Consider the following 53,233-nt stretch of genomic DNA (forward strand, 5'->3'; position numbering starts at 1 on the left):
AAACGCCCGGTTACATTCCGAACCCGGAAGCTAAGCCTCACAGCGCCGATGGTACTGCAGGGGGGACCCTGTGGGAGAGTAGGACACCGCCGAACAATTTTTGGGGAAACCCCCGCATCGAAAGATGCGGGGGTTTTCTGCGTTCTGGGTGCGTTCGGGGTCAGAATGCGACGTCAGCTGTCTCCATGGTTCCGCCCTGGCGGCCGGGTGCGTTGTGCCATCGCCAGTAGAGGTTGGTGTGGGCGATCACCTGCTCCGGGGCGGGAGCGCCGTACGCGGTCAGGTCCTCCGTGGTGTGGGCGTCGGAGACCAGCGTCGCGTCGTAGCCGCGGACGATCGCGCCGTGCAGCGTCGAGCGGACGCACACATCGGTCTGGGCGCCGGTGACGACCAGCCGGCCCACCTTCCGCTCGGCCAGCACGCCCTCCAGGACGGTGTCCTCGAAGGAGTCCGCATAGCTTTTGTGGACGACCGGTTCAGCGTCGCGGCGCTTCAGCTCTGGGACGTACTCCCATTTCTCGCTGCCGTACGTCAGCTCCTCGTCGGAGTGCTGGATCCAGACGACCGGCACGTCCGCGGCGCGGGCCTTGTCGATCAGGATGTTGATGTTCGCGAGGACGCCGTCGAGGTTGTGCGAGCCCGCCACGACGCCGTTCTGGACGTCGATGATGAGCAGCGCGGTGTTCGGTCGATCGGGAAGCGTGGTCATGCGCCCACAGTAGGACCCGGCACTGACAACCCGCCCCGAATATCGGATGAGTGCTCCGGCGGGCACGGCTACCGTGGCTCCATGAGTACCCCGACCAGCGACGACTACGTCATCCGTGCGATACGACCCGACGAGTGGACCTCGGTGAAGCAGCTGCGCCTCGACGCGCTGCGCGACCCGGTGGCGCCGATCGCCTTCCTGGAGACGTACGAGGAGGCGGTGGCCGAGCCGGACGCGTTCTGGCAGGAACGGGCGACCCGATCCGGCGAGGGCTCGCACACGGCGCGGCAGTTCATCGCCGAGGCGCCGGACGGCACCTGGGCCGGTACCGTCACCGTACTCGTCGAGGAGGCCGGGACGGAGGACTGGGCCGGGTATCCGATCGAGCGTCGGCAAGGGCATGTGGTCGGTGTGTTCGTTCGGCCCGAGCATCGTGGGACCGGACTGATCAAGGCGCTGTTCGACGCCGGTGTGGAGTGGGCGTGGCAGCAAGGCGTCGAGCGGGTGCGGCTGTTGGTGCACGCCGACAACGCGCGGGCGCAGGGGGCGTACCGCAAGGTCGGGTTCGGCCCGAGCGGGTTCGTGGTGGCGTTCTCGAAGGACGCGGCGGAGAACGAGCTGGAGTTCGTTCTGGAGCGGCGGTCCTAGACCGGGAGTTCCCGGTGTGGCCAGCGGGCGCGGGCCTGTTCGCGGGAGCGGAGCAGGGCGAGGGCCGGCAGGCCCTGGCCGGGCCCCGTGGCGAGCAGGTCCGGCAGCTCCGGGATGGGGGCCACGGCCGCGATGTCGTCCAGGACCAGGGTGAGTGGTGGGTCGAGCCGACCGGAGGATGACCGTTCGGCCATGGCCCGGCCGCGCTCGACCACGCTGGAGACGAGGGCCGTCAGGAGCGGCATCGCGCCGGGGTTGCTCCTTGGGTCCTCGATGGATTCACCGACCACATAAAGTGTGCCCCCTTCGTGGACGAAGGAATCCAAGGCGAGCGCATCAGTTCGGTTGGGAGTGCAGGCCTCGCGGATGTTGACCGTGGAGAGGGCGGACAGGGCTCGGCTGGTCAACTCGTGGGCCATGTCCCGGCGTTCGGGGTGCGCGGTGAGGGCGGCCTCGAGTTCGCCGGCGGCTCCGGGGGCGGCCTTGGGGTGGGTGCGCAGGGTGCGTACGGCGTCCTGGACCTGGGTGCCCTGGGACCAGCGGTGGACGTGGCGGACGGTGCGGGTTTCCAGCGCGGCGGCGTGAAGGTAGCTCCGCAGGAGGGTTGTCGCCGTGTCGGCCACCGCTTGGTCGATCTTGGCGGTGGGCTGGACCGGGCTCAGGAGGGCGGTGGCCCTGTGCAGGGCCGTCTGTTTGTCCTCGCAGCCGGCGATGGGGGACCAGTGGAGGCGGGCGGGGGTGTCGCAGAGGTGGGTGGGGTCGTAGAGCAGGGTCGGACCGAGTTTGGCTCTGGCGTCCTTCGTGTCCTGCCAGAGGGCCGGGTTCGAGGTGAGGACCAGGGTGGGGCCCTGGGCGTCCTGGATGGTCTGGGCTGCGGTTGAGTGGCGGACCGCGGGCGGTCCGTAGAGCACCGCGCCTTCGGCGCGCTGTGTCTCCCACGCACCCGCCCCCTCACCGTTGGCCGCGAGCGTGCCCAGCGCGTCCCGGGCGGCAGGCTGCTGAATGGGCTGCGTCGGCTGGGGCGGACCCAGCGTCTCGACCGGCCCCGGAGGGCGCGGGGTCTCGGTCGGCTGCGGGGCCGCCTCCGCGCGCGGCACGGGTACCTCGTACCGCTGTTCCGGAGCCGGAGCCGGAGCCGGAGCCGGAGCCGGAGCCGGAGCCGGAGCTGCCGCTGTCTCCGCCTGCGCCTTCTCCGCCCGTCGTCCGGCCTTTCCCGCTCGCCAGCGGGCCACCGCTCCCATCACGAACATGGTGAGGACGAAGAGGATCATCAGCTGGCCGATGAACAGGCCCCAGAACAGCCCCCAGCCGGAAAGCTGGGCCGCGGGGGTGTCCGGCCAGGCGCCGGTGATGTCGTGCGGTCGGCCGATGAGGTGGCGCATGGCCAGGGGGGTGCGGGTGAACGTGACGCCGTCGGGCCAGGCGCCCTGGGTGAAGAGCGCGGAAAGGCCCGTGGCCGTCCACACGAGCAGTGTCATGCCGAGGAGGAACGCGAGGAGGCCGATCAGGAGGCCGTCGGGGATGCCGCCCTGGCCCTCCCGCCGGTCGTCACGGCGATCGCGAGCGTCCGGTCTCACCCTGTCCCCCTACGCCACCGTCGATTCGGAGTCGCCCAGGTGCTGCTCCACGAAGGCCGCCGCCCGCTGCTCGGCCTCCAGTTCGGCGGCGCGCAGGGCGTCGTCGGCCCTGAGGTCGGCGGAGGACTCGGTCATCGCGCGGTCGGTGAAGACCAGGGGCCGTTCCGTCTCCGTGATCAGGTGTTTGACCACCTGGACGTTGCCGTTGACGTCCCAGACGGCGATGCCGGGCGTCAAGGTCGGGATGATCTCCACGGCCCACCTGGGCAGGCCCAGGACCCGGCCCGTGGCCCGCGCCTCGTCCGCCTTCTGGGCGTAGATCGTCCTGGTCGACGCCATCTTCAGGATGGCCGCCGCCTCCTTCGCCGCGGCTCCGTCGACCACGTCGGACAGGTGGTGGACGACCGCGACGAAGGACAGACCCAGTCGGCGGCCGAACTTCAGCAGCCGCTGGAACAGCTGGGCGACGAAGGGGCTGTTGATGATGTGCCAGGCTTCCTCGACCAGGAAGATGCGCTTCTTGCGGTCGGGGCGGATCCAGGTGTGCTCCAGCCACACGCCGACGATCGCCATGAGGATGGGCATGGCGATGGAGTTGCGGTCGATGTGGGAGAGGTCGAAGACGATCAGCGGCGCGTCCAGGTCGATGCCGACCGTGGTCGGGCCGTCGAACATGCCGCGCAGGTCACCGTCGACCAGGCGGTCCAGCACCAGGGCGACGTCGAGCCCCCAGGCCCGTACGTCGTCTATGGCGACGTTCATCGCCTCGGCCGACTCCGGCTCGGGGTGCCGTAGCTGCTCGACGATGTCGGACAGGACCGGCTGGCGGTCGACGATGGTCTCGTTGACGTAGGAGTGGGCGACCTTGAGGGCGAAGCCGGCGCGTTCGTCGAGGCCGTGGCCCATCGCGACCTCGATGATGGTCCGGAGCAGTGCGAGCTGACCGGTGGTCGTGATGGCGGGATCCAGCGGATTGAGGCGGATGCCGTGGTTCAGGGCCGCCGTCGGGTCGAGCCGGATGGGAGTTATCCCCAGCTCCTGCGCGATCAGGTTCCACTCGCCGACACCGTCCTCGCCCTGGGCGTCCAGGACGACGACCTGGCGGTCCTTGAACCGCAGCTGGCGCAGGACGTACGTCTTCTCCAACGCCGACTTGCCGTTGCCGGACTCGCCGAGGACGAGCCAGTGGGGGGCCGGGAGCTGCTGGCCGTAGAGCTGGAAGGGGTCGTAGATGTAGCCCTTTCCGGAGTACACCTCGCGGCCGATGATGACGCCGGAGTCACCGAGGCCGGGCGCGGCGGTGGGCAGGTAGACCGCCTGGGCCTGGCCCGTGGAGGTGCGCACCGGCAGCCGGGTCGTCTCGACCTTCCCGAAGAGGAAGGAGGTGAAGGCCTCGGTGAGGACGGACAGCGGATCCCGCATCGGCGAATCAGCCCCTACCTTCGGATGCCGGTGGCGAACGGAAGTGTGTTCACGAAGGCGCGGTGGTGCTCTCGGTCGCACCACTCCAGCTTGAGGTACGACTTGCCGGCGGAGGCCCTTATCGTGCGCTTGTCGCGGGCGAGGGCCTCCGGGGAGCGGGAGGAGACGGTGATGTAGCCGACGAGGTTGACGCCTGCCGCGCCGCTGGCGAGGTCTTCGCCCCTCTGGTCGAGGCGGTTGTGGGCGGCGATGTCCCGGGGGTCCACCGTGCGGTTCATCTTGGCGGCGCGGGAGGCCTCGGCCTCGTCGTTGGTCTTCTCGGTCAGCATGCGTTCGATGGCTACCTCGGTGGGCTCGAGATCCATCGTCACGGCGACCGTTCGGATGACGTCCGGGGTGTGGACGAGGAGCGGGGCGAGGAAGTTGACGCCGACGGGGGTCATGGGCCACTCCTTCACCCACGCCGTCGCGTGGCACCAGGGGGCGCGGGTGCTGGACTCCCGGGTCTTGGCCTGGAGGTAGGTGGGCTCCATGGCGTCCAGCTCGGCCGGCCAGGCGTTGCGCTTGGTCATCGCCTGGATGTGGTCGATGGGGTGGTCCGGGTCGTACATGGAGTGGATCAGCGAGGCCAGCCGCCCCTGACCGAGCGGCTGCCGTACGCGGATGTCGGCCTCCTGGAGCCGCGAGCAGATGTCGGTCAGCTCGCGGGCCATGACGATGGCGAGCCCGGCGTCCCGGTCGACCTTGCCGCCCTGTGCGCGGACGGCCCGAGCCATGGCGTGGGCCTCGGCGGCCAGTTCGCGGTTGTAGTGCATGCAGGCGACGAGATAGGCGCGGTGCTGCTCGCTGCTGGTGGACACCATGGACTGCAACTGCTCGTACGACCGCCGCAGCCAGTCGGGGGAGCGTTCGTCGCCGCGCAGGACGACGTCCTTGGCGTGCGCGTCGGGGTCGGCGGGCAGCGTGCGGGCGAGCATCTGCAGCCGGGTGACGAAGCCGTCCCCGTTGGCCACGTGCTTGAGCAGCGTGCCGAAGCGGTCGACCAGGGCCTCCTGGTCCTCGGAGTCGCGCAGGCCGACGCCGGGGCCTTCGATCTCGATGGCGGCCGTGACCGTCTTGCGGTCGGCGTGCAGCAGTACGGCGATCTCGTCCGGGCCGAAGGGAGCGGCGAGCCAGGTGATGCGTCCGATGCCCGGGGGCGGCCCGATCTCCACCTCCCGGCCGTCGAGCCGTGTCCCGGCCTCCATGACGTTCGACCGGTAGACGGCTCCGCGCTTGACGGTGCGCTTGTAGCTGCGGTTGATCTCGAACCACCGGTAGAAGGTGCGGCGCTTGTACGGCACGTAGACCGCGGCGAGCGCGAGCAGCGGGAAGCCCATCAGCAGCACGATGCGCAGGGACAGGACGGGGACGAGGAGGCCGCACATCATGCCGAGGAACGCGCCGGCGATGATCAGCACGATCTCGCCGGACTCGCGGTTGCGGCCGATGATCGCGTTCGGCCGGGCGCGGCCGATGAGATACGTACGGCGGGGCGTGACCGGATGGGACAGGTGGGACTCGGTCGTCAACGCCCTTCACCTCCCGAGCGGTTGTTGCGGGTGTTGCTGGCGTGCGGGGTGTTGACCGGGCTGGCCGCGCGGGGCGCGGGCGTGGCGGAGGGGACGGCTCCGCCACCCCCGGTCGGGGTACGGCTGCTGTGGGCGGCGACCCCGCCGGTGGCGGGGTTGGCCGGGCGGGGCGTACTGCTGCTCTGGCCTCCGCCTCCGTTGTTGTCGGCGCGGGTGCTGTGGGTCTTGATGCCCTGGGCGACCAGGGTGGCGGGGGAGCTGATGACGGCGGCGGCCTTGCCCTCGGCGCCCTGCATGATGCGGTTGTTGCGGGAGCCGGCGATCTCGTCGCCGAAGCCGGGGACGAAGCGGTAGATCATCGCGCTGGCGAAGATGGCGAGCAGGATGATGGCGAGGCCGGAGACGACGGCGGAGAAGGCGTCGGGGCCGCTGTCACCGGACAGGGCCCCGGCGAGTCCGAGCACGATGACGATCACGGGCTTGACCAGGATCACGGCGATCATGATCCCGGCCCAGCGGCGGACGTGGCCCCACAGGTTCTTGTCGACCAGTCCGGCGTAGACGACGGTGCCGAGGAGGGCGCCGACGTAGAGCAGGGCGGCGCGGATGACCAGCTCCAGCCAGAGGATGCCGGCGGCGAGGATGCTGACCAGGGAGACGACGATCAGCATGATCGGTCCGCCGCCGATGTCGGTGCCCTTGCCGAGGGCGCCGGAGAAGGTGCCGAAGAAGGTGTCGGTCTGGTCGCCGGTGGCTTTCGCGAGGACGTCCGTGACGCCGTCCGTCGCCGATACGACCGTGTAGAGGATCAGGGGGGTGAAGGCGGAGGCCAGCACGGTGAGCCACAGGAAGCCGATGGCTTCGGAGATGGCGGTGGTGAGGGGCACGCCGCGTACGGCTCGCTTGGCCACGGCCAGCAGCCACAGCAGGAGGGTCAGGATCGTCGACGCGGCGAACACGACGGCGTACTGCTTCAGGAAGGCCTGATTGGTGAAGTCGACGGTGGCGGTCTCCTTCACGGCGTCACTGAGCTTTTCCACCGTCCATGCAGCGGCCTCTGCACAGCCTTTGGCGAGCGAGGACAGCGGGTCGAGGGTGGAGGTGTCCGGCGTGGTGACACCACCGGATCCGCTGGAGGTGTTCCCGCGTTCGCAGTACTTTTTGGCCTCGCCGGAGATGACGTCGCAGTTGTACTTTTTCGACGGCGAGGGAGACGGGCTGCCCGTGGGTGTGGGCGTGGGCGTGGGCGTGGGCGTGGGCGTGGGTGCGGCGAAGGCGCGTGTGGCCAGCAGCACGGTTGTGGTCTGTACGGCTGCCACGACTCCGGCCAGCTTGAGCGTACGTTGCGGGCTACCGGGCATACGTGAACCCTCCGTACTCTTCGGTGGCCTTGCTGATCTCGGCGGAGGTGGCGGCCTTGTCGTCACCGGGTACCGGTGCAGGGCCGTCCTTCTGCGTGTCGGAGGCGATCTTCCAGTCGCCGTCGGACCACTGCAGGTCGAACGTCCAAGTCTTCCAGGACGAGGTGACAGGGTCGGTCGAGGTGTCGCCGGCCATTCCGATGAGCCCTACGTACCAGACCGCGACCTTGGCACTGTTGTCCGTGTACTGCTGCACGGTCGTGCCGGCCGGGACCACCCGGGACACGAACGTGCTGCCGTTCGGTGGGTTGCCCGCTGTATCGAGGCCCATCTTGGCGAGGAACTCGGCAGAGTAGGCCTGGTCCATCGGGCCCTGGAGACGGGCCGCCGCCTCGGAGGTGTAGAGCAGTTCCAAGAGGGTGTGGCGGCTGTCCTTCTTGAACATGCTCGTCGAACCCAACGCCACGGCGTAGTTCGAGGCAGCCGACTGTGCTCCCTGCGCGGTGCGGGCGAATCCCGTCGGCACGCCGGAGGACTTCGTCTCCACCGGACGGGTGCCCGACGGTGCCGTTGATGACGTCTGCGGCTTGGAGCCCTTTGCCGTCGAGCCGTCGGCAGATGAATCGTCTCCCCGGTTCGCGAAGGCGATTGCCGCGATGAGGAGGACTACGACGCCGACGACAGTCACCAGGCTGCGGGAGGAGGAGCGGCGGGTGCCCCGGCGTGGGGCGCCGCCGTAGGGGTCGCCCTCGGGCAGGCGGGTGCGGGTCTGGCCCGTGTCGCCGTAGTCGGTGTAGCCCTGCTCGTCTCCGGGACTCATGCCGCGTACGCCCCCTCCACCTCGTAGAGATACGACGGTAGCCGTGCTGGTTCCCGCGCGGGCGCGGTGTGGTGACTCGACATCAGGGAAACGCAACCTCAGCCGGTGGGCACGACGGGTGGGTGGGGTGGAGGGGACAGCCGGGTGTGCCCGGGAGGGCAGGGGGCGGAAAGGGTGTCAGACCGCCATGCCGTACACGATGGTGAACAGTGTGCCTAGGGAGCCGATGATGAACACGCCGGTGAGGCCGGCGATGATGAGCCCCTTGCCCTGTTCCGCGCTGAAGGTGTCCCGGAGGGCCGTCGCGCCGATCCGCTGCTTGGCCGCGCCCCATACCGCGATGCCGAGGCAGAGGAGGATCGCCACGGCCATGACCACCTCGATCATCACCTTGGCCTCGTTGCCCAGGCTGCCGAAGGGGCCCCAGTCCGGAGCGATCCCGCCGATGATGGTGTTGATGTCTCCCTTGTCGGCCGCAAAGAGCATGTAAGTCACCGCCCCTGGTGGGTAGTTCCGCGAGCGCCCCTGCGGTGTGCAGAGGTCAGGCCTCATTGTCGCCGACAACGTCGCCAACGTATGTCGACTTGACGTCATTGACTGGCGGGTTTCGTACGAATAGCGCGTACGGTCACTCTGTGTATCACGGCAGGTCACGCCGGGCAACGAGGTCAGACCGGAACCTGTCGTGTGGTTCTGTCGTTGACCCCCTCTATGACTCGCGCGGTTTCTGACGGCTGGTCGGGTGAGGCGTCGAGTCGATGTTCTCACGGGCGGTGGAACGCGGGACGGGGCAGGGGCGCGGAGGCGGGTGTCGCCGGGCCTGTGACGTGAGGCTTCGTCAGGCTCGGGTGGCGCAGGGCGTGATGTTCGAGAGGGTGCCCCCGGCCGGTCGGGTCGTCGTGGCGGGCCGGGCGGTGCGCAGGCGGTTGGTGGAGCGGGTGCCGTTGTTGCCGCTCGTCATGTCGTCGGGGGCGGAGGTGCCGGCCGTGGTGCGGGGAAACTTGGCCGGGTATCAACTGCTGCCGCGCGGGGTGCCGGCGAGCTCGGTCGGGTGGTGCCGCGCGTCCTGACGTCCGCGTCAGCGGGGCGTGAGGCCGGTCAGCAGGTGGTGTACGTGCTCGTCGAGGCCGGTCAGGACCTGCTCCGGCGGGATCGAGCCGTTGGCGGCGAAGGCGGCGAGCCCGTGCAGGCTCGAGGCGGCGACGAGGGTGATGCGCTCCGGGTCGCCCGCGACGATCTCGCCCCGTGCCTGGGCGTCCGCGACCAGCCGCATGATGGAGCCGACGGATCGGTCGACGACCTCGGCGAGCTGCGCCGAGGCGTCGGGGTCGTGCTTGCGGGTGAACATCAGTTCCAGGAGCGTGGCGTTCTCGACGGCGAACCCGACGTAGGCCTTCGCCAGCCCGGCCAGGCGCGGCTCCAGGGGCTGCCCGGGGTCGTCCGCGGACTCCAGGGCCGCGGCCAGCCGCTCGTACCCGGCGAGGGCCAGGGCGTCGAGCAGGGCCTGCTTGTCCTTGAAGTGCCGGCCGGGGGCGGCATGGCTCACGCCGATCTCACGGGCCAGCTCGCGCAGGGAGAGCGCGCCGGCGCCTCGCTCGCGCAGGGTCCGCTCGGCGGCCGTCAGGAGGGCGGCGCGCAGGTCTCCGTGGTGGTAGCGGCGGGTCTCGGGCATGTGGACCATCGTATCGGCATGTAGTCGGCGTCAGCTTTGTAGGCGCTGTCACCATTGTTGTCATTGACAGCATTGTTGTCGATGCCTACTTTGAAGGCATGGCTGACAAGACCGCCGCGCCCAGCGCGCGCTCATGGAACGCGACCCGTCTCCCCGACCTCTCCGGCCGTACGGCCGTTGTCACCGGGGCCAACAGCGGCATCGGATTCGCCGCCGCCGACGCGCTGGCCGGCGCGGGCGCGCACGTGGTGTTCGCCGTACGGGACCTCGAGCGCGGGCGGGCCGCCGCCGCGCGCGTGACCGGCAGCACGGAGGTGCGCCGGCTCGACCTCGCCGACCTGACCTCCGTCCGCGCGTTCGCCGCCTCCTGGGACCGTCCGCTGGACCTGCTGATCAACAACGCGGGCGTGATGATGGTCCCGGAACAGCGGACCGAGGACGGCTTCGAGATGCAGTTCGGCACGAACCACCTCGGTCACTTCGTCCTGACCAACCTGCTGCTGCCGTATGTCACGGACCGGGTGGTGACGGTCTCCTCCGGTGCCCACCGGATGGGCGACCGGGTGATCCACTTCGAGAACCCGAACCTCACCGGCATCTACACCCCGCAGCGCGCCTACTCCCAGTCCAAGCTGGCGAACCTCCTGTTCACCCTCGAACTCCAGCGCCGCCTGACCGGGTCCGGCTCCCCCGTCCGCGCCCTCGCGGCCCACCCCGGCTGGGCGGCCACGAACCTCCAGAGCCGCATCGCGAACCCCGTCGCCCGCGCCGCCCTGCGACTCGGCAACCGTTTCCTGGCCCAGGACGACAAGGCGGGCGCCCTGCCCACCCTCTACGCGGCCGGCCAGGACCTCCCCGGCGCGTCGTACGTCGGCCCCGACGGTCTCGGCGAGATGCGCGGCGCCCCCACCCTGGTCGGCCGCAACGCGGCGGCGAGCGACCCGGAGGCGGCCCGGCGCCTGTGGACGCTGTCGGAGGAGCTGACGGGCGTGAGGTGGGGGCTCGCGGCGTCGGCACGGTGACGGCCGTCCCCTGGGCCGACCGGCGCACGCGAACCACGGGTTTTCGGGGCTGCGGTGGCGGGGCACCGGGGGTTCACAGGAAAATCTCAGTGAAGTCGGAGCGGGTTTCTCACCTCCGTGGGACAGAGTGGGGCCTGATGAAGCGCATCTCACGCATCTCACGCATCTCGGTCACCTCGCGTCCCGCGTTGCTCGGCGCTGTGGTGCTGCTCGCCCTGACCTCGGCGTCCGTGGCCGCGGCCGACGACGGGCCGGGGCCCTTCGGGGTCACCGTGGATGCCGCCGCCACCCGGCACAGCGCGCGGGTCGGCGCGCTCTTCGGCGCGGACCGGGCGGATCGGCCGGCCGGGGGCCACTTCTGCACCGCCTCGGTGGTGCACAGCCCGCAGGGGGATCTCATCGTCACCGCCGCGCACTGCGTGGCCGGCACCGGCGCCCTGGTGTTCGCGCCGGGTTACCGGGACGGGGAGGCGCCCTACGGGGTGTGGAAGGTGACGAAGCGCTTCCTGCCCGAGGGGTGGGCCAAGGACCGGGACGAGGACAGCGACCTCGCCTTCGCCGCCGTCGCCGATCCGCACGGCAGGCACATCGAGGACGTGGTCGGGGCCAACCGGTTCGCGACCGGGGTGGCCACCGGCGCCACCGGCGTGACCGTCACCGGCTACCCGGACTCCCGCGAGGTGCCCATCAGCTGCACGAACAAGCCGACCCGGCACAGCCGCACACAGCAGCGCATCGACTGCCCCGACTTCACCGGCGGCACCAGCGGCAGCCCCTGGATCAACGGCGACAGCCAGGTCGTCGGCATCCTCGGCGGCCACGAACAGGGCGGCTCCACCGCCGACGTCTCCTACAGCGTGGTGCTGGGGAGCGAGGCGGCGGAGCTGTACCAGGACGCGACGACCGGTCGCTGAGGCAGCGTCACCCTCACCCCCAGACCTGCGAAATGACGCCACTTCGCGCACAAATGGCCTTGAACGGCGCCCGCATGGGGGAAAGTTGAACCGTGCGGAAGGTATGGGTGATCGGTGGGGCGGCCGTCGGGCTCGGCATGGGCTTCGTCATGCTGCTCGTCGTCGGGGTGTACGTCGTCGCCGGCAATCTCGTCAACGGAGTGACCTCGGGCAGCCGCGGGCTCGCCAAGGGAGCCGTGCCGGCCGCCTACAAGCAACTCGTGCAGCAGTGGGGCAACCTGTGCCCGGCGCTCAACCCGGCGCTGCTCGCCGCCCAGCTGTACCAGGAGAGCGGCTGGAACCCGACCGTCGTCAGCCCGGCCGACGCCCGCGGCATCGCGCAGTTCATCCCGAGCACCTGGGCGACGCACGGCATCGACGGCAACGGCGACGGCAAGCGCGACATCTGGGACCCGAATGACGCGATCCCGTCGGCCGCCTCCTACGACTGCGAACTCGCGAAGTACGTGAAGGACGTGCCCGGGAACACCTCCGACAACATGCTCGCCGCCTACAACGCGGGCGCCTACCGCGTCATCAGGGCGGGCGGGGTGCCGGCCATCAGCGAGACGCAGAACTACGTCAAGCGGATCCGCAGCCTGGAGGAGAGCTTCGCCGCTCCGGTCACCCGGATCGACCCCACCCGGCAGGCCGCCGGCGCCATCGCCTTCGCGCAGAGCAAGCTCGGCACGCCCTATCTGTGGGGCGGCAACGGCACCGCCGACCAGGGCGGACGCTTCGACTGCTCGGGTCTGACCAAGGCCGCGTACGAGAAGGTCGGCATCACCCTGCCGCGGGTCGCCAACGACCAGTACAACGCGGGTCCGCACCCCTCCAGGGACCAACTGCTGCCCGGTGACCTGGTGTTCTTCTCCGACGACCTCACCGACTCCCGGGCCATCCGCCACGTGGGTATCTACGTCGGCGGCGGGTACATGATCGACGCACCGCGGTCGAATGCCGTGATCCGGTTCGACCCGGTCGACACCCCCGACTACTTCGGGGCCACCCGGGTCACCGAAGATGGCGCAAAAGCACTCCCCACGAAGGTATGAACCGAGCGTGAACCCACCCCCTGAGCTGCGGTGATGAGTCTCTCTTCGATAACGTCTGCGTGATCATTCGGTGGAGAGTGGAACGTATCAATGGGGGCTGTGCGTTCCTGTTGACGTAGCCGAGCGGACGTCAGTGCGGTAGTGCAGCGGAAGCGGATCTACGAACCACGGGGGCAGGAGCGACGCACATGAAGTGCGTCCCGGGAAGACGACGAAGGGGCCGCAGCACCATGGCTGTACTCGCCGAATCCGGATCGAACCCCGACGTCGACCTGCTCTACGACATCAATGGCCTGGCCAAGCACGCCCCGCACTGGTTCGACCGGATCATGGAGTTCGTGGGCGAGTACGGCCTGCTGCTCGCGATGGTGCTGCTGATCCTGTGGTGCTGGCGGTCCGTGCGGCGCCGGGGCGACGAGGACGCGGCGCCCTCGGTGGCCGCGCTGGTGTGGGCCCCGCTCGCGGCCGGGCTCGCCGTCCTGGTGAACGTCCCGATCCGGGGCTTCGTCGAACGCCCCCGCCCCTTCGTCGACCACCGGGGCCTGGACGTCCTGGTCTCCGGCAAGTCCGACTTCTCCTTCGTCAGCGACCACGCGACGATCACGATGGCGCTCGGCGTGGGACTCTTCGTCGCCAACCGCCGCTTCGGCATCGCGGGCATCGGCCTGGCCCTGCTGGAGGGCTTCTGCCGGGTCTACATGGGCGTGCACTACCCGACGGACGTCGTCGGCGGCTTCGCACTGGGCACGGCCGTCGTCCTGCTGCTCTCCCCGCCGGCCATGGCGCTGCTCACCCCGCTGATGCGGGCCGTGGAGCGTTCGCCGCGCGCCGGGTGGCTCGTGCGGAGCCGGTCGGCCGGGGCGGCCCGCCGGGACGCCCTGCTGCCGAACGCCCGCACGTCCGTGGAGTCAGAGGAGCGCGACCTCGCTGCGTAGCCGCCGGCGCAGCGACCGCCCGGCGGCGCGGGGAGCCGGGCGACCGGCCCGACGGACCCCCGGTCAGGCCAGGCCGCTCCCCGGCTACAGTCCCTGCGCGTAGGAGAAGAAGCGCTGCGGGTCGTAGCTCTTCTTCACCTTCGCCAGCCGCGTCGCCGCGTCCCCGTAGTACGCCTTGCGCCAGTCCTTCAGCGTCGGGTCGCTGTAGTTCTGGTACGCGGCACCCGAGGCGTACGGCTTCATCGCGTCGTGGGCCGAGGTCAGCCAGGACTGGGCGGTGCTGCCGGAGGCGCCCGCACCCCAGGAGGCGATGTACTGGGCCAGCATCCGGGAGCGGCGGTGGACGAACGCCGTCGCGGTCGGCGAGACCCGGTTGACCGCGCCGCCGAGCGCCGTGAACGCGATGCTGCCCGCGCCGCCCCGCACCGAGCGGATCTGCTTCAGCACGGTCTGGATGCCCGCCGGGGACAGCGAGCGGTCGAAGAAGTCGGAGCGGGCCGCGTAGGTCTCACGGCCGAGCCTGCCCTGCGGTGAGCGGCCCGGGGTGGAGCCGGGCAGATGGCACTGCGCGTCGGTGGAGAAGGAGGAGCAGCCGGCGTAGATCTCCATCGCCTCCTCGTAGCCCCGGCGGCGCAGGGAGACCGAGGACGCGTTCGCGCCGGCCTGGTGGGCCAGGCGGTCCACGGCGTTCTGCAGTTCGCCGTAGGTGCCGAGGGAGAAGCAGGCCACGGAGATGGTCGGGGTCCGGCCCGGCGAGCACGCCAGGTGCAGGGAGGACCAGATCTCGTCGGGCTGGCTCGGGCCCCACGCCTGCCACGCCTTGAGCACTGCGGCCGCCTTCGCCCAGGGCCAGGTCAGGTAGGCGGTGACCGCCTGCGGTGCCGGGTGGGTCTTGAAGTGCAGCTCGGTGACGACGCCGAAGTTGCCGTTGCCCGCGCCGCGCAGCGCCCAGAACAGGTCGGAGTGGTGACTCGCGTCGGCGGTGACCTGGGTGCCGTCGGCCGTGATCAGGGTGGCCTGGGTGAGGCTGTCGCAGGTGAGGCCGTAGGCGCGGGAGGCGACCCCGTGCCCGCCGCCGAGCACCAGGCCGGAGACGCCGACGGTGGGACAGGAGCCGGCCGGTATGGTCACGCCCTTGGCGGCCAGTGCCCGGTAGACGTCGATCAGCTTGGAGCCGGCGCCCACGACCGCCTGGCCGCCGCTCACCCGGACCCGGTTCAGCCTGGACACGTCGAGGACCAGACGGTTGTCGCCGGAGGAGTAACCCGCGTAGGAGTGGCCGCCGTTGCGTATGGACACCCGTATGCCGTGCGCGTGGGCGTAGGCCAGGGTCGTCCGGATGTCGGCGGTGTGCGCGACATAGGCCACCGCGGCCGGCTTCAGGCCGTCGAAGCGGGTGTTGTACAGCTGGTGGGCCGTCGTCCAGGACGCGTCACCGGGCCGCACCAGGGTGCCGTCCAGGTCACGGGCGAGGGCCGCCCAGTTCGCGGCGGCGTTCGCGCCGGTGGCCTTCAGGGTCGTCAGGGACGATGAGCGGGACGGCGTACCGCTGCGCGCCGCCGAGGCCGAGTCGTCGCCGCCCGCACTGCACGCGGTCAGTGCCGTCGTCGCCAGGGCAGCCGCGCCGCCCGAGATGAACGTACGCCGTTCCATGTCTCCGTCGCCTTTCCTCGGCTCTCCTGGAACGAGACGACGCCTTGCCCACCGGGGTTCCCCGGCCGAGGGACGAACGTCGAATACGCGTGCGTGCAACCCGGCTGCCGGAACCTCCATGTGTTCTCCCCGTGAGCATTCCGTGACCTCACCGGGCCGACGGCAGGGGTTCACCCCTCGTTCACTTCCGGCCATCGGCGGCTTCACCTGTTCTGCCTAGTTTCGGCCGTGCACGGTGCGGAGTGCGGCCATACATGCGCTCTCACGCATCTCACGACTTCGCACGCCGCCGACAGCGGCGGCTCCTGGAAGGAACTCCCGAAAGTGAAGCTTCAGCGCAAGAACCGGCTGCGCGCCCTCTCGCTCGGTGCGATCGCCGTCTCCGGCGCCCTGGCCCTGACGGCGTGCGGCTCCGACGACAACGGTGACGGTGGCAAGACGTCGGGCAACTCGTCGGCTTCCGCGGGCGCCGGCTCGATCAAGTGCGACGACGCCAAGGGTCAGCTGCTCGCAGACGGCTCCTCCGCGCAGAAGAACGCGATCGACGCCTGGGTGAAGAACTTCTCCCAGGCCTGTGGCGTGCAGATCAACTACAAGGGCGGCGGCTCGGGCGCCGGTGTCACCGCGTTCACGCAGGGCCAGGTCGCCTTCGCCGGTTCCGACTCCGCGCTGAAGCCCGAAGAGGTCACCGCCTCCAAGAAGGTCTGCTCCGACGGCCAGGGCATCGACCTGCCGATGGTCGGCGGCCCGATCGCCATCGGTTACAACGTCCCGGGTGTCGACAACCTGGTCCTGGACGCCCCGACCCTCGCCAAGATCTTCGACAGCAAGATCACCAAGTGGAACGACCCGGCGATCGCCGCCCTGAACAAGGGCGTGAAGCTTCCTGACCTGAAGATCCAGGCGTTCCACCGCTCGGACGAGTCCGGCACCACGGACAACTTCACCAAGTACCTGATCGCCACCACCCCGGACAACTGGAAGTACTCCGGCGGCAAGGCCTGGCAGGCCAAGGGCGGCCAGTCCGCTCCGCAGTCCGCGGGTGTGGCCCAGCAGGTGAAGCAGACCTCCGGCGCCATCGGCTACTTCGAGCTGTCCTACGTCAAGGACGGCCTCAAGGCCGTGTCCATCGACACCGGCGCCAGCAAGCCGGTCGCGCCCAGCTCCGAGAGCGCCACCGCCGACATCGCCGCCGCCAAGATCGTCGGCACCGGCAAGGACCTCTCGCTGAAGCTGGACTACCAGACCAAGGCCGAGGGCGCCTACCCGATCACCCTGGTCACCTACGAGATCGTGTGTGACAAGGGCAACAAGGCGGACACCCTGCCCGCCACCAAGGCCTTCCTGCGCTACATCGCCGGCGAGGACGGCCAGAAGATCCTCCCGAGCATCGGCTACGCGCCCGTGCCCGCCGACATCATCTCCAAGGTCCGCACGACCATCGAGGGCCTGAGCTGATCTGATCCGAGAGTGCGGCCCGGTACCCGGCAGGGCCGGGCCGCACCGTCCGGTGCACCGCCGCCATGAGCCGCCGCCCCCTGGGGGGTACGGCTCCGCAGACCGGAGAACCCGATGGACATATCGACGACAACCGACGTACCCCCTCCCGCCCCCCAGCCCACGATCGCCGAGCACAAGCGCGCGGCCCGTGGCGCCACGCGCCCCGGTGACCGCATCTTCCTCGGCCTGTCCCGAGGCTCCGGCATCCTGCTGCTGGCGATCATGGCCGCCATCGCGGCCTTCCTCACCTACCGCGCCGCCCTCGCGATCAGCAAGGACCACGCGAACTTCCTGACCACGTTCGAGTGGAACACCAACGTCCTCGAACCGAAGTTCGGCATCGCGGTCCTGGTCTTCGGCACGATCGTCTCCTCGGTCATCGCCATGGTCATCGCGGTGCCGGTCGCGGTCGCCATCGCGCTGTTCATCACGCACTACGCTCCGCGCCGCATGTCCGGCCCGGTCGCCTACGTGATCGACCTGCTCGCCGCCGTGCCGTCCATCGTGTACGGCCTGTGGGGCGCCCTCGTGCTCGTCCCGCACATGAACGGCCTGTTCGGCTGGCTCAACGAGTTCTTCGGCTGGACCGGCGTCTTCTCCTGGGACCAGGGCGCGCCGCGCTCGATGCTCACCGTCGGCATCCTGCTCGCGATCATGATCCTGCCGATCATCACCAACGTGAGCCGTGAGGTCTTCCGCCAGGTCCCGCAGATGCACGAGGAGGCGGCCCTGGCCCTCGGCGCCACGCGCTGGGAGGTCGTCCGGATGTCCGTGCTGCCCTTCGGCCGCTCCGGCGTGATCTCCGCCTCGATGCTCGGCCTCGGCCGCGCGCTCGGCGAGACGATGGCCGTCGCCACCGTGCTCTCGCCGTCCTTCGACATCCAGGCCAGCCTGCTCAACCCGGGCGGCGGCACCTTCGCCCAGAACATCGCCGGCAAGTTCAGCGAGGCGAACGAGTTCGGCCGGGACGCGCTCATCGCCTCCGGTCTGGTCCTGTTCGTCATCACCCTGGTGGTCAACGGCGCGGCCCGGCTGATCATCGCCCGTCGCGCGGAGTACTCGGGGGCCAACGCATGAGCACCGCAGCCGTCACCGACAAGCGGCCCAACACGCTGCGCGCCGCCAGCCTGCCCCGGTGGACGCCGTGGGCCATCGCCGCCGGCTCCCTCGCCCTGGGAATCGGCATCAGTCTGGCCGCCGGCCTGGACAGCGAGATCCAGTGGGGCTTGATCGCCGCTGTCCTCTTCGTCCTCGGCACGTTCGGCATCGCCGCGCGCGTCGAGGGGCGCCGCCAGGCCAAGGACCGCGTCGCCACCAGCCTCGTCTGGGTGGCCTTCCTGCTCGCCGTGGTGCCGCTGGTCTCCCTGATCTGGGTGACCGCCGCGCGCGGTGCGAAGGTCCTCGACGTCTACTTCCTGACCCACTCGATGGGGGTCGTCGCCGACACCGAGCCCGGCGGCGGCATCTACCACGCCATCATCGGCAGCCTGGAGCAGGTCGGCCTCGCCACCCTCATCGGCGCCCCGATCGGCGTGCTCACCGCGATCTACCTGGTGGAGTACGGCCGGGGCCGGCTCGCCCAGGCCGTCACGTTCTTCGTCGACGTCATGACGGGCATCCCGTCGATCGTCGCGGGCCTGTTCATCCTCAGCCTGATGCTCATCTTCGATATGCAGCCGTTCGGCTTCGCCGGTTCGCTGGCCCTGGCCATCCTGATGATGCCGGTCGTCGTCCGCTCCACGGAGGAGATGCTCAAGCTCGTCCCGAACGAGCTGCGCGAGGCGTCTCTGGCGCTCGGCGTGCCCAAGTGGCGGACCATCCTGAAGGTGGTCCTGCCGACCTCCATCGGCGGTATCACCACCGGCATCATGCTGGCGGTCGCCCGTATCGCCGGTGAGACCGCGCCGGTGCTGCTGCTGGTGTTCGGCAACCCGTTCATCAACGACAACCCCTTCGAGGGCGCGCAGGCGTCGCTGCCGCTGTACATCTACCAGCAGTTCGCCAACAGCGCGGGCTCCGGAGCGGCGTACGACCGCGCGTGGGCGGCGTCCCTCACGCTGATCGCCTTCGTGATGATCCTCAACCTGGTGGCCCGCGGCATCGCCCGCTGGAAGGCCCCGCGTTGACGATGTGCGGCTACCCCCGCGCGGCCGGCCGCTGACGCGGCCACACAGCGACCGAGCTTGAATCTCTGGAAGTGAAGCAGACATGGCCAAGCGAATCGACGTAAGCGGCCTCACCGCCTTCTACGGCTCCCACAAGGCGATCGAGGACATCTCGATGACCGTGGAGCCGCGGTCGGTGACGGCGTTCATCGGCCCCTCCGGCTGCGGCAAGTCGACGTTCCTGCGCACGCTGAACCGTATGCACGAGGTCACCCCCGGCGGTCGCGTCGAGGGCAAGGTGCTCCTGGACGACGAGGACCTGTACGGCGCCGGTGTCGACCCGGTGTCCGTCCGCCGTGAGGTGGGCATGGTCTTTCAGCGCCCGAACCCGTTCCCCACGATGTCGATCTTCGACAACGTGGCCGCGGGCCTGCGGCTGAACGGCAACTACAAGAAGTCGGATCTGAACGACATCGTCGAGAGGTCCCTGAAGGGCGCGAACCTCTGGAACGAGGTGAAGGACCGCCTGAACAAGCCGGGGTCCGGCCTGTCGGGTGGTCAGCAGCAGCGTCTGTGCATCGCGCGGGCGATCGCGGTCGAGCCGAACGTGCTGCTCATGGACGAGCCGTGCTCCGCGCTGGACCCGATCTCCACGCTCGCCATCGAGGATCTGATCGGTGAGCTGAAGGAACGCTTCACGATCGTCATCGTGACGCACAACATGCAGCAGGCGGCGCGTGTCTCGGACCGTACGGCGTTCTTCAACCTGGCGGCGGTGGGGCAGCCGGGCCGTCTGATCGAGATCGACGACACCGAGCGGATCTTCTCCAACCCGTCGGTCCAGGCCACGGAGGACTACATCTCCGGGCGCTTCGGCTGACGGACGCGGTGCGCGGCCGCTTCGGCTGAGCCGGGCGGTTGTGGTGGACCCCTCGCGGTGCTGCATGGCGGTGCCACCGTGAGGACGCAGAAGGGCCCGCCCCCGGCTTCCGGGGGCGGGCCCACTGCATTCTGTCCGGGGGTTACAGCACCGTCAGGTTCACCAGGCCGAAGGCCAGCGCGGCGACCAGCGCCGCGGCCGGCATCGTGATGAACCAGCCGAGGACGATGTTCTTGGCCACGCCCCAGCGGACGGCGTTCACGCGCTTGGTCGCGCCCACGCCCATGATCGCCGAGGTGATCACGTGGGTCGTGGAGATCGGCGCCTTGAACAGGAACGCCGTGGTGAACATGATCGACGCACCGGTCGTCTCGGCCGCGAAGCCCTGAGGCGGGTCGAGCTCGATGATCTTGCGGCCCAGCGTGCGCATGATGCGCCAGCCACCCGCGTACGTGCCCAGCGACAGCATCATCGCGCAGACGATCTTCACCCACACCGGGATCGGGTCACCGAACGTCTCGTGGCCGGAAATGACCAGTGCCAGCACCACGACACCCATGGTCTTCTGGGCGTCCTGGAGACCGTGGCCGAGCGCCATGGCGGCCGCCGACACGGTCTGTGCGATACGGAAGCCCCGCTTGGCCTTGTGCGGGTTCGACCGGCGGAACAGCCACATGATCGCCGTCATCATCAGGTAACCGACGATCAGGCCCACGACCGGGGACACGAACATCGGGATGACGATCTTGTCGAGGACGCCGTCCCAGAGCACCTCCGTGCCCCCCGCCAGCGCCGCACCCACCATGCCGCCGAACAGCGCGTGGGAGGACGAGGAGGGCAGGCCGAAGTACCAGGTGACGAGGTTCCAGACGATCGCGCCGACCAGTGCGGCGAAGAGGATGCCCATCCCCTTCGAGCCCTGGGGTGTCTCGATCAGGCCCTCGCTGACCGTCTTGGCGACGCCGGAGCCCAGGAAGGCGCCGGCGAGGTTCATCACGGCCGCCATGGCGAGGGCCGCCCGCGGGGTCAGCGCCCGCGTCGACACCGACGTGGCGATCGCGTTCGCGGAGTCGTGGAAACCGTTGGTGTACGTGAAGAAGAGCGCGACCGCGACGGTCACTATCAGGGCGAAGGTGTCCATCGACGCTTCAGGACTCCTTGACGGCGATGGTCTCCACCGTGTTCGCCACGTGCTCGAACGCGTCCGCCGCCTCTTCCAGGACGTCCACGATCTGCTTGAGCTTGAGCACCTCGATCGCGTCGTACTTGCCGTTGAAGAGGTGGGCGAGCAGCTTGCGATGGATCTGGTCCGCCTGGTTCTCCAGCCGGTTGACCTCGATCCAGTACTCGGTGAGGTTGTCCATCGTGCGCAGGTTCGGCATGGCCTCGGCCGTCAGCTCGGCGGCCCGGGCCAGGACCTCGATCTGCTGCTCGACGCCCTTGGGCAGTTCCTCGACGTTGTAGAGGACGACCAGGTCGACGGCCTCCTCCATGAAGTCCATGATGTCGTCCAGGGATCCGGCGAGGGAGTAGATGTCCTCCCGGTCGAACGGCGTGATGAACGAGGAGTTCAGCTGGTGGAAGATCGCATGCGTGGCGTCGTCACCTGCGTGTTCCGCGGCCCGCATACGCTCTGCGATCTCGGCCCGGGCGGAGGAGTCCGCCCCGAGCAGTTCCATCAGGAGCTTCGAGCCCGTGACGATGTTGTCCGCGGAGGCGGCGAACATGTCGTAGAAGCTCGTCTCCCTGGGGGTCAGACGAAAGCGCACGTGGGGTCCTCGGGGTGCTTCGGTTTCGGTCAGGCTGATGCTAGGCGCATCATCCGGCCACGGCTATCGGGCCGTCCCCCAGTGTCGCCCATCGGACAGAGTGATCAGCACGGGGGCGTACCAAGGCCCTCCTACCCGGCAAAATTCGTTACCATATACCCAGTAGGGGTATGTATCCGCAGCTCGTCCCGACCTGGAGGCCCGCGATGACGACGACCGAGGCCGGCGCCACGCACGGCTACCACAAGCAGAAGGACGAGCACCTCAAGCGGCTGCGCCGGATCGAGGGCCAGATCCGCGGTCTGCAGCGCATGGTCGAGGAGGACACGTACTGCATCGACATACTCACGCAGGTCTCCGCCTCCACCAAGGCCCTGCAGTCCTTCGCGCTGCAACTGCTGGAGGAGCACCTGCGGCACTGTGTGGCGGACGCGGCCGTCAAGGGCGGTGACGAGGTCGACGCGAAGGTGGACGAGGCGACGAAGGCGATCGGCCGCCTGCTGCGCACCTGAGACCCGGCGGCGCGTCCTTCGGCGGCGCTCAGCCCTGTCGCTCCTCGGCCACCCGCAGCACCTCGTCGATGCTCTCCAGGCTGAGCCGGTCCTCGGCGGCCGAGGCGGCGATGATCAGCTCTCCGCACAGCTCGATCTCGGCGAGGGCCACGTGGTCCTGAACCGCCGTACCGCCGACCGCAGCCACCCGCCTCACCTCTTCCCTGCCGTCACCGACTTCCTAGGGTAGGCAGGGCTCTACACACCGCGCATGGCACGGACGGGCTAGTTCGAGGGTGGCGCACCGGACTAGTGCGGTGGCTCGTTCTCGGCGATCCGGCCCGCGTAGATGTCCGCCGGACGCGGCAGCCGTACGTCCGCGGCGGCACCGAAGTCGTACAGCAGCGTGGTCGAGGCGACCGCCACGGCCGTCTTCTGGCGGCCGTTGACGAAGCTGAAGCGCTGCCTGAGCTTGCGGATGCGGCCCTGGTCGTCCAGGTAGACGTCGAACGGCACCTGGGCCGTGGCGAACCCGGTCGCCGCCGCCGAGAGGGCCGCCGCGTTGCCGGCGGAGGCGTATCGCGCCGCCCGGTTCAGGTCCGCCGTCCCCCGGTAGTGCCGCACCTCGGTGCCGCCGACCTCGGTCCTGCCGACATAGGTCGCCGTACGCGTCCCGCGCAGCACCTCGGCCGCCGCGTACGGGTCGGTCACGCCGCCGGTGACCAGATTCCCGTCGGACAGCGACGCGGTCTCCACCCGTACCCACTTGTCGGCGGGCACACCGGCGCCCCGGTTCTTCATGAACAGGGCGCCCGGGGCGAGGAGCTCGGTGATGGGCCGGTGTCCGGAGGTGCCCGCGGGGTCCTCGGGCAGGACGACGGTGAGCCGGCCGAGCCGGTGCCGGTAGTCGTAGACGCCCTTGCCGCGGATGGTGACCCGGGTGCCGCCCGTGGCCATCTCCATCGACGTGCTGGCCTTGGAGCTGCCCGCACCGCCCAGCGTGTCGGCGGCCCGGTGCAGGACGGCGACCGGGTCTCCCGCCCCCTTGACGTCCTCGGCGGCGGCTCCGCTGCCGGAACAGGCCGTGGCACCCGCGCCCAGGCCGAGCATGATGCCCACCGCGAGGACCGTCCTGCCCGCGCGTCCGTGCTGCCGCCGATCCATCGCCTGCCTACCCCCAAGCCGGTACGTCCGTCACGGGCCCCCTGTCGTCCGGTTAACGACGGGTAGGGGGCGCCGTCACGCGCCGTCACGCTCCGCCCGGGGCGTACGTCACGCTCCGCCGGGGGCGGAGGTAAAGGCGGAGGAAGGCGGGACGGGGCCGTACGAGACCTGTGCCGCGGGCTGGGTACCGTGGTCGTCGTGGCAGTCACCGCGGCGTATCAGGACGGGCCGGAGCCCGCCCGGTCCGGGCAGGAACACCTCACGACGACGACCGAACAGGGCCGCTTCTGCGTGGCCAGGTGCAGCTGTGGCTGGCGCGGCCCCGCCCGCCGGGCCCGCAGCCAGGCCCGTGCGGACGCGGAGGGGCACACGGCGGCCCCGTGACGGCGCTCAGTCCCACCGTGGCAGGTGGGCGGACGGCCGGAGGAAGGCGTCCACCAGGTCCCGGTCGCGGGGCTGGGTGAGCCGGCCGCGGGCGGCGGCGGGGGAGAGCCACAGGATGCGGTCCACCTCGTCGGTCGGCGTGAAGTGGCCGGAAACCGCCTCCGCGGACCAGTAACGCACTCGCTTGGGGCGGCCGTTGGCCAGATAGCGCAGTGCCGGCAGCTCGCTGCCGGGCTCGGCCGTGAACCCGGTCTCCTCCGCGACCTCGCGCAGGGCGCCCGCGAGCGGGTCCTCACCCGCTTTGAGCTTGCCCTTGGGGTGGGACCAGTCGTCGTACTTCGGCCGGTGGACCAGGCAGATCTCCAGGTCGCCGGCGACCGGCGAGCGGCGCCAGAGCACGCAGCCCGCCGCCTGGACCTCGGTGTCGTTCACGCCGCCTCCTCGTGGGGGTTCAGGGTGCGTGGACGGTCTGCTTCTGCCAGGCCTGCTGGAAGGCGAACCTGGCCGCCTCCACCTCGTGCCGCTGGTCGGCGTGGAGCACGCCGAGCGCGTACGCCGTGGCGGGGGCGATGCGCGGGGTGCGGGCCGCCTGCGTGGCCGCCGCGGCGGCCTCCGAGGCGTCCCGGTGCCGGTTCAGGGACTGTCCGGCCGTCAGCAGCCGCATGTCCACCGGCGCGTTGCCGCCGTTCAGCACCTCACCGGCGTACCGGTGCAGACGCAGCAACAGGCGGACCTGGTGCCAGGGGCCGTCCTGCGGGTGGGGGGCCGGGTCCGGGGACAGGCCGTGCACCAGCGCCTCCGCGTTGTAGGGGTGGCCCGCGGTGACCAGGGGGAGGGCGGTGATGGCGTCCATGAGGCGTTCCTCGGCCGCGGTGGCGAGGGGGCGCAGGTCGGTGGCGGGGGCGGCGGGTGTGAGGGGGACCTCGCTGGCGAGTACGGCGATCTTGTCCGTGACGGCGTGGAAGCGACTGGATCCGAGGGCCTGGAGGGCGGTGGAGTGGGCCCGGGTCCGGGCCAGGGTCAGTTGGCGTTCCAGGAGGGCGCCTGCTTTGGCCGCGCCCACGGTGAGGTTGCCGCGTTCCCGGGTGGCCGTGGCGTGGGCAGGGCCACCGGCGTTCTCCAGTGCCGCTGTCAGGGGGACGGGAGCCGCCCCAGCGGCACGACTGCCCGCGGCCGTGTCGGCCTGTTCCGGAAAGGCGGCGGCCCCTGACAACCGGTGCAACGCCAGCAACAGCCGTTCCAGACGGGACTCGTACGCGTGCTCCAGGCCCAGCGTGCCGGACAGCCAGGCCAGTTCCGGGCGCATCTCCTCCGACCAACCGGGGTCGAGGAGGGGGCGGAAGGTGTGCAGGCTGGCGCTGATGCGGCGGGCCGAGCGGCGCAGGGCGCGTGCCGCGTCGACGGACCCCTCCGCGCCGGCCACGGAGCCGCCGCCGGTCTCCCGGTGCAGACGCAGCGCGCGGAGGAACTGCGTGGCCTGGGCGCGCAGGTACGCCGCGAGGGCCTCCCCTGTCGTCGCGCCGGCCGTGGGGCCCGTCGGGTCAAGGTGTTGCTGTGCCACGCCGGCGCCTCCGGGCGTCAATGAGCATCTCCTGGACGTTGCGCAGGGATTGGCCGTCCCCGTCGACCGCGTGTCGCGTCCACTCGCCGTCCGGGCCGAGGTGCCAGGAGGCGGTGGTGTCGGACATGCCGGTGTCCAGCAGCCGGTTGAGGGCTGCGCGGTGGCCGGGGTCGATGACCCGGACCAGGGCTTCTATCCGGCGGTCGAGGTTGCGGTGCATCATGTCGGCGCTGCCGATCCACACCTCGGGTTCGCCGCCGTTGCCGAAGGCGAAGACCCGGGAGTGCTCGAGGAAGCGGCCGAGGATGGAGCGGACCCGGATGTTCTCCGACAGGCCCGTGACGCCCGGGCGGACGGCGCAGATGCCGCGTACCCAGATGTCGACCGGCACGCCCGCCTGGGAGGCCCGGTACAGCGCGTCGATGACCGCCTCGTCGACCATGGAGTTGACCTTGATGCGGACGAAGGCCGGACGGCCCGCACGGTGGTGCTGGACCTCCTTGTCGATCCGCGCGACCAGGCCGTCCCGCAGGGACTTGGGGGCGACGAGCAGCCTGCGGTAGGTCTCGCGGCGGGAGTAGCCGGACAGGCGGTTGAAGAGGTCGGAGAGGTCCGCGCCGACCTGCGGGTCGGCGGTGAGCAGGCCCAGGTCCTCGTACAGGCGGGCTGTCTTCGGGTGGTAGTTGCCGGTGCCGACGTGGCTGTAGCGGCGCAGGGTCTCGCCCTCCTGGCGGACCACGAGGGACAGCTTGCAGTGCGTCTTCAGGCCGACCAGGCCGTAGACCACGTGGCAGCCGGCCTCCTCCAGCTTGCGGGCCCACTTGATGTTGGCGTGCTCGTCGAAGCGGGCCTTGATCTCGACCAGGACCAGGACCTGCTTGCCGGACTCGGCGGCGTCGATGAGCGCGTCCACTATCGGGGAGTCGCCGGAGGTGCGGTACAGGGTCTGCTTGATGGCGAGGACGTCGGGGTCGGCCGCCGCCTGCTCCAGGAACGCCTGCACGGAGGTGGAGAAGGAGTCGTACGGGTGGTGCAGGAGCACGTCACGGGCGCGCAGGGCCGCGAAGATGTCCGGCGCGGACGCCGACTCGACCTCGGCGAGGTCGCGGTGGGTGCCGGCGATGAACTTCGGGTACTTCAGCTCCGGCCGGTCGAGGCTGTGGATGCGGAAGAGGCCGGTGAGGTCCAGGGGACCGGGCAGCGGGTAGACCTCGGCCTCGGAGATCTTCAGCTCGCGCACCAGCAGGTCCAGCACCTCGCGGTCGATGGACTCCTCGACCTCCAGGCGCACCGGCGGGCCGAAGCGGCGCCGCATGAGTTCCTTCTCCAGGGCCTGGAGCAGGTTCTCGGCGTCGTCCTCCTCGACCTCCAGGTCCTCGTTGCGGGTGAGCCGGAAGGCGTGGTGCTCCAGCACCTCCATGCCCGGGAAGAGTTCCTCGAGGTGGGCGGCGATGACGTCCTCGAGGGGGACGTACCGGCCGGGTGCGGCCTCCAGGAAGCGGGACAGCAGCGGGGGCACCTTCACGCGCGCGAAGTGCTTGTGGCCGCTGACCGGGTTGCGTACGACGACGGCCAGGTTCAGGGACAGGCCGGAGATGTACGGGAAGGGGTGCGCGGGGTCCACGGCCAGCGGGGTGAGGACCGGGAAGATCTGGTGCCGGAAGAGCGTGAAGAGCCGGGCCTGCTCCTTCTCGGTCAGCTCGTTCCAGCGGACCAGGTGGATGCCCTCCTCCGCGAGCGCGGGGGCGACGTCCTCGTGGTAGCAGGCGGCGTGCCGGGCCATCAGCTCGCGGGAGCGGGCCCAGATCATCTCCAGCACCTCGCGCGGCTGGAGGCCCGAGGCGGAGCGGGTGGCGACCCCGGTGGCGATACGGCGCTTCAGGCCGGCCACCCGCACCATGAAGAACTCGTCCAGGTTGCTGGCGAAGATCGCCAGGAAGTTGGCGCGCTCCAGCAGGGGCGTGTTCGGGTCCTCGGCCAGCTCCAGGACGCGCTCGTTGAACGCGAGCCAGCTGCGCTCCCGGTCGAGGAAGCGCCCCTGGGGCAGGGGAGCCCCGTCACCCTGCGCCTCCTCGTACACGTCGAGGTCGGCATCGAGGTCGGGTTCCAGGTCGGAAACGACCGCGGCGACGGTGTGGGGCCGGTGCGCGGCGATGGAGCCCACAGAGGGCTGCGGGTGCTGAACCTCTGCCTGGGTGTCTTGCTGACTCATGACCCCATTCTTCCGCGCCACGAGCGTGACAGGCGCGTCGGAACGTGCGGGCGGGAGCGTCACGGCCCCGTTCTGCGCGGGCCCCTCGGGGGGCGGCGAAGGCTCTGGCACGGCGGGCTTCATTGGCCGAGCGTCGCAAGCCCGTCTGAATCGATGGTTACGGCGACATGACGTGCGGGATAGCGCGGGGCGGCTCCAAGGGGTTCCCGGATGCGAAAACGCCGGTCCGGTAGGTCCCTCCCCCGTGGGCGGACCTACCGGACCGGTGCGCGATGCGGCTCAGCCGGCCCGGCGGCGCGGTACCGCGTGCGCGGCGGCGGTCGCGAGCGCGGTCAGGGCCAGGACGATGCCGGTCTCCACCAGGTGCAGGGGGCAGAAGGGGAGGCGGGGTGCCAGACCGCGTGGTGGCCGCCGGCATCGCGCCCGGTGGGCCCCTGCCAGGCGTTCCGGGGCAGTACGAACGGCTCCGGCGAGGTACGGGTCACCGTCGGCCACAGGTACGGGCGGCAGCGGCCCGGCAGGAACCGGACCAGCGCCATCGCGGCGAACGCGGTGCCGAGGGCGGTCAGCGTGCGGCGCAGCAGCGCGGTGAGGGTGCCGACGGCGAGAGCGCCCAGCCGCCCCGGCGGCCGAAGCGCCTGCCGAGGCCGGTGGCCTCGATCACCGTGTCGCTCATGAGGGTTCTCCCTGGAAGTGCCTGTCGAGCACGGCAGTGAAGAGTGCGGCCACGTCGTCCCGGTCCAGCCCGCAGGTGCGGGCCCTTTCGGCCCAGGTCTCCAGGTCGGCGCGGAGCGCGGAGTCGACCTGGGCGGTGCCCAGGGAGCGCCGCACGAAGGTCCCGAGACCCCGTCGTGCTTCGACCAGGCCTTCGCGTTCCAGTTCCCGGTACGCCTTCAGGACGGTGTTGGGGTTGATGGCGGTGGCTTCGACGACTTCGCGTGCCGTGGGCAGTCTGTCTCCGGGCTGCAGCAGGCCCATGCGGAGCGCCTGTCTGGTCTGCTGGACGATCTGGACGTAGGTGGCGACCCCGCTGTGCCGGTCGATGCGGTACGCGACCACGCGTAGCACCACCCTTTCACTAATTGAGTAGTGAAAGGGTGGTGCAAGAGAGGGGCGGTCGTCAAGGCGACCGCCCCTCGCCTTCCGCCACGCGGTGTACGTCAGGTTTCGGTGCGGTACATCAGGTCGGTCTCATAGACCGTGAACCCCAGCCGCTCGTACACCGACACCGCCGCCGTGTTGTCGGCGTCGACGTAGAGCATCGCGGTCGGCAGCCCCTGCCGGGCCAGATGGCGCAGCCCGATCGTGGTGAGCGCCTTGCCGAGCCCGCCGCCCTGCTCACCGGGCCGCACCCCGAGGACGTACACCTCGCCGAGCCCCTCCTCGGCGTGCACCTTGGTCCAGTGGAAGCCGACCAGTTCCCCGCGCCGCTCGGCGAGGAAGAACCCGGCCGGGTCGAACCACGGCTCGGCCTTGCGGGCGTCGAGGTCCCGCTGGGTCAGCGACCCCTGCTCGGGGTGGTGGGCGAAGGCGGCCGCGTTGACCGCGAGCCAGGCCGCGTCGTCCTTGCCGGGCACGAAGGCGCGCACGGTCACGCCCTCGCGCAGCACCGGGTCGGGCAGCTCCAGGTCGGTCAACGCGCGCCTCATCTGACGCAGTTCACGGAAGAGGGTCAGGCCGAGCACCTGGGCGAGGTGCCGGGCGGCGGCGTGCCCGCCGTGCGCCCACACCCGCAGCCGCTTGCCGGAGGCGGCGAGCAGCGCCGCACCGAGCGCCCGACCGTGCCCGTGCCCGCGGTGCGCGGGGTGGACGACCAGCTCGGCGGCCGGCGCCTCCACCGGGTCGGTGTCCTCCAACTGGGCGTAGCCGACGAGTTCGCCGTCGATGGTCAGCAGCAGATGCGAGACGCCCTCGCGGGCGCCTCCGCGCAGCTGCAGCCGGCCCTGCTCGGACACCGGCTGCTGTCCGTCGACCCGGGCGGCCTCGGCGAGCAGGGTGAGCACGGCCTCGGCATGGTCGGGGGTGAGCGCGGAGTAGGTCTCGATGGAGCGGGAGGGAAAGGCCCGTACGGTGTCGTCGCTGCTCATGCGTACGAGGGTACGGGGCGGCCGGGGGGAAGTCCCGGCACCTGAGCCGGTAAGGGATCGGCAAAGGGAAACCAGGATGTAACCACGAACCCCCTGTCGCGCTACGCGCGTTGACCTTAGGCTGCGCTGCCGGCCCACTCATCGCAGCCGACCCACAGGGGGGTTCCATGCCAGCCGTACCCCGGCGCACCAGACGCCGTACCTCCGCGTTCCTCGCGGCGACCGCCGGTCTCGCCACGGTCGCCGCTCTGGCCGCCGCGCTGCCCGCACAGGCGCATGCCGACCGGGGTGGCCACGGGCACGGCCGTCCTGGCCGCTACCAGGACGTCCAGCTGCTGTCCTTCAACGATCTGCACGGCAACCTCGAACCGCCGTCGGGCTCCTCCGGCCGGGTCGGCGAACTCCAGCCGGACGGCACGACGAAGACGGTCGACGCGGGCGGTGTCGAGTACCTCGCGACCCACCTCCGCACGGCCCGCCAGGGCCACCCGTACTCGATCACCGCGGCCGGCGGCGACATGGTCGGCGCCTCCCCGCTGCTGTCGGGCCTGTTCCACGACGAGCCCACCGTCGAGGCGCTGAACAAGCTGGACCTGGACGTCACCTCGGTCGGCAACCACGAGTTCGACGAGGGCGCCCAGGAGCTGGCCCGCCTGCAGAACGGCGGCTGCCACCCGAAGGACGGCTGCTACACGGACGAGGAGTTCCAGGGCGCCGACTTCCCGTACCTGGCGGCGAACGTCCTGGACGACAAGACCGGCAAGCCCATCCTGAAGCCGTACTGGATCTGGAAGAAGAAGGACGTCCGGATCGGCTTCATCGGCGTCACGCTGGAGGGCACCCCGGGCATCGTCTCGGCGGACGGCGTGAAGGGCCTGAGCTTCAAGGACGAGGCCGAGACGATCAACAAGTACGCCAAGGTGCTCCAGCGCCAGGGCGTGCAGTCGATCGTGGCCCTGATCCACGAGGGCGGCTTCCCGGCCTCCGGCTCCTACAACTACGACTGCGACTCCCCGGGCGCGGGCGACGGCATCTCCGGCCCGATCGTCGACATCGCCAAGAGCGTGACCCCGGCGGTGGACGCCCTGGTCACCGGCCACACCCATCAGGCGTACGTCTGCACGGTCCCCGACCCGTCCGGCCGGCCCCGCATGGTCACCTCGGCGTCCTCCTTCGGCCGCCTCTACACCGACACCACGCTGACCTACGACCGCCGCACCGGCGACATCGCGCGTACGGCGGTGAGGTCCGCGAACCACGTGGTCACCCGGGACGTGCCCAAGGCGCAGGACATGACGGACCTGATCGGCAGGTGGAACACCCTGGCCGCGCCGATAGGCAACCGCCCCATCGGCTACGTCTCCGCCGACATCGGCAACACCGGCACCGAGTCCCCGATGGGCGACCTGATCGCCGACGCGCAGCTCGCCCACGGCAAGGAACTGGACCCGAGGACCAGCCTCGCGCTGATGAACCCGGGCGGGGTGCGGGCCGGCCTGACCTACGCGGCCAAGGGCGCCGAGGGCGACGGAGTGGTCACCTACGCCGAGGGCTTCACGGTCCAGCCGTTCGCCAACACCGTGAACCTGCAGGACTTCACCGGCGCCCAGCTGGTCCAGGTGCTCAAGGAGCAGGTGAGCGGGGTCAACGCGGCGGCGCCCAAGATCCTCCAGCCGTCCGCCGGGCTCACCTACACCCTGGACCTGACCAAGTCCGGCGCGGACCGCGTGGTCACCGACTCCATCCGCCTGAACGGCGCCCCGATCGACCCGGCGGCCACCTACCGCGTCGCCACCAACAGCTTCCTCGCGGGCGGCGGCGACGGCTTCCCGACGCTGGGCCAGGGCACGAACGACCTGGTCGGCTCGGACGACCTGGCGGCCCTGGAGAAGTACCTGACGGCGAACTCGGCGCCGACCTCCCCGATCACCCCTCCGCAGGCCGACCGGATCACCGTCGTGCAGTGATCCCCGTCCGAGGGCCTTCCGGCTCCGGCACACCCCTGGGAGGTCCTCCCAGGGGTGTGTCTTTGAGGCCGAGTCCGTCGGTGACCTCGGCCGGCTTGGCCAACGGTGGGAATGGACCGGTGAGCGGTCGTCACCCGTGGTGGGAAAGGGTGCCGTGCCCGGTGTGCCGTTCCAGCAGCGCGGGCCAGTCCTGGGCGGCGGCCCAGTCGGTGAAGGAGTGCCAGCCGACCTCGGGGTGGGCGCGGCGCAGCCCGGGCACGTCGACGTCGAGGCCGGACGTCGTGAAGTACGCGAACATCGACGCCAGGTCCTCGGACCTGGTCCGCACGTGGTCCAGGGGCACTTCCCGGTGGGTGATCGGACTGCCGGTGGCGGCGGCCAGGACGGCCGCGATCTGGGCGGGGGTGCACTCGTCGGAGGCGATGTCGATCCGGCGGCCGGTGAACTCCGCGCGGCGCCCCAGGACCAGCGCGGCGAACGCGCCGATGTCGTCGGCGGGGATGAGCGTGAGGGGCCGGTCGGCCGGCATGGGCCAGGCGAAGGTGCCGTCGCGCAGCCCGTCGAGGGTCCAGCCGCTCGCGTAGTTGTCCATGAACGCGGCCGGGGCGATCACCGTCCAGGGCACACCGGACGCACGCAGGTGCCGCTCGACCGCGTGCTTGCTCTCGTAGTGCGGCACGCCGGTGCCCCGGTCGGCGTGGGCGGCCGAGGTGAACAGGACGTGGCCGAGGCGGGCGTCCGCGGCGGCGTCCACGAGGGTCTTGCCCTGCCGGATCTCGGTGGCGGTGTCGGTGCCGAACGGGGTGGTGACGGCGAAGAGCGCGTCGGTGCCGGCGAGGGCCGCGTCGAGCGAGGCGCGGTCGTCGAAGTCGGCGTGCCGGACCTCGGCCCCCAGGCTGCGCAGGGCGTCGGCGGACGGTGCGTGCGGGCGGCGGGTGAGGGCGCGGACGCGGTGGCCGGCGGCGAGCAGGGCGCGGGCGGTGGCTCCGCCCTGGGCGCCGGTGGCACCGGTGACGGCGACGGTGAGCATGGTGGTCCCCCCATGGATAGAATTACTGCATGATGCATTGACTGCGTCGCGCAGGAGAATAGCAGGAAGTTGCTGCGTCACGCAGTGATCTGGAGAGGGGATCCCATGACGGACCCGCGCCGGGCCCGGCTGTACGAGGAGTTGTCGATGGAGTCCCGCCGCTATCTGGCGGCGTACGTCCTGTTCAACCAGGCCGTCGCCGACCACCTCGGGCTGCACCCGACCGACGTGCAGTGCCTGAGCCTGCTGACGGCCGAGGCCGAGCCGCTCACGGTCAAGCAGATCGCCGACCGCACGGGCCTCACCACGGGCTCGGCCACCCGCCTGGTGGACCGGCTCGAACGAGAGGGCTACGTCGCCCGCACCCCCGACCGGCAGGACCGCCGCCGGGTGCTGGTCACCCCGGTCCCGGAGCGCCTCGCCCGCGTCACCGCGCTGTGGGACGACCTCGGCCGGACCTGGCAGACGATCCTGGACGACCACAGCGAGGACGAGCTGAAGGCGATCACCCGGCACATGCGTCGCGCGAACGACCTCAGCCACACCCAGGTCGAACGCCTGCGCGCCATGCCCAAGCCGGACTGAGCCCACCGCGCCGACCAGGCGTCAGCCCGTCAGCCCGTCAGCCCGTCAGCCAGGACGCTCAGACGCCCGGTGTCTGCGGCGGAGGCACCGGCGCGCCCGGCAGGCGTACCGTCGCCACTGTGCCGCCGCCCTCCGCGCGGGCCAGCGTGACCTCTCCGCCCGCCTGCTGGACCGTACGGGCGACGATGGACAGTCCGAGGCCCGAGCCGGGCAGCGCACGCGCGCTCGGGGAGCGCCAGAACCGGTCGAAGACGTGCGGGAGTTCGTCCTCGGAGATGCCGGGCCCCTGGTCGCGCACCGTCAGTACGCCGTCGCGGAGCTGGACGTCGACCCTGCTGCCCTCGGGGCTGAACTTCACCGCGTTGTCGAGGATGTTGACGATCGCCCGCTCCAGCGCGGAGGGCTCCGCCCGGACGAACCAGGGCTCCAGGTCCGCCGTGATCGTCAGCTCCGGCCCACGCAGGCGCGCCCGGCGCAGGGCCGCCTCGACGGCGTCCTGGAGCGCCACCACCTGCAGCCGCTCGCCCCGCTGCCCCTCCGGGCGGGACAGCTCCTGCAGATCGCCGATCAGCGAGGCCAGCTCGGTCATCTGCGCCTTCACCGAGTCGAGCAGCGCCTTGCGGTCCTCCGGAGGCAGCGGCCGGCCCGTCTCCTCGCTGCGGCTGAGCAGCTCGATGTTGGTGCGGAGCGAGGTGAGCGGGGTGCGCAGTTCATGGCCGGCGTCCGCGATCAGCTGCTGCTGGAGGTCGCGGGAGCTGGCGAGCGCGGTGGTCATCGAGTTGAAGGACCGCGAGAGGCGGGCCACCTCGTCGTCGCTGTCCGCGTCGACGGGGATACGGATGCCGAGGTCCTCGGTCCGCGCGACGTGCTCGACGGCCTCCGTGAGCTTGTCGACCGGCCGCAGTCCCGCCCGGGCCACCGCGAGCCCCGCCGCGCCGGCACCGACCACCCCGATACCGGAGACGAGGAGGAGGACCAGGGCGAGATCCTTCAGCGTGTCCCGGGTGCTCTTCAGCGGTATCGCGACCTGCAGGGCCGTGTCCGGATAGAGCAGGGGCCGCACGCCCGGCCCCTGGCTGACGGTCAGCGGCTGGGTCAGCACACGGACCGCGTTGCCCTCGGAGTCGGTGCCGTCGCGCAGTATGCCGTCGACCAGGACGCCGGTGCTGTCGTTCGCCCGGACGATGACGTCGGTGTCGGCGGAGGTGGTCTTCACCCGGCCCGCGGAGTCGGCGGACACACAGGCGGTGCCGTCCCGTTTCACGAGCTGGAGGTAGTAGTAGCTGCCGTGGGTGCGCAGGCCGCCGATGAGGGATCCGCTGGGCTCCTGCGGGCAGGTCGCGAGCGCGGACGCGACGTTTCCCTCCCGCTGCGGCTGCGCGGTCTTCTGCAGATCCTTGTCGACCTGGTCGTACAGCTTCCGCTCCACGATGAACCAGCAGGTGACCGACACCGCCGCAACCGCGAACGCCACCGCGGCGGCGACCAGCATCGCCAGCCGCGCCCGGATCGGCAGCGCCCGGTACCGGCGCACCAGTGTCCTCATTCCGCGCCGCCCTGGCGCAGGACGTACCCCACGCCCCGCACCGTGTGCACCAGGCGCGGCTCGCCGCCGGCCTCGGTCTTGCGGCGCAGGTACATGACGTAGACGTCGAGGGAGTTGGACGAGGGCTCGAAGTCGAAGCCCCACACCGCCTTCAGGATCTGCTCCCGGGTGAGCACCTGGCGCGGGTGGGCCATGAACATCTCCAGGAGCGTGAACTCCGTGCGGGTCAGCTCCACCTGCCGCCCGCCGCGCGTGACCTCGCGGGTCGCGAGGTCCATGCGCAGGTCGCCGAAGGTGAGGGCCTCGTCCTCCTGGGCCTCGGCCGACACGGCGACCGCATACGAGCTGCGGCGCAGCAACGCGCGGATGCGGGCGAAGAGTTCGTCCAGCTCGAACGGCTTGACGAGGTAGTCGTCGGCCCCCGCGTCCAGCCCGGTCACCCGGTCGCCGACCGTGTCGCGGGCCGTGAGCATGAGGATCGGGGTGGTGTCCCCCGCGCCCCGGATCCGCCGGGCCGCCGTCAGGCCGTCCATGCGTGGCATCTGGATGTCCAGGACGACCAGGTCGGGCTGGTAGGCGGTGGCCTTGTCCAGGGCGTCTGCACCGTCCACGGCCACCTCCGTGGCGTACCCCTCGAAGGCGAGGCTGCGCTGGAGTGCCTCGCGGACGGCGGGCTCGTCGTCGACGATCAGGATGCGCTGGGGGTCACGGTCGCCTTCGGCGGTGCTCATGGCTCGCGATTCCTCGGGGTGCGGTGGGACGTGTGGTCGGGGTGTCTCTCAGCCTCGCACGTTCCCGGGCCGGTCAGGCAGGAGGCGGGGCTCAGACCGCGAGCGCGCTCAGGCTGCGCATCGTGTTCAGGCGCTTCAGGGGCACCTTGCGGCGGTGGGGGCGGGCGGCCGAGGTGCGCAGGCCCATCAGCTCGGGGACGGGTGTCGCGGCCACCTCCGGGGCGCGGGGCGTGGGAACGTTCGAGTGCAGCGTGGAGACGACCGAGAGGGCCAGGGTGAAGTCGGCCGGACCGCGGTCGGCGACCTGGTGCGAAACTTTCTTGATCATGACCTGCTCCCTAACTGGTGGAGCCCGCCCGCAGCTTGGCGAGGTCGGACTTGACGGTGTTGACGGGAATGGCGAAGCCGAGACCGACGCTGCCCGCGTCCGAGGCCGAGGAGGCCTGCGAACTCGACGCGTACATCGCGGAGTTGATGCCTATGATGTGGCCGCTCGCGTCGATCAGCGCGCCGCCGGAGTTGCCGGGGTTCAAGGACGCGTCCGTCTGGATCGCCTTGTACGTCGTGGTGGACGAACCCGTGTCGCCGTTGAACTCACGGCCGCCGAACTGGAACGGCCACTGGCCGTCGCCGCCCTGGCTCTGGCCCTGGTTCTCGTCGGTGGACACGGTGACGTCCCGGTCGAGGGCGGAGACGATACCGCTGGTGACGGTGCCGGTCAGGCCCTCGGGAGAGCCGATCGCCACGACCGAGTCACCCACCTGGACGCCGGCGGAGTCGCCGAGGTCCGCCGCCTTCAGACCCGAGGCGCCCTCGACCTTGATCAGTGCGAGGTCCTTGGAGCTGTCGGTGCCGATGATCTCGGCGGAGTGGCTCGTGCCGTCGCTGGTGCGCACCTTGATCGCGGTGGCGCCGGAGACGACGTGGTTGTTGGTGACGATCTCCCCGCCGGACGTGATGATCACGCCGGAGCCGGTGGAGGATCCGTTGCCCAGGGTGGCGTTGATCTCGACCACGCTCGGGCTGACCGCGGCGGCGATCGCGGCGACGTCGCCCCGCTTGCTGGAGGGCACCACGGGGGTGGTGGCGCCCGCGGAGGCGACCGTGTCCTTGGCGGTCAGCTCCTGGAAGGCGTACGCCGTGCCGCCGCCGACCGCCGCCGCGACGATCGCGACGGCCGCGAGCAGGGCGACCGGTCCCCGGGGGCGCTTCTTCGGCCCGGGTTCCGGGGCCGCCACCGGCTGGTACGGCGGCGGAGGCGGCCACTCAGGGTTCACAGGAGCGGAGTAGGGGGGCTGCTGCGCGTATGCGCCCTGGCTCTCGGTCATGGAAGAAGAGTCCCCCGCGACCATGAGAGCTTCCTGAGTGCTCCCTGAGAAGCCCGGCAGAACCTCGTTTGCCCGATATAAAGACCCCGGTGGAGGCGAGCGAGGGGACCCAGGCCGGTCAGGCCCGGTGGGGGCCGGGCGAGTGCCCGGTGGGCCGGTCAGACCCCGCAGCCGCAGCTCGTGCGCACCACCAGCCGGGACGGGAACGTCTTCAGCCGCTCGCGCCGGGACCCGGCGATCCGCAGCCCGTCGTCCAGGACGAGGTCCACGGCCGCCCGCGCCATGGCCGAGCGGTCCGAGGCGACCGTGGTCAGTGGCGGGTCGGCGAGCGCGGCCTCCTTGATGTCGTCGAAGCCCGCCACCGCCAGCTCCCCGGGCACGTCGATGCGCAGCTCGCGCGCCGCCCGCAGCAGGCCGATCGCCTGGTCGTCGGTGGAGCAGAAGACCGCCGGCGGCCGCTGCGGACCGGACAGGACGTCCAGGGCCACGCGGTAGGCGTCGTAGCGGTTGTACGGCGCCTCGAACAGCCGGCCCTCGGTGGACAGGCCCGCCTCGGCCATGGCCCGCTTCCAGCCCTCGACGTGGTCGGAGACCGGGTCGCCGACGGCCGGTGTCTCGGCCGTACCGCCCATACAGGCGACGTACTCGTAGCCGTGCTCCAGCAGGTGGCGCACGGCGAGCTGGGCGCCGCCGAGGTCGTCCGTCACCACGGCCACATCGTCGATGGCCTCCGGACGCTCGTGCAACAGCACCACCCGGGCGTCCCAGGCGTCGATCTCGGCCGCGGCGAGATCGTTGAGGGCGTGGCTGACGAGGATCAGCCCGGAGACCCGCATGCCCAGGAAGGCGCGCAGGTAGTGGACCTCGCGTTCGCCGATGTAATCGGTGTTGCCGACGAGGACCATCTTCCCGCGCTCGGAGGCGGCCTGCTCGACCGCGTGCGCCATCTCGCCGAAGAAGGGCTGGCGGGCGTCCGGGATGATGAGGCCTATCAGGTCCGTGCGCCGCGATGCCATCGCCTGGGCGACCCGGTCGGGCCGGTACCCCAGTTCCTTGATCGCGGCGAGGACACGCTCGCGCGTGGCCGGGGCGACCGGCCGGGGTCCGTTGTTGATGACATAACTGACGACGGCGGTGGAGGTCCCAGCCAGCCGTGCCACGTCATCCCGAGTCACCTTGGCCACGCGCGGAGTCTACGCGGATTGACCCGCTCTGGGCAGGGCATATCGCGGCCTGGATGTGCGCAGGCGATGCCCCGCCGGAGCGCTCCGTCCGCCACGCCGAGGAGAACTACGCCTCCGCGTGCACCTCGGCGGTGTCCAGGGCGGCGGATGCGTCCGCATCCTCCGCCTTTGCCCGCCCCGCCTTGGCCTTGGCCTCCTCGCCGGACCGGTCGCCCTTCTCGGGCGTAACGAATCGATAACCGACGTTCCGGACAGTGCCGATCAGCGACTCGTGCTCGGGGCCCAGCTTGGCGCGCAGCCGTCGTACGTGCACGTCGACCGTGCGGGTGCCGCCGAAGTAGTCGTAGCCCCACACCTCCTGCAGCAGCTGGGCGCGGGTGAAGACCCGGCCCGGGTGCTGGGCGAGGTATTTCAGCAGCTCGAACTCCTTGAACGTGAGATCGAGGACCCGTCCCTTGAGCTTCGCGGAATAGGTCGCCTCGTCCACCGAGAGATCGCCGTTGCGGATCTCCATGGGGGAGTCGTCGTTGACGATCTGCTGCCGGCCCATGGCGAGGCGCAGCCGCGCCTCCACCTCCGCGGGACCGGCGGTGTCGAGGAGCACGTCGTCGACGCCCCAGTCGGCGGTGACGGCGGCGAGGCCGCCCTCGGTGACGACGAGGAGCAGCGGACAGCCGGGTCCGGTGGAGCGCAGCAGCTGGCACAGGCTGCGCACCTGCGGCAGGTCGCGGCGGCCGTCGACGAGGATGACGTCGGCGCCGGGCGTGTCGACGAGAGCGGGCCCCTCGGCCGGGGCCACCCGCACGTTGTGCAGCAGCAGGCCGAGGGCGGGGAGCACCTCCGTCGACGGCTGGAGGGCGTTGGTCAGGAGCAGCAGAGAACTCATACGTCTGGTTCCTCCTCGGTCCCTGCGAGGACGTGTGCGGTGCGGAACTGCTCTGCGATCCCGAAGGCCCCGTACACCCGCGGTCACCTCACGATTCCCGCTTCGTATACAACGCTTCCGAAAGCACAAAAGGACCCGGGGGCTACGCTGCCCGAGTCCTCTGCACAGCAGAATAGCCCACATGAGCAACCGTCCGGCGGGTCATGGGCCACGTTCCACCGTTCGTCCGCATCACGAGACAAGCAGACGCGCCGCTATCCGGACGTTCCTGTACAGCGCAGACGGAATTGCGCTCGATTCCGTATACGATCCCGGCGCCGCCGTATACGAAACACCCCCGGACACCTTCCGGCCGGCCTCCCGTGACCTCGTTTTCGTGATCGCCCACGGCTTCACCGGCGATGTGGACCGCCCGCACGTCCGAAGGGTGGCGGGCGTCCTGCGCGGTTACGGCGCCGTCGTCACCTTCTCCTTCCGCGGCCACGGACGCTCCGGCGGCCGCTCCACGGTCGGCGACAAGGAGGTGCTGGACCTCGCCGCCGCCGTCGAGTGGGGCCGCGGCTTCGGGCACGCACGCGTGGTGACCGTCGGCTTCTCGATGGGCGGCTCGGTGGTCCTGCGGCACGCGGCCCTGCACCCCGGAACGGTGGACGCGGTGGTCTCGGTCAGCGCCCCCGCCCGCTGGTACTACCGGGGCACCGCCCCCATGCGCCGCCTGCACTGGCTGGTCACCCGCCCCGAGGGCCGCCTGGTCGGACGCTACGGCCTGCGCACCCGCATCCACCACCGCGACTGGGACCCGGTCCCGCTCTCCCCGACCCAGGCGGTCCCGAAGATCGCCCCCGCCCCGCTGCTGATCGTGCACGGCGACCGCGACGGCTACTTCCCCCTCGACCACCCGCGCATGCTCGCCGAAGCGGCCGGTGACCACGGCGAACTCTGGGTGGAGCAGGGCATGGGGCACGCCGAGAACGCGGCGGGGGACGCCCTGCTGGCCCGCATCGGGGACTGGGCCGCGGCCGCGGCGGGCTAGCCTGACACCATCTGTCTTTGTCTTTTCTTGCCGTCGATTGAGGAATCAGATGCCCAAGGTCACGGTGCGCTACTGGGCCGCCGCCAAGGCCGCGGCCCAAGTCGCCGAGGAGCCGTACGACGCGGACACGCTCGCCGACGCGCTGGCCGCCGTGCGCGCGCGACACCCCGGGGAACTCACGCGCGTGCTGCAGCGATGCTCCTTCCTCATCGACGGTGACCCCGTCGGGACCCGCGCGCATGAGACGGTACGGCTGGCCGACGGCGGCACGGTCGAGGTGCTCCCGCCGTTCGCAGGAGGGTGAGGCGATGAGCGACCAGCCGTACCAGGGCGGCCCCTACGAGGGCTACGACCCGTATCAGCAGCAGGCTGCTCCGCAGGACTGGGGTGGCTACGACCAGTACGGACAGCCCGGCTACGACCCCCAGCTCACCCAGCAGTGGCAGGGACAGACCTGGGAGACGCAGACGCACGCGCCGGTGCAGGCGGCGGAGACGGCGTACCTGCCGCCGCAGCAGCACCAGCAGCAGGCGTACCACCAGCAGCCGGAGCAGCAGGGCCACCCGCAGCAGCCGTATCCGCAGCAGCCGTATCCGCAGCAGCCGTATCCGCAGCAGCCGTATCCGCAGCAGCCGTATCCGGACTACCGGCAGCCCGAGCAGCACCAGCAGGCCCACCGGTTCACGGACACGTACGCGCCCCAGGCGCCGCAGCCCGAGCCCGCCCCGGCCGCCGCCCCGGAGTCCGAGCCGGCCTACGGTCCCGCGACGCTCGCCGGGAACGCCCGGATCACCGACGCCCAGCGGGCCCGCCTGGAGGGCCGGTCCCCGATCATCGAGCCCGGCATGCAGCCGGCGGCGCTCACCGCGCTGCTGGGCCTGCTGCTGGCCGCCGCGGCCCCCCTCGGCTCCTACGCCCTCCTCGTCCCCCTGGTACTGCTCCAGGCGGTGACGGCGGCGGGCTGGTTCCGGCTGAACGGCATGTGGCCGGCCCGGCAGGGCATCGCGCTCGCCTTCGCGGGCGGACTGACGGCCGACGCGGCGGTCCTGGTCGCCGGCCGCGACCACGCCCCGGCGGCGATCCTCGGACCGCTCGGCGTCTGGGTCCTGCTCTCCCTGGTCCTGCAGCTGCGCTCGCACGCCTCGCCGGACGAACGCATGTACGGCCTGATGGCGACGGTCGCCTCCACGGCGCTCACGGTCCTGGCGACCGGGTACCTCGGCGCCGACGGGCACGCGGTGTCCGTGGGCGCGGCGGCGGTCGCGGTGGCCGTCCTGGCACGTGCCCTGCCCCTGCCGACCCCGGCGTCGGTCGTGGTGGCGCTGTTGGCCGCTGCGGGCGCGGGGATCGCGGTCGGCGGCATGACCGGCTTCGGCGCGAAGGGCGCCGCGCTGGGTGCCGGGGCGGCGGTCTGCGCCCTGATCGGTCACCGGGTGGCCAGTTACGACTACCCGTCCCGGTTCGTGCACTTCACGGCGGGCGTGGCATTGCCGTTGTCGGCGGCCGCACCGGTCGTGTGGCTACTGGGACGGGCGCTGGGCTAGCGCTTGACCCCGTCCACGAAGGCCGCCCAGGCCTCGGCCCGGAAGACGAGCGCTCCGCGGGCCGGGGCCTTGCTGTCGCGGACGGGGACGACGGAGGGGATGTCGTCGGCGACTTCCACGCAGGCGCCGCCGTCCGAGTTGCTGTAGCTGCTCTTGCGCCATGTCGCGTGGGTCAGATCGATGGCTCGCACGGCTCTTCCTCCAACAATCGCAGGACGAACTTCCGGGACTCGGCCGGGGACAGCGCCAGGTCGCGCACGGCATCATATGTGCGCTGCAAACGCTCAACCTTGCCGTTTTCCTCGACCAGTTCACCATGGACGTCGTTCTCGGTGTAGGCCACGGTACGGCCGTCCAGCAGCCGCAGGTAGGTCACCTCGGTGCTCATCAGACCGTGCAGCCCCGTGCCGAAGGGCACGACGTGGAGGGTGACGTTCGGGCGCTCCGCAGCCACCGCCAGGTACTCCAGTTGCTCCCGCCAGGCCCGTGCGTCCCGCAGTGACGTGCGCAGGGCCGCCTCGGAGAGGATGGTGCGGAACGCCGGCGGGTCGTCCCCCTCCAGCAGATTCTGCCGTCCTATACGCGCCTCTACCTGCTGCTCCAGCAGCTCGCCCTTGGTGCCGCCCGCTGCGAGCAGCTCACGCGCGTACTTCGGGGTCTGGAGCAACCCGTGAAGGGTGCCGCCTCCGTAGTGCCAGAGGCTGATGGCCTCCGCCTCCAGCTCCATGTAGCGCCGGTACTGCTCCTTGAACTGCAGGGGATCCGCCATCGCCAGCTCCCACAGCGTCACCAGCAACCCCGGTGTCCCGTAGAACTGGTCCAGCGCCTGTACGACCTCGGGCCCGCCCAGCGTCCGCCCGCTCTCCATCTTGCTGAACTGGGACGAGTCCCAGCCCACCTCCTTCGCCAGGTCCCGCAGGCTCAAGCCGCGCTCGCTCCTCAGGCGCCGCAGTTCCTCGGTGAACCGCCCCCTCGGCTCCTGACTCCGCCCCGTGAACACCAGTCGCTGTGGCATCGCGCTCCTGTTGAATTTGTTGAATTTGTTGAATTTGGCAGGCCCAGCGTTGAATTTGGGCCTCTCAACAGCCCGAACGCCCTCTCCGTGCGCCATGCTCTTGAGCACACCCCGAACACGCAGCGTAGCTGCTGGTTTGCGCTGCGCTCATACGCTTACGGAAGGGAGTCGGCCACCATGACCACGAAGCCGGAGCCGCACGAGCCCGGACGCCTCCTCCACGACCCCGCCACCGACGAGGTCCAGGCCATCGGCCACCGCGTCAGAACGGCGCCGTCGCTGCGTCCGTCGCTGGACGACATCAGCCGGCCGCCGCGTCCCGTCCCCGGCTGTGCCGCCTGCGCGGAGCTGGTGGAGCGTCGGCAGGCCGCGCGGGATGCGTACGACCGCAGCGCCGAGACCGACGCCAACGTGCTGCTGCGCCAGCACCAGCGACAGGAGCACCGCCCATGACGGCCGCCCGGGATCTGCCGTACGCGGAGTGCGGGCGGCGGCAGGCGGAGGGGGACACCACGCCGTGGCCGGCCTTCGCGCTTCCGCCGTTCCATCCCTCCTTCCATCCGGGGGTGCGCGAGGCGCCCGGCGCCGCCGCCCCTCGCCCCGCACCGCGCTCCGACACGCGCCCCGCCCCTCGCCCCATGCGGCGTCCCAGGCGCCGCAGGGCCGACGGAGCGGCCGTGAGCGGCTTTCTCGCCGCCCTGTGCGTCGGCGCGCTGCTCACGGCGATCGCCCTGGCGGCTGTCCGGACGCGTTGCTGACGGACCCCTGGACAGCCGAAAGGCCGCACCCCCACTGGCGTCCAACCCCAGGGGTGCGGCCCTCCGACCGTCACGTCACTGCTTCACGGAACCACTCAGACCGCGATGGCAACCTCGGCGAGGCCGCCCTTCTGGGCCACAACCGTGCGGTCGGCCGTGCCGCCGGGCACCAGCGCGCGAACGGTCCACGTGCCCTCGGCCGCGTAGAAGCGGAACTGCCCCGTGGCGGAGGTGGGGACCTCCGCGGTGAACTCGCCGGTCGAGTCCAGCAGACGGACGTAGCCCGTCACCGGCTCGCCGTCGCGGGTCACGTGACCCTGGATCGTGGTCTCACCGGGCTTGATCGTCGAGGCGTCCGGGCCGCCGGCCTTCGCTCCACACATGCTGTTTCTCCAGAGGGGTCTGACCAGGAGGTCGGTCGGGATGGGTTACTTGCCGGCGCCGAGCTCGATCGGCACGCCGACGAGGGAGCCGTACTCGGTCCAGGAGCCGTCGTAGTTCTTGACGTTCTCCACACCGAGCAGCTCGTGCAGCACGAACCAGGTCAGGGCCGAGCGCTCACCGATGCGGCAGTAGGCGATCGTGTCCTTGGCGAGGTCCACGTTCTCCTCGGTGTAGAGCTGCTTCAGCTCCTCGTCCGACTTGAAGGTGCCGTCGTCGTTGGCGTTCTTCGACCACGGGATGTTCTTCGCGGTCGGGACGTGACCCGGACGCTGCGACTGCTCCTGCGGCAGGTGCGCCGGGGCGAGCAGCTTGCCGGAGAACTCGTCGGGCGAACGCACGTCGACCAGGTTCTGCGCGCCGATCGCGGCGACGACGTCGTCCCGGAAGGCACGGATCGACGTGTCCTGCGGCTTGGCCTTGTAGTCCGTCTTCGGGCGCTCGGGCACCTCGTCGCCGGCGACCAGCTCGCGGGCGTCCAGCTCCCACTTCTTGCGGCCGCCGTCGAGGAGCTTGACGTTGTCGTGGCCGTAGAGCTTGAAGTACCAGTAGGCGTAGGACGCGAACCAGTTGTTGTTGCCGCCGTAGAGGATCACCGTGTGGTCGTTGGCGATGCCCTTCTCCGACAGGAGCTTCTCGAAGCCCTCCTGGTCGATGAAGTCACGGCGGACCGGGTCCTGCAGATCCTTCGTCCAGTCGATGCGGATCGCGTTCTTGATGTGGTTCTTCTCGTAGGCGGACGTGTCCTCGTCCACCTCGACGATGGCGATGCTCGGGTCGTCCAGGTGCTCCTGGACCCAGTCGGCGTCTACGAGGACGTCGCTGCGGCTCATGCTCTTTCTCCTCCGGGGCAGTTGCGGCGAGGCGTGCGAGTAGAGAGGGTGCGCGGTCGTGCGGCGCACGGGTGCCCTTCCAGCAGGGCGAGGGTGAGATGCGGAAGTCGGGGACTTTCGCTCAGAAGGGGCGACAGAGCATGGCGGCAACGCGGCACAGGTCCACTGCCCGCCGCTTCGTGAGATCCGCCTGTCGCTTCATGCGGTCGATCGTAGGGAGGTCCGGGCGGGCGTGTCACCGGTGTGTCACATGACGAGACGCGATCGTCCGGATAATGGGACAAGAAAGGGGCCCGGACAGCCGTCGTGCGGCCTCCGGGCGCTCATGAGTGCGACGCATCTACGCTACGGACGCGACCGTCTCGCCAGTCGGACGTCAGGCGTCCATCGACGGGCTGTCTACCCCGCCAGCCTGACGTGTGAACCCTTCACGCTGATTTCCACGCCGTCCGGTGCCGCCTGCACCCTGTCCAGCTCGATGCCGCCGGGCAGCCGGTCGATGGCCTGCTGGAAGTCGGTGATCGTACGGACGCGGTTCTCGGCGAGCGCGAGGCCGCTGATCGCGGGCAGGGAGTCCGCGTGGACCTGGACCTCGTCGTTCTCGACGGTCACCGAGCTGAGCACGGACACCGTCCGGTCGACCGGGACGGCACCGGCGACCGTGCCCTGCACCTTGACCGCGACCTTGATCTTGCCGTTGCCGCCGTCGGAGAGGCCGACGATCCGGGCCTTGACGCCGAGCCCGACGTCGGTCGGCTCGGACCTGGCGGTCTTGAGCAGCTCGGCGTAGGAGATCGTCGCCGTGCCGGTGGCGGTGGCCGCGGTGGCGGAGCTGTAGTCGCCGGAGAACTCGACGTCCTTCATGTCGGCCGTCAGGTGGTCGATGCGGATGGTCTGGCCGGCCTTGCCGGTGGCCGCCTCGTAGTCCTTGATGCCGACCTCGACGTCGTCCAGCGAGCCGCCCGCGACCTGGGTGAGGAACGGGAAGCCCTTGATGTCCACGTCCGGGGTGGAGGCCAGGTTCTCCGTCGCCTTCAGCTTGTCCGCGGCCTCGCCCTCGGCGAAGTGCACGGCGACCCGGTCCACGATCACGAAGAGCGCGCCCAGGACCACGACGATGATCAGAAGTATTCGCAGGGCACGCATGAGGTGTTTCCCCCGGGTCGGCGACAGCGTTTCGGAATCCGGTACGACTACGCCACGGTAACCCTGCGGGCGGGGCGCGGGCGGCGATTGTCGATCACCTGTGACAGGAGGCCGTCGGTCCTACCCTGGAAGCATGTACGCGCGGCGGCGGCACATCTACTTCGCCATGATGGGGACGTGTATCGGGCTCTTCGTCCTGGCCTGGGGAGTCGTGCGCCTCTGGTCCGTGCCGGCCGCCGTCGGCATGTGCGTGGCGGCCATGGTCGTCCCGCCGGTCGCCGCGATGGTCGCCAACCGGCGGGGCCCGGAGGACCGCTGGTGGGACGACCCGTCCGGGGACCCGAAGTCCGACGAGTGGTGGGACGAACTGGACGGCAAGAAGCGCCCGCGGTCGTAAAGGCCACTCGCGGTCCCCCGCGGGGGATCAGTAGACGAGCGCCTGGGTGCCGTCCGCCAGGGCCTCCTGGACGAAGACCTGCGCGCCCGCGATCCGTACGCCGTCGATGACGTCCTTCTCCGTGATCTCCCGCCGGGCCGCGCACTGCGTGCACAGGGTGATGCGGCCGGCCGCGAGGACCGAGTCGATCAGGTCCGGCAGCGGGGCCGCGTGCGGCAGCTCGAACTCGGCCGCCCGCCCCGGCAGCGCGAACCAGGACGACTCCCCGGTCAGCCACAGCGAGACGTCGACCCCGCTGGCCACGGCCACCGCCGCCACCGTGAACGCCTGCGAGCAGCGCTCGGGGGCGTCGGCCCCGGCCGTCACCTTGATCACCAGCTTCTTCGCCATGCGGGCAGGGTAGCCGTACCGACCACCTCACAAAGAGAGGCGGGCCCCGGCCGCGTAAGCTGGGCCCCGGCTCTGTCGTATTCCCCCAGGCCTTGCAGCAGGGGGACCCCCGACCCTCGCTCAAGGAGCACCCGTGGAGATCTTCTTCGAAACCCTGCTGGTCCTGGTCTGCGTCGGCGTGCTCGCCTTCGCCGGTCTGACCGTGAAGAAGCTGTACCAGGGCCAGCGCTGATCCACACCTAGGAAAGCTTCCGCTCATGATCGAGATCCCGTCCGACCTGCACAAGGACCTCGTCCCGCTCGCCTTCTTGCTCGGCAACTGGGCCGGCGCGGGTGTGCACGACTTCCCCGGCTCGGAGAAGTGCAACTTCGGGCAGGAGGTCAGCTTCACCCATGACGGCCGGGACTTCCTGGAGTACCACTCCCACACCTGGGTGCTGGACCAGGACGGCAACAAGGTCCGTCCACTGGAGTCGGAGTCCGGCTTCTGGCGGATCGACGCCGACCGCAAGGTCGAGGTGACCATGGTCCGCGACGACGGTGTGGTCGAGGTCTGGTACGGCGAGATGGCCGACAAGAAGCCGCAGATCGACCTGGCCACGGACGCCGTCGCCCGAACGGCCGCCTCACAGCCGTACACCGGCGGCAAGCGGCTGTACGGCTACGTCAAGAGCGACCTGATGTGGGTCGGCGAGAAGCAGACCCCGGAGGTCGAGCTGCGCCCCTACATGTCGGCCCACCTGAAGAAGGTCGTCACCCCCGAGGAGGTCGAGCGCTGGGCGAAGGCCCTCCCGGACGACCTCCCGGACGACGGGATCGCCTTCTTCAAATAGGTCCGCCCAAGTGGTCCTAGACTCTTCGGTGTGGTGAGCACCGACTGGAAGAGCGACCTCAGGCAGCGCGGCTACCGGCTGACGCCGCAGCGGCAGCTTGTCCTGGAAGCCGTGGACACCCTTGAGCACGCGACCCCCGACGACATCCTCGTGGAAGTGAGGAAGACGGCGTCGGGGGTCAACATTTCCACCGTCTACCGGACGCTGGAGCTGCTGGAGGAGCTGGGCCTGGTCAGCCACGCCCACCTCGGCCACGGTGCGCCCACCTACCACCTCGCCGACCGCCACCACCATCTGCACCTGGTGTGCCGGGACTGCCAGAACGTGGTCGAGGCGGACGTGGAGGTCGCGGCCGACTTCACGGCCAAGCTCCGGCAGCAGTTCGGGTTCGACACCGACATGAAGCACTTCGCGATCTTCGGCCGGTGCAAGGACTGTTCACTGAAGAGTTCAACTACCACGTCGTAGGCTTGCTGTATGAAAAGCCCCCTGCTGTCCCTGCCCGGCGCCGTCCCCGCCGAAGGAGTGGACGAAGGTGTCGCCGCCCACTACGGCGACCTGTTCCGTGAGCAGCGCGCCCTCGCCGACGGCACCGGTTTCGTCGACCTCTCGCACCGCGGGGTGGTCACCGTCAGCGGCGAGGACCGGCTGAGCTGGCTGCACCTCCTGCTCACCCAGCACGTCAGCGAGCTGCCCGCGGGCGAGGCGACCGAGGCGCTGATCCTCTCCGCGCACGGCCACATTGAGCACGCCCTGTACCTGGTGGACGACGGTACGACGGTGTGGGCGCACGTCGAGCCCGGCACCCAGGACGCGCTGATCGCGTACCTGGAGTCGATGAAGTTCTTCTACCGGGTGGAGGTCGCCGACCGCACCGCCGACTTCGCGGTCGTCCACCTGCCGGCCGGCTCGATCGCCGAGGTGCCCGAGGGCGTCGTCGTCCGCGAGACGGCGTACGGCCGTGACCTCTTCCTGCCGCGCGCCGACCTGGAGTCCTTCGCGGCCGAGCACGGCCCCGCCGCCGGGCTGCTCGCCTACGAGGCGCTGCGCGTCGAGCACCACCGCCCCCGGCTCGGCTTCGAGACCGACCACCGCACCATCCCGCACGAACTGGGCTGGATCGGCACGGCGGTGCACCTGCAGAAGGGCTGCTACCGCGGCCAGGAGACGGTCGCCCGCGTCCAGAACCTGGGCAAGCCGCCGCGCAGGCTCGTCTTCCTGCACCTGGACGGCAGCGAGGTCCACCTGCCGGTGCCGGGCACCGAGCTCCGGATCGCGGACGAGGGGCCCGACGGCCGCAAGATCGGCTTCGTGACGACGTCCGTACGCCATCACGAGCTGGGGCCGGTCGCCCTCGCGCTCGTCAAGCGCAACGTCCCGACCGACGCGAGGCTCCTGGCCGGAGAGACGGCGGCCGCGCAGGAGACCGTGGTCCAGCCGTAGCCCCACCAGGCAGCGCCGTCGCCCCCCGAGCGGCGCCGGGTGCCCTCTACATCTCGAGAAGCACGGTGAAGGGGCCGTCGTTCGTCAGCGACACCCGCATCTGCGCGCCGAACCGGCCCGTCGCCACCGTCGCGCCCAGCGCCCGCAACTGGGCCACCACCTCGTCGACCAGCGGCTCGGCGACATCGCCCGGGGCCGCCGCGTTCCACGTGGGCCGGCGGCCCTTGCGGGCGTCTCCGTACAGCGTGAACTGGCTGATCACGAGCAGCGGGGCGTCGATGTCGCTGCACGACTTCTCGTCCTGGAGCATCCGGATCGACCACAGCTTGCGGGCCAGCTGGGCCGCCTTCTCCTTGGTGTCCTCGTGGGTCACCCCGACGAGGACGCACAGCCCCTCGCCCTCGATCGCGCCCACCGTCTCGCCGTCCACGACGACGCTCGCGCCGTCCACCCTCTGCACCACCGCACGCATGCGGACCATCATGCCCGGTGTCCCGCGCTCGGCCGCACGAGGTCCAATATGGATCTCTTACCGCCCATCTGGGGCCGTTCGGGGGCACTCGGTCACATAGCGGCCGGTTGGGGTGGCACCATGCTTGCACACGCCGGTCGAGGGGACGGTCACACGCACATGAGCACACCGAGTACCAGCGGGCGGCTGGGGACACACGGGACGTACCGGCCGCCCGCGCAGCGCGCCGACGGCACGGCGGGCCCGGCGCTTCCCGCGGAGCCTCCCGAGCCCGACCTGGCCCGGCTGAGTCTGCCCGAACTGCGGATCCTGCGCCGCGACGCCCAGCGCGACGAGGCGGACCTCAGCTATGTCCGGCGGCTGCTGCAGGGCCGGATCGACATCCTGCGCGCGGAGCTGAGCCGACGCGGCCGGGCGTCCGTGCCGGCGCCCGCGGACGGCTCCGTGGTCGACCGGCTCCCGGAGATCCTCCAGGACGCCCCGGCCCGGCACCGCTCCTCGGCCCGCCATGTCACGCTCGGCACTCCGCACAACGAGGAGTACCGGCAGCTGGCCGCCGAGATGCTCGCCGAGGTCGAGCTGTCCGACCTCCAGGCCCGTACGGACCTCGAACTGACCAGCGCCATGGGCCGTCTGGTCCGCTACGAGCAGGAGGTCTCCCGGCGCCGCCAGCGGCTGCAGCACACGGCCGACGACTGCAGCGGGGAGATCGCCCGCCGGTACCGGGTGGGCGAGGCGCAGGTCGACGACCTGCTGACCTGAGCGGGGCGGCGAACAGGCGACGAAATACGGGCGACAGGCAGGGGTCGTCCGCCTACGGTGGCCCCATGACCGAGGTCCGAACCGTCACCGATGCCGAACTCGAGGACTGGCAGCGTGCCCTGAAGACCGGGTTCCTGCGGCCGCCGGACATGACGCCGGAGCAGGTGGAGGCTCGGCGCCGGGTGCCGGGCCGCCGGCTGGGCGCCTTCGACGACGGCCGGTGCGTGGCCACCTTCCGCTCCTTCGCCCAGGAGCTGACCGCGGTCGGCGGCACACCGGTGCCCGCGGACGCGATCTCCAACGTCACCGTCTCCCCGACGCACCGCCGCCGGGGCCTGCTGACCCGGATGATGGGTCAGGACCTGGCGGCGGCGAAGGAACGCGGCGACGTCGTGGCCACCCTGATCGCCGCCGAGTACCCGATCTACGGGCGGTACGGCTTCGGACCGGCGACCTGGACGACCGAGTGGACCGTCGAGGTCACCCGGTCCGGCCTCGACCCGCGCCGGTCCGGCCCGGAGGACGGCGGCCGGATCGACCTGGTGGACGCCGAGGACGTGCGCAAGCTCGGTCCCGAACTGCACGAGCGGTTCCGCCGTGCCCAGCCCGGTGCGGTCAGCCGGGACGAGCTGTGGTGGCAGGTCAACACCGGGGCCGTGCGCTTCGACGCGTGGACCGAGCCGTTCTACGCCGTGTACCGGTCGGCCTCCGACGAGGTCGAGGGCCTGGTGTCGTACGAGTCCGACGACAGCTGGCACGGCAAGCAGCCGCAGCACACCGCCGACGTCAACTGGCTGATCGCCTCGACCCCGGCGGCCGAACGCGCCCTGTGGCGGTACCTGTGCTCGATCGACTGGGTCACGAAGGTCAAGACCGGCTGGCGCGGCCCCGACGACCTGCTGCCCTTCCATCTGCCCGACCCGCGCGCGGCCCGTGTCACCGAGCACGCGGACTGGCTGTGGGTGCGCGTCCTGGACGTCGTGCGGGCCCTGGAGGCGCGGACGTACGGGGCGGAGGGGGCGCTGGTGCTGGAGGTCCTGGACGGCGCGGGCGGCGGGGACGGTGCGGACGGTGCCGGTCTGGCCGGGGGCCGGTTCCGGCTGGAGGTCTCCTCCGAGGGGGCGTCCTGCGTGCCGGCGAGCGCCGCGAGTGCCGATCTGACCCTTCAGGTGGGGGAGTTGGCCCGGCTGTGGCTCGGTGACGAGTCGGCGCTGCGGCTCGCCGCCCTCGGCCGGGTCCAGGAAGAACGAGAGGGCGCCGCCCGGAAGGCCGACGCCCTGTTCCGCTCGCCCGGGCGCCCGTGGTGCCCGGACCTCTTCTGACGCTCCCTTCGTGCGGTGACACGCTGACTGTTCATCCGTAGCGAGCTGTTCAGTTGTGGCTGTGCGGTGTCGATGTTCAGTTGTGGCTGTGCCGGCTGTTCAGTTGTGACTGTGCGGGTCGTGCGCTGTGGCTGTGTGCTCCGGTGGCCGTCCCCTGTCCGGACTCCCGGCTCCCCTCCGGAAGGGAGCCCGGTCGGCCAACCACTGGGAAGCTTGACCATGTTGTACGAGTTGGCTGCCAACTCCACTGTTCTTATCTCCGTTGGGAACCGTCTCATAACCAGCTGTCACTGAACTGCCACAAGATGGCGGGAAGTTGTAGTGTTTGTCCGTGGACCCGGAGCACGCCTCCGCCAGTGGACGGACGAGGTCACAGCGGCCACGCCGGTCCCACCGCGAGATCGCCGACGAACTGCGCAGCCGGATCAGGTCCGGCGAGCTGCGGCCGGGCCAGCGCATGCCCACACAGGCCCAGCTGGCCGACGAGTTCGACGTCGAACGCGGGGCCGTGCGGCAGGCCTTGCGCATCCTGCAGTTGGAGCAGCTGCTCACCAACGTTTCCAAGGGAAGCCCGGCCACCGTGGCCGGGGTCCCGGGGCCGGCGCGGCCCGTGGCCGGTCCCGCGGCGCCGCCGCAGCCCACGATGGTGGGCCTCGCGCCGCGCATCGCGACCGCCTTCGCCGCCCCGCACGTGCGGATCGACGCGCTCTGCCTGACCTCCGTCTCGCTCACGCTCGCCATCGGCGAGCCGCTTCGGCAGATCCATGCCGGGCAGTTGAAACCGGCCAAGATCGACGTGCGGGTGCTGCTGCCGAGCCGGGACATCGAATTGGCGTTCCCGGCGCCGGTGGACGCGGCCGACGGCGGCCTGCTGCACCGGCGCTGGCTGGCCCAGCGCAACGCCCAGGGCCTGGTGCTGCGGCAGAACCTGCTGGCGCTGCGCACCACGCACGGGATCGACGTGCGGGTGTACTTCCGGGCCCTGCCGTTCACCCCGCCGGTCAAGCTGTACCTGCTCAACGGGGCCGAGGCGCTGTTCGCGTACTACACGCTCGGGCGCCGCGAGCGGGAGATCGAGCACGAGCACGTGGAGTTGTACGACGCCGACGGCACCCGGTCGATGCTGTTCGCCTTCGAGCGGCGGGCCGGGCAGGGGGACGCGGCGTTCGTGGAGCAGTCGCACCTGTGGTTCGACGCGCTGTGGGAGACGATCAGTTCGGACCTGGTGCTGGCGTCATAGCGCCGGGCCGGCCAGCAGCACCGCGAGCAGGACGGCGCCGGCGGAGCTGACCGCCGGGCTCTTGGCCTTGATGCCCACGGAGAGCAGCAGCATGCCGACGATGCCGGCGGCGCCGTACTTCCACTGGACGAGCTGCTCGAAGCCGATGATGAACAGGGCGGAGAGGAGAGCGAGGGCAGGCACGGTGATCCCCCTTCGGGCTGCCGTTGGGATGTGCGGGGAAGCAGAAGTTCCGCCAACTTGGGAAAGTTGGCAACCAACTTCATCTAAGTTGTCCCCACTTGGTCCCTGCTCATAAACAACTTTCGGGCAACTCCCTTTAGATGGATCAGAGTTGTAGCGTTTGGTCGTGACCCAGGAGAACGTGGCAGTGAACGGCAGCAGAAGGCTCACGCCCCAGGAGATCGCCGACACCCTGCGCGAGCGCATCCGCACGGGCGCCCTGCGGGCGGGCGAGCGGCTGCCCACCCAGGCCGAGCTGGCCGAGGAGTTCGGCGTGGAGCGCGGTGCCGTACGCCAGGCCCTGCGGGCACTCCAGCAGGACGGACTGCTCAGCGACGTCAGCAAGGGCAGCCCGCCCCGGGTGGCCGAGCCGCAGTCCGGCCCGGAGGAACCCCAGCCGACCATGGTGGCCCTCGCCCCCCGGCTGACGGAGGCCTTCTCGGCGCCGCACGTGCGCATCGACGCGGTCTGCCTGACCGCGCAGAGCCTGATCCCCGCGCTCGGTGAGCCGCTGCGCCTGATCCACGAGGGGCGCCTGAGCCCCGAGCGGATCGACGTCCGCATCCTGCTCCCG

General features: G+C 70.7%; 61 protein-coding genes and 1 rRNA gene (1 of these 62 cut by a window edge). 27 read left to right on the plus strand and 35 right to left on the minus strand.

Annotated features, from left to right (window positions below; genetic code table 11):
• A 5S ribosomal RNA gene (gene rrf, locus ACGFRF_RS10820) occupies nt 1-95 on the plus strand; the annotation flags it as partial.
• Between the two features lie 65 nt (nt 96-160).
• Here the strand turns inward: rrf and ACGFRF_RS10825 are convergent.
• The gene (locus ACGFRF_RS10825; RefSeq protein WP_393738351.1) at nt 161-709 is read right to left on the minus strand and encodes a cysteine hydrolase family protein; all 549 of its coding nucleotides are present in this window, start codon (nt 707-709) and stop codon (nt 161-163) included.
• 81 nt (nt 710-790) lie between these two features.
• Here ACGFRF_RS10825 and ACGFRF_RS10830 point away from each other — a divergent pair, with 81 nt between their 5' ends.
• Entirely contained in the window at nt 791-1,357 is a 567-nt protein-coding gene (locus ACGFRF_RS10830) for a GNAT family N-acetyltransferase (protein ID WP_393738353.1), read from the plus strand.
• Here ACGFRF_RS10830 and ACGFRF_RS10835 read toward each other — a convergent pair.
• The 8 genes from ACGFRF_RS10835 to ACGFRF_RS10870 all read right to left on the minus strand — a co-directional run bounded on the left by ACGFRF_RS10835 (nt 1,354) and on the right by ACGFRF_RS10870 (nt 9,789).
• A complete protein-coding gene (locus ACGFRF_RS10835; protein WP_393738355.1) occupies nt 1,354-2,934 on the minus strand; it encodes a type VI secretion protein in 1,581 nt (526 codons plus the stop codon). The genes ACGFRF_RS10830 and ACGFRF_RS10835 overlap by 4 nt on opposite strands.
• Nucleotides 2,935-2,943: 9 nt before the next feature.
• Nucleotides 2,944-4,356: an ATP-binding protein gene (locus ACGFRF_RS10840; protein WP_393738357.1), complete on the minus strand. Its 1,413-nt coding sequence runs from the start codon at nt 4,354-4,356 to the stop codon at nt 2,944-2,946.
• A gap of 14 nt (nt 4,357-4,370) precedes the next feature.
• Nucleotides 4,371-5,927, minus strand: a complete 1,557-nt coding sequence (locus tag ACGFRF_RS10845) for an SCO6880 family protein (protein ID WP_393738359.1) — start codon at nt 5,925-5,927, stop codon at nt 4,371-4,373.
• Complete coding sequence (locus ACGFRF_RS10850) at nt 5,924-7,288, minus strand: hypothetical protein (protein WP_393738361.1); 1,365 nt, start codon at nt 7,286-7,288, stop codon at nt 5,924-5,926. Before ACGFRF_RS10850 ends, ACGFRF_RS10845 begins: the two co-directional genes overlap by 4 nt.
• On the minus strand, nt 7,278-8,108 hold the full coding sequence (locus ACGFRF_RS10855; protein WP_393738363.1) for a hypothetical protein: 831 nt from the start codon (nt 8,106-8,108) through the stop codon (nt 7,278-7,280). The genes ACGFRF_RS10850 and ACGFRF_RS10855 overlap by 11 nt, the downstream gene beginning before the upstream one ends.
• 177 nt (nt 8,109-8,285) lie before the next feature.
• A complete protein-coding gene (locus ACGFRF_RS10860; RefSeq protein ID WP_014673544.1) occupies nt 8,286-8,594 on the minus strand; it encodes a hypothetical protein in 309 nt (102 codons plus the stop codon).
• Nucleotides 8,595-8,946: 352 nt separating this feature from the next.
• Nucleotides 8,947-9,069, minus strand: a complete 123-nt coding sequence (locus ACGFRF_RS10865; RefSeq protein ID WP_393738364.1) for a hypothetical protein — start codon at nt 9,067-9,069, stop codon at nt 8,947-8,949.
• Nucleotides 9,070-9,186: 117 nt separating this feature from the next.
• Nucleotides 9,187-9,789 (minus strand): TetR/AcrR family transcriptional regulator, encoded by a 603-nt coding sequence (locus ACGFRF_RS10870; protein WP_393738366.1) that lies wholly within the window; start codon nt 9,787-9,789, stop codon nt 9,187-9,189.
• Between the two features lie 89 nt (nt 9,790-9,878).
• Here ACGFRF_RS10870 and ACGFRF_RS10875 point away from each other — a divergent pair, with 89 nt between their 5' ends.
• The 4 genes from ACGFRF_RS10875 to ACGFRF_RS10890 all read left to right on the plus strand — a co-directional run bounded on the left by ACGFRF_RS10875 (nt 9,879) and on the right by ACGFRF_RS10890 (nt 13,745).
• Nucleotides 9,879-10,802 carry an oxidoreductase gene (locus tag ACGFRF_RS10875; protein WP_393738368.1) on the plus strand — a complete coding sequence of 308 codons (924 nt, stop codon included), beginning with the start codon at nt 9,879-9,881 and terminating at the stop codon, nt 10,800-10,802.
• A 137-nt stretch (nt 10,803-10,939) separates the two neighbouring features.
• On the plus strand, nt 10,940-11,716 hold the full coding sequence (locus ACGFRF_RS10880; protein WP_393738370.1) for a trypsin-like serine peptidase: 777 nt from the start codon (nt 10,940-10,942) through the stop codon (nt 11,714-11,716).
• A gap of 92 nt (nt 11,717-11,808) precedes the next feature.
• Entirely contained in the window at nt 11,809-12,810 is a 1,002-nt protein-coding gene (locus ACGFRF_RS10885) for an NlpC/P60 family protein (protein ID WP_393738372.1), read from the plus strand.
• A 230-nt stretch (nt 12,811-13,040) separates the two neighbouring features.
• Entirely contained in the window at nt 13,041-13,745 is a 705-nt protein-coding gene (locus ACGFRF_RS10890; RefSeq protein ID WP_393738374.1) for a phosphatase PAP2 family protein, read from the plus strand.
• Nucleotides 13,746-13,829: 84 nt separating this feature from the next.
• Here ACGFRF_RS10890 and ACGFRF_RS10895 read toward each other — a convergent pair whose 3' ends face one another.
• Nucleotides 13,830-15,398 carry an FAD-binding oxidoreductase gene (locus tag ACGFRF_RS10895; RefSeq protein WP_393738376.1) on the minus strand — a complete coding sequence of 523 codons (1,569 nt, stop codon included), beginning with the start codon at nt 15,396-15,398 and terminating at the stop codon, nt 13,830-13,832.
• A 324-nt stretch (nt 15,399-15,722) separates the two neighbouring features.
• Between ACGFRF_RS10895 and pstS the strand changes: the two genes are divergently transcribed.
• The 4 genes from pstS to pstB all read left to right on the plus strand — a co-directional run bounded on the left by pstS (nt 15,723) and on the right by pstB (nt 19,883).
• Nucleotides 15,723-16,856 (plus strand): phosphate ABC transporter substrate-binding protein PstS, encoded by a 1,134-nt coding sequence (gene pstS / locus ACGFRF_RS10900; protein WP_393738378.1) that lies wholly within the window; start codon nt 15,723-15,725, stop codon nt 16,854-16,856.
• Nucleotides 16,857-16,970: 114 nt separating this feature from the next.
• Nucleotides 16,971-17,975, plus strand: coding sequence for a phosphate ABC transporter permease subunit PstC (gene pstC / locus ACGFRF_RS10905; protein WP_393738380.1), 1,005 nt, complete (start codon nt 16,971-16,973; stop codon nt 17,973-17,975).
• Entirely contained in the window at nt 17,972-19,024 is a 1,053-nt protein-coding gene (pstA, locus tag ACGFRF_RS10910; RefSeq protein WP_393738382.1) for a phosphate ABC transporter permease PstA, read from the plus strand. The genes pstC and pstA overlap by 4 nt, the downstream gene beginning before the upstream one ends.
• Nucleotides 19,025-19,106: 82 nt before the next feature.
• Entirely contained in the window at nt 19,107-19,883 is a 777-nt protein-coding gene (gene pstB / locus ACGFRF_RS10915) for a phosphate ABC transporter ATP-binding protein PstB (protein ID WP_393738384.1), read from the plus strand.
• Between the two features lie 142 nt (nt 19,884-20,025).
• On the opposite strand, the gene ACGFRF_RS10920 is transcribed toward pstB, so the two are convergent.
• On the minus strand, nt 20,026-21,024 hold the full coding sequence (locus tag ACGFRF_RS10920; RefSeq protein ID WP_393738386.1) for an anion permease: 999 nt from the start codon (nt 21,022-21,024) through the stop codon (nt 20,026-20,028).
• A 7-nt stretch (nt 21,025-21,031) separates the two neighbouring features.
• Nucleotides 21,032-21,652 carry a DUF47 domain-containing protein gene (locus ACGFRF_RS10925; protein WP_208033008.1) on the minus strand — a complete coding sequence of 207 codons (621 nt, stop codon included), beginning with the start codon at nt 21,650-21,652 and terminating at the stop codon, nt 21,032-21,034.
• Between the two features lie 206 nt (nt 21,653-21,858).
• Between ACGFRF_RS10925 and ACGFRF_RS10930 the strand changes: the two genes are divergently transcribed.
• Nucleotides 21,859-22,164 carry a metal-sensitive transcriptional regulator gene (locus tag ACGFRF_RS10930; protein WP_393738388.1) on the plus strand — a complete coding sequence of 102 codons (306 nt, stop codon included), beginning with the start codon at nt 21,859-21,861 and terminating at the stop codon, nt 22,162-22,164.
• Between the two features lie 28 nt (nt 22,165-22,192).
• Here ACGFRF_RS10930 and ACGFRF_RS10935 read toward each other — a convergent pair whose 3' ends face one another.
• Both ACGFRF_RS10935 and ACGFRF_RS10940 read right to left on the minus strand, forming a co-directional pair.
• On the minus strand, nt 22,193-22,351 hold the full coding sequence (locus ACGFRF_RS10935) for a hypothetical protein (RefSeq protein ID WP_393739381.1): 159 nt from the start codon (nt 22,349-22,351) through the stop codon (nt 22,193-22,195).
• Nucleotides 22,352-22,452: 101 nt separating this feature from the next.
• Complete coding sequence (locus ACGFRF_RS10940; protein WP_393738390.1) at nt 22,453-23,307, minus strand: hypothetical protein; 855 nt, start codon at nt 23,305-23,307, stop codon at nt 22,453-22,455.
• 198 nt (nt 23,308-23,505) lie between these two features.
• Here ACGFRF_RS10940 and ACGFRF_RS10945 point away from each other — a divergent pair, with 198 nt between their 5' ends.
• A complete protein-coding gene (locus ACGFRF_RS10945) occupies nt 23,506-23,691 on the plus strand; it encodes a hypothetical protein (protein ID WP_393738392.1) in 186 nt (61 codons plus the stop codon).
• Nucleotides 23,692-23,697: 6 nt separating this feature from the next.
• Here the strand turns inward: ACGFRF_RS10945 and ACGFRF_RS10950 are convergent, their stop codons facing one another.
• The 5 genes from ACGFRF_RS10950 to mshD all read right to left on the minus strand — a co-directional run bounded on the left by ACGFRF_RS10950 (nt 23,698) and on the right by mshD (nt 29,551).
• On the minus strand, nt 23,698-24,123 hold the full coding sequence (locus ACGFRF_RS10950; RefSeq protein WP_393738394.1) for an NUDIX hydrolase: 426 nt from the start codon (nt 24,121-24,123) through the stop codon (nt 23,698-23,700).
• Between the two features lie 19 nt (nt 24,124-24,142).
• The gene (locus tag ACGFRF_RS10955; protein WP_393738396.1) at nt 24,143-25,252 is read right to left on the minus strand and encodes a CHAD domain-containing protein; all 1,110 of its coding nucleotides are present in this window, start codon (nt 25,250-25,252) and stop codon (nt 24,143-24,145) included.
• Entirely contained in the window at nt 25,233-27,587 is a 2,355-nt protein-coding gene (locus ACGFRF_RS10960; protein ID WP_393738398.1) for an RNA degradosome polyphosphate kinase, read from the minus strand. The genes ACGFRF_RS10955 and ACGFRF_RS10960 overlap by 20 nt, the downstream gene beginning before the upstream one ends.
• Nucleotides 27,588-28,136: 549 nt before the next feature.
• Complete coding sequence (locus ACGFRF_RS10965) at nt 28,137-28,523, minus strand: GntR family transcriptional regulator (protein WP_393738400.1); 387 nt, start codon at nt 28,521-28,523, stop codon at nt 28,137-28,139.
• Between the two features lie 101 nt (nt 28,524-28,624).
• Complete coding sequence (gene mshD / locus ACGFRF_RS10970; RefSeq protein ID WP_393738402.1) at nt 28,625-29,551, minus strand: mycothiol synthase; 927 nt, start codon at nt 29,549-29,551, stop codon at nt 28,625-28,627.
• Nucleotides 29,552-29,718: 167 nt separating this feature from the next.
• On the opposite strand from mshD, the gene ACGFRF_RS10975 reads away from it, so the two are divergent.
• A complete protein-coding gene (locus tag ACGFRF_RS10975) occupies nt 29,719-31,518 on the plus strand; it encodes a bifunctional metallophosphatase/5'-nucleotidase (RefSeq protein WP_393738404.1) in 1,800 nt (599 codons plus the stop codon).
• Nucleotides 31,519-31,648: 130 nt separating this feature from the next.
• Here the strand turns inward: ACGFRF_RS10975 and ACGFRF_RS10980 are convergent, their stop codons facing one another.
• On the minus strand, nt 31,649-32,548 hold the full coding sequence (locus ACGFRF_RS10980; RefSeq protein WP_393738406.1) for an NmrA/HSCARG family protein: 900 nt from the start codon (nt 32,546-32,548) through the stop codon (nt 31,649-31,651).
• Nucleotides 32,549-32,653: 105 nt separating this feature from the next.
• On the opposite strand from ACGFRF_RS10980, the gene ACGFRF_RS10985 reads away from it, so the two are divergent.
• Nucleotides 32,654-33,133 carry a MarR family winged helix-turn-helix transcriptional regulator gene (locus ACGFRF_RS10985; protein WP_393738408.1) on the plus strand — a complete coding sequence of 160 codons (480 nt, stop codon included), beginning with the start codon at nt 32,654-32,656 and terminating at the stop codon, nt 33,131-33,133.
• A gap of 58 nt (nt 33,134-33,191) precedes the next feature.
• Here ACGFRF_RS10985 and ACGFRF_RS10990 read toward each other — a convergent pair whose 3' ends face one another.
• The 6 genes from ACGFRF_RS10990 to ACGFRF_RS11015 all read right to left on the minus strand — a co-directional run bounded on the left by ACGFRF_RS10990 (nt 33,192) and on the right by ACGFRF_RS11015 (nt 38,808).
• Nucleotides 33,192-34,679 (minus strand): sensor histidine kinase, encoded by a 1,488-nt coding sequence (locus ACGFRF_RS10990; RefSeq protein WP_393738410.1) that lies wholly within the window; start codon nt 34,677-34,679, stop codon nt 33,192-33,194.
• Entirely contained in the window at nt 34,676-35,410 is a 735-nt protein-coding gene (locus tag ACGFRF_RS10995) for a response regulator transcription factor (RefSeq protein WP_393738412.1), read from the minus strand. Before ACGFRF_RS10995 ends, ACGFRF_RS10990 begins: the two co-directional genes overlap by 4 nt.
• A gap of 91 nt (nt 35,411-35,501) precedes the next feature.
• Nucleotides 35,502-35,738, minus strand: coding sequence for a hypothetical protein (locus ACGFRF_RS11000; RefSeq protein WP_393738414.1), 237 nt, complete (start codon nt 35,736-35,738; stop codon nt 35,502-35,504).
• Nucleotides 35,739-35,748: 10 nt separating this feature from the next.
• Nucleotides 35,749-36,738 (minus strand): S1C family serine protease, encoded by a 990-nt coding sequence (locus ACGFRF_RS11005; RefSeq protein WP_393738416.1) that lies wholly within the window; start codon nt 36,736-36,738, stop codon nt 35,749-35,751.
• 158 nt (nt 36,739-36,896) lie between these two features.
• On the minus strand, nt 36,897-37,922 hold the full coding sequence (locus ACGFRF_RS11010) for a LacI family DNA-binding transcriptional regulator (protein WP_393738418.1): 1,026 nt from the start codon (nt 37,920-37,922) through the stop codon (nt 36,897-36,899).
• A gap of 106 nt (nt 37,923-38,028) precedes the next feature.
• Nucleotides 38,029-38,808: a winged-helix domain-containing protein gene (locus ACGFRF_RS11015; RefSeq protein WP_393738420.1), complete on the minus strand. Its 780-nt coding sequence runs from the start codon at nt 38,806-38,808 to the stop codon at nt 38,029-38,031.
• Between the two features lie 181 nt (nt 38,809-38,989).
• On the opposite strand from ACGFRF_RS11015, the gene ACGFRF_RS11020 reads away from it, so the two are divergent.
• From ACGFRF_RS11020 to ACGFRF_RS11030, 3 genes are read left to right on the plus strand one after another with little or no spacing between them, the layout of a single operon-like run.
• Nucleotides 38,990-39,841 carry an alpha/beta hydrolase gene (locus tag ACGFRF_RS11020; RefSeq protein ID WP_393738422.1) on the plus strand — a complete coding sequence of 284 codons (852 nt, stop codon included), beginning with the start codon at nt 38,990-38,992 and terminating at the stop codon, nt 39,839-39,841.
• Nucleotides 39,842-39,890: 49 nt separating this feature from the next.
• Nucleotides 39,891-40,145 (plus strand): MoaD/ThiS family protein, encoded by a 255-nt coding sequence (locus ACGFRF_RS11025; RefSeq protein WP_393738424.1) that lies wholly within the window; start codon nt 39,891-39,893, stop codon nt 40,143-40,145.
• Between the two features lie 4 nt (nt 40,146-40,149).
• Nucleotides 40,150-41,385 (plus strand): hypothetical protein, encoded by a 1,236-nt coding sequence (locus ACGFRF_RS11030; protein WP_393738426.1) that lies wholly within the window; start codon nt 40,150-40,152, stop codon nt 41,383-41,385.
• On the opposite strand, the gene ACGFRF_RS11035 is transcribed toward ACGFRF_RS11030, so the two are convergent.
• Both ACGFRF_RS11035 and ACGFRF_RS11040 read right to left on the minus strand, forming a co-directional pair.
• The gene (locus ACGFRF_RS11035) at nt 41,382-41,576 is read right to left on the minus strand and encodes a DUF397 domain-containing protein (protein ID WP_393738427.1); all 195 of its coding nucleotides are present in this window, start codon (nt 41,574-41,576) and stop codon (nt 41,382-41,384) included. The genes ACGFRF_RS11030 and ACGFRF_RS11035 overlap by 4 nt on opposite strands.
• Entirely contained in the window at nt 41,558-42,400 is an 843-nt protein-coding gene (locus ACGFRF_RS11040; RefSeq protein ID WP_393738429.1) for a helix-turn-helix transcriptional regulator, read from the minus strand. Before ACGFRF_RS11040 ends, ACGFRF_RS11035 begins: the two co-directional genes overlap by 19 nt.
• 177 nt (nt 42,401-42,577) lie before the next feature.
• Here ACGFRF_RS11040 and ACGFRF_RS11045 point away from each other — a divergent pair, with 177 nt between their 5' ends.
• Together ACGFRF_RS11045 and ACGFRF_RS11050 are read left to right on the plus strand one after the other, a co-directional pair.
• On the plus strand, nt 42,578-42,853 hold the full coding sequence (locus tag ACGFRF_RS11045) for a hypothetical protein (protein WP_393738431.1): 276 nt from the start codon (nt 42,578-42,580) through the stop codon (nt 42,851-42,853).
• Complete coding sequence (locus tag ACGFRF_RS11050) at nt 42,850-43,158, plus strand: hypothetical protein (RefSeq protein ID WP_393738433.1); 309 nt, start codon at nt 42,850-42,852, stop codon at nt 43,156-43,158. The genes ACGFRF_RS11045 and ACGFRF_RS11050 overlap by 4 nt, the downstream gene beginning before the upstream one ends.
• Before the next feature lie 95 nt (nt 43,159-43,253).
• On the opposite strand, the gene ACGFRF_RS11055 is transcribed toward ACGFRF_RS11050, so the two are convergent.
• The 4 genes from ACGFRF_RS11055 to ACGFRF_RS11070 all read right to left on the minus strand — a co-directional run bounded on the left by ACGFRF_RS11055 (nt 43,254) and on the right by ACGFRF_RS11070 (nt 45,578).
• The gene (locus ACGFRF_RS11055) at nt 43,254-43,541 is read right to left on the minus strand and encodes a DUF1416 domain-containing protein (protein ID WP_393738435.1); all 288 of its coding nucleotides are present in this window, start codon (nt 43,539-43,541) and stop codon (nt 43,254-43,256) included.
• Between the two features lie 45 nt (nt 43,542-43,586).
• A complete protein-coding gene (locus ACGFRF_RS11060) occupies nt 43,587-44,432 on the minus strand; it encodes a sulfurtransferase (protein ID WP_393738437.1) in 846 nt (281 codons plus the stop codon).
• Nucleotides 44,433-44,553: 121 nt separating this feature from the next.
• On the minus strand, nt 44,554-44,634 hold the full coding sequence (locus ACGFRF_RS11065; protein ID WP_350751515.1) for an Ms5788A family Cys-rich leader peptide: 81 nt from the start codon (nt 44,632-44,634) through the stop codon (nt 44,554-44,556).
• 197 nt (nt 44,635-44,831) lie between these two features.
• Entirely contained in the window at nt 44,832-45,578 is a 747-nt protein-coding gene (locus tag ACGFRF_RS11070; RefSeq protein ID WP_393738439.1) for a DUF2993 domain-containing protein, read from the minus strand.
• Between the two features lie 133 nt (nt 45,579-45,711).
• Here ACGFRF_RS11070 and ACGFRF_RS11075 point away from each other — a divergent pair, with 133 nt between their 5' ends.
• On the plus strand, nt 45,712-45,975 hold the full coding sequence (locus ACGFRF_RS11075) for a DUF3099 domain-containing protein (RefSeq protein ID WP_393738441.1): 264 nt from the start codon (nt 45,712-45,714) through the stop codon (nt 45,973-45,975).
• 27 nt (nt 45,976-46,002) lie between these two features.
• Here ACGFRF_RS11075 and ACGFRF_RS11080 read toward each other — a convergent pair whose 3' ends face one another.
• Complete coding sequence (locus ACGFRF_RS11080) at nt 46,003-46,365, minus strand: DsrE family protein (RefSeq protein ID WP_393738443.1); 363 nt, start codon at nt 46,363-46,365, stop codon at nt 46,003-46,005.
• Between the two features lie 257 nt (nt 46,366-46,622).
• Here ACGFRF_RS11080 and ACGFRF_RS11085 point away from each other — a divergent pair, with 257 nt between their 5' ends.
• From ACGFRF_RS11085 to ACGFRF_RS11095, 3 genes are read left to right on the plus strand one after another with little or no spacing between them, the layout of a single operon-like run.
• Nucleotides 46,623-47,198 (plus strand): FABP family protein, encoded by a 576-nt coding sequence (locus ACGFRF_RS11085; protein ID WP_393738445.1) that lies wholly within the window; start codon nt 46,623-46,625, stop codon nt 47,196-47,198.
• Nucleotides 47,199-47,228: 30 nt separating this feature from the next.
• On the plus strand, nt 47,229-47,666 hold the full coding sequence (locus ACGFRF_RS11090; RefSeq protein ID WP_393738447.1) for a Fur family transcriptional regulator: 438 nt from the start codon (nt 47,229-47,231) through the stop codon (nt 47,664-47,666).
• Between the two features lie 9 nt (nt 47,667-47,675).
• Nucleotides 47,676-48,641, plus strand: a complete 966-nt coding sequence (locus tag ACGFRF_RS11095) for a YgfZ/GcvT domain-containing protein (protein ID WP_393738449.1) — start codon at nt 47,676-47,678, stop codon at nt 48,639-48,641.
• Between the two features lie 46 nt (nt 48,642-48,687).
• On the opposite strand, the gene dtd is transcribed toward ACGFRF_RS11095, so the two are convergent.
• A complete protein-coding gene (dtd, locus tag ACGFRF_RS11100; protein WP_393738451.1) occupies nt 48,688-49,113 on the minus strand; it encodes a D-aminoacyl-tRNA deacylase in 426 nt (141 codons plus the stop codon).
• A gap of 159 nt (nt 49,114-49,272) precedes the next feature.
• Between dtd and ACGFRF_RS11105 the strand changes: the two genes are divergently transcribed.
• From ACGFRF_RS11105 to ACGFRF_RS11115, 3 genes are all read left to right on the plus strand, one after another.
• A complete protein-coding gene (locus ACGFRF_RS11105; protein WP_393738453.1) occupies nt 49,273-49,875 on the plus strand; it encodes an aerial mycelium formation protein in 603 nt (200 codons plus the stop codon).
• A 65-nt stretch (nt 49,876-49,940) separates the two neighbouring features.
• The gene (locus tag ACGFRF_RS11110; RefSeq protein ID WP_393738455.1) at nt 49,941-51,197 is read left to right on the plus strand and encodes a GNAT family N-acetyltransferase; all 1,257 of its coding nucleotides are present in this window, start codon (nt 49,941-49,943) and stop codon (nt 51,195-51,197) included.
• Between the two features lie 325 nt (nt 51,198-51,522).
• On the plus strand, nt 51,523-52,437 hold the full coding sequence (locus tag ACGFRF_RS11115; protein WP_393738457.1) for a winged helix-turn-helix domain-containing protein: 915 nt from the start codon (nt 51,523-51,525) through the stop codon (nt 52,435-52,437).
• On the opposite strand, the gene ACGFRF_RS11120 is transcribed toward ACGFRF_RS11115, so the two are convergent.
• The gene (locus ACGFRF_RS11120) at nt 52,432-52,620 is read right to left on the minus strand and encodes a hypothetical protein (RefSeq protein ID WP_393738459.1); all 189 of its coding nucleotides are present in this window, start codon (nt 52,618-52,620) and stop codon (nt 52,432-52,434) included. The genes ACGFRF_RS11115 and ACGFRF_RS11120 overlap by 6 nt on opposite strands.
• Before the next feature lie 160 nt (nt 52,621-52,780).
• On the opposite strand from ACGFRF_RS11120, the gene ACGFRF_RS11125 reads away from it, so the two are divergent.
• Nucleotides 52,781-53,233, plus strand: the 5' portion of a protein-coding gene (locus tag ACGFRF_RS11125; RefSeq protein WP_393738461.1) for a winged helix-turn-helix domain-containing protein. Its footprint extends 426 nt past the window's final position; 453 of the gene's 879 nt are visible here — the first part of the coding sequence; the start codon lies at nt 52,781-52,783; its stop codon lies off the right edge, out of view.

This window comes from Streptomyces sp. NPDC048521 (assembly GCF_043199855.1).
Taxonomy (GTDB): Bacteria; Actinomycetota; Actinomycetes; order Streptomycetales; family Streptomycetaceae; genus Streptomyces.

What these genes read in the sequence shown, in the direction of transcription:
- ACGFRF_RS10825 (WP_393738351.1), bottom strand. Translation starts at nt 709, where the DNA reads ATGACCACGCTTCCCGATCGACCGAACACCGCGCTGCTCATCATCGAC.
- ACGFRF_RS10830 (WP_393738353.1), top strand. Translation starts at nt 791, where the DNA reads ATGAGTACCCCGACCAGCGACGACTACGTCATCCGTGCGATACGACCC.
- ACGFRF_RS10840 (WP_393738357.1), bottom strand. Translation starts at nt 4,356, where the DNA reads ATGCGGGATCCGCTGTCCGTCCTCACCGAGGCCTTCACCTCCTTCCTC.
- ACGFRF_RS10850 (WP_393738361.1), bottom strand. Translation starts at nt 7,288, where the DNA reads ATGCCCGGTAGCCCGCAACGTACGCTCAAGCTGGCCGGAGTCGTGGCA.
- ACGFRF_RS10855 (WP_393738363.1), bottom strand. Translation starts at nt 8,108, where the DNA reads ATGAGTCCCGGAGACGAGCAGGGCTACACCGACTACGGCGACACGGGC.
- ACGFRF_RS10860 (WP_014673544.1), bottom strand. Translation starts at nt 8,594, where the DNA reads ATGCTCTTTGCGGCCGACAAGGGAGACATCAACACCATCATCGGCGGG.
- ACGFRF_RS10865 (WP_393738364.1), bottom strand. Translation starts at nt 9,069, where the DNA reads ATGACGAGCGGCAACAACGGCACCCGCTCCACCAACCGCCTGCGCACC.
- ACGFRF_RS10870 (WP_393738366.1), bottom strand. Translation starts at nt 9,789, where the DNA reads ATGGTCCACATGCCCGAGACCCGCCGCTACCACCACGGAGACCTGCGC.
- ACGFRF_RS10875 (WP_393738368.1), top strand. Translation starts at nt 9,879, where the DNA reads ATGGCTGACAAGACCGCCGCGCCCAGCGCGCGCTCATGGAACGCGACC.
- ACGFRF_RS10880 (WP_393738370.1), top strand. Translation starts at nt 10,940, where the DNA reads ATGAAGCGCATCTCACGCATCTCACGCATCTCGGTCACCTCGCGTCCC.
- ACGFRF_RS10890 (WP_393738374.1), top strand. Translation starts at nt 13,041, where the DNA reads ATGGCTGTACTCGCCGAATCCGGATCGAACCCCGACGTCGACCTGCTC.
- ACGFRF_RS10895 (WP_393738376.1), bottom strand. Translation starts at nt 15,398, where the DNA reads ATGGAACGGCGTACGTTCATCTCGGGCGGCGCGGCTGCCCTGGCGACG.
- pstC (WP_393738380.1), top strand. Translation starts at nt 16,971, where the DNA reads ATGGACATATCGACGACAACCGACGTACCCCCTCCCGCCCCCCAGCCC.
- pstA (WP_393738382.1), top strand. Translation starts at nt 17,972, where the DNA reads ATGAGCACCGCAGCCGTCACCGACAAGCGGCCCAACACGCTGCGCGCC.
- pstB (WP_393738384.1), top strand. Translation starts at nt 19,107, where the DNA reads ATGGCCAAGCGAATCGACGTAAGCGGCCTCACCGCCTTCTACGGCTCC.
- ACGFRF_RS10920 (WP_393738386.1), bottom strand. Translation starts at nt 21,024, where the DNA reads ATGGACACCTTCGCCCTGATAGTGACCGTCGCGGTCGCGCTCTTCTTC.
- ACGFRF_RS10930 (WP_393738388.1), top strand. Translation starts at nt 21,859, where the DNA reads ATGACGACGACCGAGGCCGGCGCCACGCACGGCTACCACAAGCAGAAG.
- ACGFRF_RS10940 (WP_393738390.1), bottom strand. Translation starts at nt 23,307, where the DNA reads ATGGATCGGCGGCAGCACGGACGCGCGGGCAGGACGGTCCTCGCGGTG.
- ACGFRF_RS10960 (WP_393738398.1), bottom strand. Translation starts at nt 27,587, where the DNA reads ATGAAGCCCGCCGTGCCAGAGCCTTCGCCGCCCCCCGAGGGGCCCGCG.
- mshD (WP_393738402.1), bottom strand. Translation starts at nt 29,551, where the DNA reads ATGAGCAGCGACGACACCGTACGGGCCTTTCCCTCCCGCTCCATCGAG.
- ACGFRF_RS10975 (WP_393738404.1), top strand. Translation starts at nt 29,719, where the DNA reads ATGCCAGCCGTACCCCGGCGCACCAGACGCCGTACCTCCGCGTTCCTC.
- ACGFRF_RS10980 (WP_393738406.1), bottom strand. Translation starts at nt 32,548, where the DNA reads ATGCTCACCGTCGCCGTCACCGGTGCCACCGGCGCCCAGGGCGGAGCC.
- ACGFRF_RS10985 (WP_393738408.1), top strand. Translation starts at nt 32,654, where the DNA reads ATGACGGACCCGCGCCGGGCCCGGCTGTACGAGGAGTTGTCGATGGAG.
- ACGFRF_RS10990 (WP_393738410.1), bottom strand. Translation starts at nt 34,679, where the DNA reads ATGAGGACACTGGTGCGCCGGTACCGGGCGCTGCCGATCCGGGCGCGG.
- ACGFRF_RS10995 (WP_393738412.1), bottom strand. Translation starts at nt 35,410, where the DNA reads ATGAGCACCGCCGAAGGCGACCGTGACCCCCAGCGCATCCTGATCGTC.
- ACGFRF_RS11000 (WP_393738414.1), bottom strand. Translation starts at nt 35,738, where the DNA reads ATGATCAAGAAAGTTTCGCACCAGGTCGCCGACCGCGGTCCGGCCGAC.
- ACGFRF_RS11005 (WP_393738416.1), bottom strand. Translation starts at nt 36,738, where the DNA reads ATGACCGAGAGCCAGGGCGCATACGCGCAGCAGCCCCCCTACTCCGCT.
- ACGFRF_RS11015 (WP_393738420.1), bottom strand. Translation starts at nt 38,808, where the DNA reads ATGAGTTCTCTGCTGCTCCTGACCAACGCCCTCCAGCCGTCGACGGAG.
- ACGFRF_RS11020 (WP_393738422.1), top strand. Translation starts at nt 38,990, where the DNA reads ATGAGCAACCGTCCGGCGGGTCATGGGCCACGTTCCACCGTTCGTCCG.
- ACGFRF_RS11025 (WP_393738424.1), top strand. Translation starts at nt 39,891, where the DNA reads ATGCCCAAGGTCACGGTGCGCTACTGGGCCGCCGCCAAGGCCGCGGCC.
- ACGFRF_RS11030 (WP_393738426.1), top strand. Translation starts at nt 40,150, where the DNA reads ATGAGCGACCAGCCGTACCAGGGCGGCCCCTACGAGGGCTACGACCCG.
- ACGFRF_RS11040 (WP_393738429.1), bottom strand. Translation starts at nt 42,400, where the DNA reads ATGCCACAGCGACTGGTGTTCACGGGGCGGAGTCAGGAGCCGAGGGGG.
- ACGFRF_RS11045 (WP_393738431.1), top strand. Translation starts at nt 42,578, where the DNA reads ATGACCACGAAGCCGGAGCCGCACGAGCCCGGACGCCTCCTCCACGAC.
- ACGFRF_RS11050 (WP_393738433.1), top strand. Translation starts at nt 42,850, where the DNA reads ATGACGGCCGCCCGGGATCTGCCGTACGCGGAGTGCGGGCGGCGGCAG.
- ACGFRF_RS11055 (WP_393738435.1), bottom strand. Translation starts at nt 43,541, where the DNA reads ATGTGTGGAGCGAAGGCCGGCGGCCCGGACGCCTCGACGATCAAGCCC.
- ACGFRF_RS11060 (WP_393738437.1), bottom strand. Translation starts at nt 44,432, where the DNA reads ATGAGCCGCAGCGACGTCCTCGTAGACGCCGACTGGGTCCAGGAGCAC.
- ACGFRF_RS11065 (WP_350751515.1), bottom strand. Translation starts at nt 44,634, where the DNA reads ATGAAGCGACAGGCGGATCTCACGAAGCGGCGGGCAGTGGACCTGTGC.
- ACGFRF_RS11070 (WP_393738439.1), bottom strand. Translation starts at nt 45,578, where the DNA reads ATGCGTGCCCTGCGAATACTTCTGATCATCGTCGTGGTCCTGGGCGCG.
- ACGFRF_RS11075 (WP_393738441.1), top strand. Translation starts at nt 45,712, where the DNA reads ATGTACGCGCGGCGGCGGCACATCTACTTCGCCATGATGGGGACGTGT.
- ACGFRF_RS11080 (WP_393738443.1), bottom strand. Translation starts at nt 46,365, where the DNA reads ATGGCGAAGAAGCTGGTGATCAAGGTGACGGCCGGGGCCGACGCCCCC.
- ACGFRF_RS11085 (WP_393738445.1), top strand. Translation starts at nt 46,623, where the DNA reads ATGATCGAGATCCCGTCCGACCTGCACAAGGACCTCGTCCCGCTCGCC.
- ACGFRF_RS11095 (WP_393738449.1), top strand. Translation starts at nt 47,676, where the DNA reads ATGAAAAGCCCCCTGCTGTCCCTGCCCGGCGCCGTCCCCGCCGAAGGA.
- dtd (WP_393738451.1), bottom strand. Translation starts at nt 49,113, where the DNA reads ATGCGTGCGGTGGTGCAGAGGGTGGACGGCGCGAGCGTCGTCGTGGAC.
- ACGFRF_RS11105 (WP_393738453.1), top strand. Translation starts at nt 49,273, where the DNA reads ATGAGCACACCGAGTACCAGCGGGCGGCTGGGGACACACGGGACGTAC.
- ACGFRF_RS11110 (WP_393738455.1), top strand. Translation starts at nt 49,941, where the DNA reads ATGACCGAGGTCCGAACCGTCACCGATGCCGAACTCGAGGACTGGCAG.